This is a genomic window from Asticcacaulis currens, from assembly GCF_028550395.1.
Lineage (GTDB): Bacteria > Pseudomonadota > Alphaproteobacteria > Caulobacterales > Caulobacteraceae > Asticcacaulis > Asticcacaulis currens.
The window spans coordinates 172,183-229,853 of record NZ_JAQQKW010000004.1 but is presented as its reverse complement, the minus strand read 5'-3'; the positions used below and the strand labels follow the sequence as shown (position 1 = coordinate 229,853).

Sequence of the window (57,671 nt, the reverse complement as noted above, 5' to 3'; positions counted from 1 at the left end):
GGCGGCTGCGCGTGTGGCCGGTTTTGCCCGTACCAATCTGGGTCCTGGGCGCGACAAGATCATGTTGCGTGGTTTGTCGGACGGTGTGTTCACCGGACGTACGCAATCGACCGTCGGCCTTTATCTCGATGACACGCCTATCACCTATAACGCCCCTGATCCGGATCTGCTGCTCACCGACATGGCGCGCATCGAAGTCCTTAAAGGCCCGCAGGGCGCGCTTTATGGCGAGGGCTCAATTGCCGGTGTGGTTCGGCTGGTGACGCGCAAGCCCGACCTGTCGCAAACCTCGGCCCTGTGGCGAGCCTCAATCGGCCTTCCACAGACCGGAGGTCTGTCCCGGCGTCTGGAAGGCGTCGTCAATCAGCCGCTGATAACCGACCGATTGGGGGTGCGCCTGGTCTTTTATGACGACACGGCCGGGGGGTACATCCATGATTTAGCGCTTAACAGCGTGGCCAGCAATCAAAGTCGGCGCAGTGGCGGGCGTATCGGGCTCGACTGGCGGCTCTCGGACAACTGGCGGCTTTCGGCCTCGGGTGCGTTTCAGGAAATCAATACGCGCAATAGCCAGTACGTCTCCGGGGACTACGGCCGCTATAGCCGTCGGGGCGGGGTCGTTGAGCCGCATGATAATGATTTCAGTCAGGTGTCCGCGCGCCTTCAGGGCACCACAAGGCTGGGCGAGATGAGCCTCAGCCTCAACCACGTCCATCATTATCTGTCGAGCCTCTATGAGGCCTCGCCTCTGGCCCAGGACCTCGGCCTGACCCGTCCGGGTGGCGTGCTCGTGTACAGAGAGGCTCAGGCCGTTGAGCTGACCACGGCCGAGGGGGTGTGGGTATCCCCGTCCGATCAGCCGCTGCGCTGGCTCGCGGGCCTCTATGCCACCTCAGGATCAGAGATTTTTCAACCGGTTTTGACCACGGAGACGGTGAATCGCACCCTCTATACCGAGCGGCGGAAGGACGAATACGCCGACCTCGCGGCCTTTGGCGAGGTTTCTGTGACACTGAGACCGAGTTGGACCCTGACCGTCGGCGCCCGCTATGCCTTCTACCGCCACGATGTGCAAAGCCAGATCAACCGCAGCTATGCCGTGCAAACGCCGGATGAGATGGGTATCGAACGACAGGCCAGCGACAGACATCTGGCGCACAAGATCGTGTTGCGCTACCAACCCACGGCGGAGTTCATGGCCTATGTACAGGCGGCGGAGGGCTATCGCGGCGGCGGCTACAATACCAGTGCATTGAAGGCCAGCGACCCACTGCCGCCGCGTTACCGGGGGGATGAATTAAACAGTCTTGAAGTCGGACTGAAGACACGGCTCGACGAGGGGAGGCTCCTGCTCAATCTCAGCCTCTTCAACGTCCACTGGGACAATATCCAGAGTGATCAGTTTCAGGCGTCTGGTCTGCCCGTGACCGTTAATATTGGCAGCGGCGTCAATCGCGGCTTTGAAGCCGAAGGCGACTGGCAGTTGCCCGATCAGTGGAGCCTGCACGGTGCGTGGCTGATCAACGCCTCTAAACTTACCAGTCCGGACGCGGGTTTTGTCAGCGAAGAAGATGCGACCCTGCCCGATATTGCCAGGACAAATCTGCACCTGTCGGTTCGAAAGACCATGAGCACCGCGCGCGGCGCGTGGTCCCATGAGGCCGGCTTAACCTATCAGGGACGATCCCATCTGAATTTTGGCCAGGAGGCAGGTGCCGACATGGGGGACTACGTGACCGTCAATCTGTCCGCCACCTATCAGCGGCAAGACTGGAGTTTCGGCGCAAGGGCGCAGTTCCATTCCCCTCCGGATGCCAACACGCTGGCGTATGGCAACCCGTTTACGCTTCGGCTCGGCTCACAGCGGACGCCGCCCACGCCTGCAGTATTGTGGCTGACGGTGTCGCGTGCATATTAGAACACTCAGATGGCGATCAAGGCACTGAGATTTGAGCCGCCTCTAACGAGCGTCGATTTTAGAGCACTGCCTTAAGACAGATGTTCGCCGACCTGCGCTCCTGAACCCGCAGGCACGGCCGTCCGCACCTCAACATCGGGAGCAGAGCGGATGGTTGTCAGGTAATAGGCGGGTTGCCATGTTCGGGATTAGCGACAAACGGCGCCTTCGGGCTATTTTCTCCCGGGCTATGTCACTTCGGGTAGGTGACGCAAAGCGTCTGCGTTCGCACTAAAAACGATGTCCCAAAGTCACGTTGGCTGTTCGAATGGTATGCCTAGGGCATACGATCAAACTTTGGTATGTCAGGGTCGAGATGGTCCCACTTATAGCCCCGAGAGATATAGGTTGCGAACTGGGGTTTATATCTCTCAGGTGTATCAAGGGTGGCGGCACGCACACTTATGATGCGGGGATGAGCGGAAAAGCTCATGAGGACGGGTGACCCGCATATCTTGCAGAAGTGTCTTGTTTTAGCTCGTCCGCTTTCGCCAAACATCTGGAATTCTGCCGCCTCGCCTGTCAGCACCGCCGGCGTGCATTCGAAAACTACGTGCGAGGCGTGCCCTGTGCCACTTTCGAACTGACAGTCGCGGCATTGGCAATCAACCATGGCGATCGGGTCTGTCTCCATGCTGTAGCGCAATGTCCCGCATCCACAACCGCCAGCCCATCTCGCACTCATTCTGCACCCCGGATTTCGGAGGCCGTAGCGGACAGGCGCGGAAGTACTTTTTTCCAGCCGTCGCCCATATTTTTCAAGGCGACCTCGTTCTTCGGTAGACTAAACCCTGAATGGACCAAGCGAACTCGGGTACCACCTTCGCCGGCGGATAACGTCCAAGTTACGATGGTATCGAGTTTTGAGCCGTAGCCGGTGTTGCGTTCATCGCCGCCCTTCCAGCTGTAGGTAAACCGGGCGAGAGGCACAATCTCAAGAATCTGACACTGAATAGTCCCGTCCCATTCCCCTGCTGGTGTTGTTTTGAACGTGAATCTGTTCCCGACGACCGCCTGAAAGCCAGTAGCGGGCATCATCCACCGCGCCATCAATTCCCCTGACGTCAAGGCTTCCCAAATGACCCCGGCTTCATGCGGAAAAACCTCATCGACCACAATCGTGTTTGCCTCAGTCATTGTCCATTTCCTTCAGGGTTGCGCGCAGGTCATCAAAACGTGCCTGCCAAAAGGTCGTGTAATGCCCCAGCCACGTAGACAAAGGTTCGAGGCCTCGTGCATTCGCACGGTAGTACACCTTTCGACCCTCTGGACGTTCGACCACGAGCCCCGCTTGGCGGAGGGTCTTCAGGTGCTGAGAGATCGCTCCCTGGGTCACGCCACTATCGCGGGTCAAATCGACCACGCTTATCTCGCCGCTTCCGGCGATACGCTCATAAACGGCCCGACGTGTAGGATCGGCCAGCGCGCGCATAATGGTATCAATGGGTGTAGCGGGTTCCATATAGATCAATTAGTCAATTCTAATGAATTAGTCAATGCTAATTGATTTTAACGTCCTCGATGGCTGTAACGTGGGCTTCGCGCGTGCCGTACGGCCTTGCACTGGCCCATGACCACGACCGTTTTGCAAATGACGGGTTTAGGCTGATAGCCTCAGCTGTCAACGCGTTGCCAAAAATCCTGTCTATGTCGGTAGACCTCACGTAGCCTTTTCACCCAAAGGGCATGAGGTTCAATATCCTCATGATCGTGAATGCGGGCAGCCAGCCGCTCCGCTTCCCAGACGTATCCCGCCCCATCGGCATAATAAACGCTGAGTGCGGATATGAGTATGGCTTCGACCATGCGCCTGTATAGAAGACTGGCGGCTGCCGGATAGCGCGCGGCGAGGCGATCTGCGGCAAGCCCCAGACGCTCGCGGTTTTCGCCACTTATCTCTTTTGAACGGGCGAGGACGAGACGTGCGGCCCGATCAAGTGAGGGCCAATGGATAAGAAGCCATAGAGCGCCAGACGCGTCATCCGCTGTAATGGCCGCGTCGAGTTCGACGTCTTCAGCTTCAACGTCTTCGAAGTCCGGCAAGCGTTTGAGATAGGTGCGCAAATATACCGGATCGAGTGTGTGTCGAAAGGTCTGGAGACGAAGGCTCTGCGCGGCGTCAGAGTGGCCAGAGGCCTCCAAAATCTCGATGCGCAGCGTAATCCACACCAGGTCAGTCCGGTGGAGTTGCCCGCGCGCGGCGTCCAATACACTAAGGGCTTCGACGTCGCGGCCCACCGCGTGCAGGCGCGTCGCGATACGAAACGCTGTACTCGGTTGTTTAGGATCACCTTGCAGATCGATGAAGGCATCAACGTCGTTTGCAGCGTCCGCGATGGCTTCGAGCGCCATGTGGGTCACCTCTTGCCGCGTCCGGCGATGGAGCTGTGTGGCCTGAATTTGACGGCGTTTCCAGCGCGAGACTTTCCGTGGCCGGGGCGAATGGGCCTTTTCAGGGGATTTGGCCGCAGTGAGACATTCGGCTCGTAGAGCTTTCAGACCGATCTCCCCAAGTTGCGCCGCTAGACCCGAGACCAGGGCGTCCGACTGGCCATAGCGATTAGCCATCAGGGCTTGGGCCGCAGGCGCGATGAGGGTTGCGTGGTCTGAGGATAAATCCGTCGCCAGTCGCGCTATGTCAGCCGGGATTGTCTTAAAAAGCGTCAGGATTTCCCCGGATGCGTCGTTTGTTCGTTCAATTACGCCATTACACAGGTCCAGAAACTTCCATAGAAGCTCAAGGGCGTCTTTCGGAGTTGACGGCTCTATCTGACGCAAGATCAGATCATGAAGACTCTTGAGATCGCCCCGAAATCCTTTGAGAGTGCGCCATCCCACGCTCGTTTCGGCGGCCGAAATCGCCGCTATACGTTTTTGGACCTCACTTACGAGACGCGATGGACTATCCTGCCCTATGAGTTCCAAGCGTAAACGGCGTTTGGCGTTGGCATCGCCCGCACTGATCTCGATCAGCAACTGCGCCAGCCGATCGGCGCCCAGAGAGGCAAGGTTCGTCGCATTGAGGGTGGTTTTTACGGCCATATAGACACAAAGATAGGGTCAGACGTTAGGTTTGAACAGGGCTCTTCTTAGGGCGAGTGTCCCTTCTACGGCATCAAGATGAGGATCAGGGTCCACTGAACCAGCCCAAAAAAGAGACTATAAGCTCATAAGCGTCGCGTTAGCCTAAGGCAGCGGTCAGCCGTGATTGTGCTTTTCGGGAGCCTTACGGTTTACGCGGACTGAGCCAGCCGTTCGCGGTGATCCAGTCCATTATGGCACCCTGCCAGGTACTGCGGGGCAATAAAGGAAAGCCATGCTGACCCTTACTGAAGATCCGCGCCTCAACAGGGACGCCCGCATGCCGAAGGGATTCGAGATAAGCCAGGCTATTGTCGAGATCCACCAGTTGGTCGTCAGCGGCGTGGAGAATCAAAGCGGGCGGTGTGGCGGTCGTTACGTTTCGATCGCTTGAAAACGCCTCGATCTGAGCATCTGATGGTGATGCACCGAGGAGCGCGGTCCTTGAGCCCGTGTGGGTGATCTTGGCATCCATGCTGATAACCGGATAGACGAGCACCTGAAAGTCTGGACGGAGATTTACGTTCTCAGGGTTCGGGGCATAAGCCTTCTGAAAATGGGTTGCCAGTGTCGACGCGAGGTGGCCGCCTGCCGAAAAGCCAACCACCCCGATGCGCGCCGGGTCGAGGTTCCAGCTGCTGGCGTTTAGCCTGATGTACCGCAGACCCTGCTGCGCGTCCTGCAGAGGCCCGATCGATTTATCCTCCATCGTCGCATCACTCGGCAGACGGTACTTCAGGACAAAGGCAGCGATGCCATGATCGATGAAGTAGTGCGCCTGCTGAACGCCTTCGTAGTCGAAGGTCAGGCCCGCATAGCCGCCACCAGGAATTATGAGGACGCTGGTGCCCGTCGCTTTGGCCGGTGACGGCAGATAGATTTGAAGTGTGGGCCGCGACACATTCTGTATCCAGCCCTTTTGCGCACCTGTCTCGGTGTCTGCCACCGGTTTCGAATTTGGAATGGGGGCGTCACCGTAAAGGGGGACCTCCGTCATTTTGGGTGCCAAGGCTGACGCCTGCTGCAGGGCCATCGCCGCTGGAGGCGTTGCGAGAAACGCGGCGGCGATGATGAAGGACGCAAATCTGGATGGCACGGTGTAACCTCCCCTTCTTGGCTTATCGCTTTTTACGTGACGGCATCCGCGGCGGCAAGGCAACCCCCCTGACAGGTCCCAACCCTGAATATGCGCGCATTTTGCCGACACCCGTGGCCCGGCGGGCGACTTGTGGCCGCCGGGGCAAGAAACAATGGACTGGGGGATTGGAAAAGTGAGTTTGGCAGGCAGGTCATCCCCTACCGTGAGGTGGGATGATAAGCGTTGCTGCACGCAAATCTTGCCTGAGTATGAGTTCAGTGCTCGAAACCCGACGAATGGGCGTATAGCTACATAAGACGCCAAACGACGGACGCGGCCTAAAAAGCTCGTCCCCATGGGGGAGTGTTATGATTGCCAAACGGTCTTTGACAAGCCCCTTAAAAGACGTGCTCGTGTCTCGCGTTCGGGCCGTCTTTAATGACCCCGCAAAGGGCGAAACCCCTGTCGTCCGGTCTAACCATGCGTTGTTTCAACCAGAATCGGTAATCTGGCGGGTGCATTCGGACGTGACCACCATGATGATCGGGGGCGTAACGGCGCTGCTTGTACAGATGCTGCACCCGGCGGCCCTCGCCGGGGTTTGGGATCACAGTCAATTCCGAGAGGACATGAGCGGGCGCCTGCGGCGGACGGCGCGCTTCATTGCTGTCACCACCTTTGCCGAACGAGAGCAAGCCGACGGGGCCATTGCCAGAGTCCGGGCCATCCATAAGCAGGTCCAGGGGGTTATGGAGGACGGTCGGCCTTACCGGGCTGATGATCCGTGGCTGCTCGCATGGGTGCATGTTTGCGAAACGCTCGGCTTTCTCGACGCGTGGATTGCCTACGCAGAGCCTTACATGACCGTCTCTGATCAGGACCAATATGTGCGGGAGGCCGGGCTTATTGCTAAACGCCTGGGCGCCCACCCCGTGCCCCAGACACGCGCCGAAGCGGAGCTGTTGATTACGCGCTTTCTTCCCGAATTGCGCGTTTCGACCAGAACACGAACCGTGACCGAGCTTCTGTTTACACAACGGCCCGCCTCATTGTCCGCCCTGCCTGCCCATCATCTTATAATGACAGCGGCCGTAGATCTGATGCCAGCGTGGGCCAAGGCCTTACATCATCTCCATGTTGCGCCTGGGCTGCGTCCTCTCGTTCGAGCCAGTGCGAGAAGCGTTGCCAAAACCCTTCGCTGGGCCTTTCAGGACGCACGCCGCCCGCTTACGGACACGTGATAGGTTTGCGGTATTTCGACGACACCTGGCTGTCAGTCCCTCGATCAACCGCTCACCGTTCGCTTCGCGCCGCGCTATTTAAGGGTGCCGACGATTCGGGGGCTATGCGTGCATGCGAGAGGGGATAAAAGGAAAAGCGGGACGACCATGCTGATCGCCGTCCCGCTTCCGCTCGTCTGATTCTCGCAGTGTAGAAGGCCGCTGACCGGCCTAGAACTTGCCGCGCACGCCCACAGAGACGCTGCGGCCATTGAAGGTGTAGCCGCCGAACTGGCCGTTTTGCGTGAACTGCCACTGCGCTTCGTTGGTCAGGTTCTGGCCTTCGATGACCAGCGTGAACTGATCGTCGATCTTATAGCTGACATTGCCATCGAGCGATCCGTAGGCCTTGTCGTTGAGGCTGGCCAGACCGCCGGTGCCGACCGAGGCCAGCACATCATCGACCCAGGCATAGGACAGGCGTGCCCCCAGACGGTTCTTCTCGTAATAGACCGTCAGGTTGTAGCTGTTTTTGGCCACGTTCTGCATCTTGTCGATGAGAGTCGGCGAGTAGGTGGCCTCGGAGTCGGTGCGCGTATAGCTGGCCAGAGCGCCCAGACCGTCCCACGGGGCGGGCAGATCGCGGAAATTCTGCTGCCAGGCGAGCTCCATTCCCTTCACCCAGGCGCTGCCGCCATTGACCGGAGCGGTCAGGGTGTAGGTCTGGCCGTCGATAACGATGGGGGTGTTCTGGTTATAGACGAAGGTGGTGATGTCCTTATAGAAAAGGCCGCCGATCAGGGCCGAGCCCGGCGCAAAGTACCATTCTGCCGTCACATCATACTGATTGGCTTCGAACGGGTCGAGGAGAGGGTTGCCACCGACCGCGGTGAACACCGTCCCCGAAGAGTTGAGCGTCAGGCGCGGCGACAGGTCGGCCAGAGACGGACGCGTGATCACCTTGGCGGCGGCGGCGTGCAGTTGCACGCGCTCACTCAGTTCATAGACGAGGTTGAGGCTCGGCAGGGTGTCACGATAGGTCTTTTCAAAACGCACGGGCAGGGCGGCGGTGCCATTATCGGCGTGGCCTTGCGAGACCTGTTCGGTTTCGGCGTAGCGCACACCCACTTCGCCGCGCAGGGTGCGCCCGAACAGTTGCGTGTCGATATCCGCCGCCGTGTAGGCCGCCGAGATCTTTTCCGCCACATAGTAGGAGTTGCGCAGATCGCCGCGCGCCGGAGCCGTATTGGCGATGGCCGACATATCGAGAATGGCCATGAACCGGTCACGGTTGGGGCTCAGCCACGTCGTGGGCAGGGTGGCACCTACTTCGCCGAGGAAGTTATCGACGTCGATCGTGTCGTAAAAATCGCCGCCAAACAGGGTGTTGTTGCCGCCGATGGTCTTGCCGCTTAAGTCCTTGGTGAAGTTGATGTCGCGGCGGTTATAACGGCGCGAGCGGTCGCGGAATTTGACCCCCGCCGAAATCTGGCTGAAGGGACCGAAGCTCTGCGCACGCTGGGCGTCGAATTGTACGGCGTTTTCTTCGTCGAGCGAGTCGTTGACACGCCATTCCAGACGGCGGAAGGGCAGGATCGGGTCGCTGAGGCTGCGGGTCAGAAAGGTCAGGGTCGGCACGCCCTCGCCGACCTGCGGGAGGGAGAAGTCGAGTCCGCCCGATTGCCCCAGCACACGGGTACGGGTGATCGGCTTGTCCGTATTGGAATAGGCGCGCGCCACATAGACGCTGCCACTTAAGTCCCAGGCCCCGAGCTTTTGCTTGAGGCTCAGATCGGTCAACTGGTTGTCGTGGACCAGATAGTCGATCTCACGCCCGATCTGGGTGCTGGTCGAGGTGGTGCGCCCACCCACCAGCGCGCCATCGCGCACCTGACCGGTATTGGCAACGAGGCTGGAGAGAACGAAGTCGGCCGAATAGGTCCGCTCGTCATAAAAGTCGTCCAAATGGGAATAGATGTGCGACAGCGCGATTTCGGTGCCTTCGCGTGGCTGCCACTGGATGGCGGCGCTGACGCCCCAGCGTTCGCGGCGTTCGGTTTCCAGCGTCGGGCGCACGGCGCTCGGCACATAGGTGGTGTCGGTCACGCCGTCGCCATTGACGTCGATCTTGCCCGTCGTCCAGCTCACCCCGGTGATGCGGTCCGAGCGCAGGCTGCGGATACCGTAATTGGCCGAAACGAGCACGCCCAGCGTGCGGTCTTCGTTATTCCAGCTCCACAGGCCCGACATCTTCGGGTCGGCCTTCTTGGCCAGCTCAACATAGGTTGAGGTCAGGCTGAGGGCCGAGGTCGGGCGTTTAAAATCGAGCGGCTTGAAGGTGCGCAGATTGACGGTACCGCCAATCGCGCCTTCATCCATGGCGGCCAGAGGCGACTTGATGACCTCAACGCCGGAGACCATTTCCGTGGCCAGCGTATCGAAACGGAACTGACGGCCCGATTGTCCGGAATCACGGACGTTCTCATTCACGGCGGCGCTGCGGCCATCAATGGTCACGTTCTGAAAATTGGGACCAAGGCCGCGCACGCGCACGAAGAGGCCTTCGCCGCGGTCGCGCGTGATCGAGATGCCGGGGACGCGCTGAAGCGCTTCGGCGATATTGTTGGCGGGAAACTTGCCGATGTCTTCGGCATTAATGACATCGACGACATTGGTGGCGCGGCGCTTTTCATTGAGCGCCTTCGACAGCGAGTTGCGGAAGCTGCTCACGACGACCTCTTCGACCGGGGTGTCTGTGGCCGGCGCTTCGGCGCGCGCCACGGTCGCGGCGGTCGCTGCCGTGCGGGCCACGGGGGCGGAGGTCTGCACCTGACCGGCGCGAATGACCACCACCTGACCCTTCAGCGTGTAGGCGAGCGACTGACCGTGGAGGAGACGCGTCAGGGCCTGATCGAGGCTGAGGCGGCCGGTAAAGCCCGCCGTGCGCTTGCCGCTGGTCAGGCTCGGGTCGGCGACGATCTGCACGCCCGTCAGGCGCGACAACTGCACCAGAGCGGTATCAAGCGAGCCCGCCTTGATGTCGATATCGACGGCGCGCGAGGCCACGGCTTGCGCCTGAGCGATGTGCGGGGTCAGGCCCCCGAAGGTGAGAGCCGTCAGCGAAGCCGACAGGCAAAGAAGGCGATGAAAGGTCACGGTCTTATCCCCAATTTGGCCGGTGCGCGGGCCCATCCCCGCTGGCGGCTCAGGCTTAAGGACGGACCGGGGCGGGTGGGACCGGACACAGTTTTTGGTGAAATATTTATGACGCGTCATGCCAACGGCCGAAGATGCTGACGGCATCCGGCCGTTGAAAAATCGAGAATTTCTCATATGTATCAGCGACATGAGAAATTCTCAAAAGGCATACCAAGAGTCATTTTCAATGACCCTTGATATCCGTTCGCCGCCTCAGCGCAGCGTGAGGACATTGCCCTGTTTCTCGACCGTAAAGCCGTGGACGAGCGCCAGCGCCTCCAGCTGCGCTTCGGGGGCATCGAGACGGATGCGGCCTACGATCGGCTTCTGTTTGAGGGTTTCGTCGGCAAAGCGGATGGTCAGGCCGGACTGACGGCTGAGCGCCTGCACGACGCGCTCCAGCGGCCAGTGGTCGGGCTCGATCCAGCCGCGGCGCCAGTCGTCGCCCTGCGGATCAAAGCCGCTTAAGGGTTTGACCTGACCCTTGTCGAGGCTGGCGCGCATACCGCGGGTGAAATCGCCATAGCGGCGCTCATCCCCCGTCAGACGCACCTTGCCTTCATAAACGTCCAGTTCGACGCCCTGCGGCAGATAGCTGAGATTGAATTCGGTGCCGAGGACCCGCACCTGACCGCCCGACAAGGCGACAAAGAAGGGGCGCGCGGCGTCGTGCGCCACGTCGAAATAGGCCTCACCGCTTTTGAGCGCCACATGGCGGCGATAGCCCGTCAGGCGCGTTTCCAGACGCGAACCGCCGTTCAGCGTCACATGGCTGCCGTCCGCAAGCGTCAGTTCGCGCACCTCACCGGGTCGCGTGCTATAGACGGACACGGGCGTCGTCCAGTCGGCGATGACCGGCGGCAGGAGAAACAGGCTGAGGCCAGCGGCCATGGCCACCCCTAAACCGCCCCAGACGGCGGGCCTTTGCCACAGGGCGCGGCGCGACACCGGCGCTTCGAAGGTGGCGAGGGCGTCATGCAGGGCGCGGTCCTGTGCGATCTGCAACAGGCGGCGATAGGCCGCCTCGTGCCTGGGATCGGCCCGGCGCCAGTGCAGGCCCTCATTGCTTTCCCCCTCGGTCAGGGTCTCATCGGCAAAGCGGGCGGCGGTGTTCCACAATATGTCGTCGGTATCCGCACGCTCAGGTATCATAGCGTTTTCTTTTCTGTTCGGCTTTGGCCAGGGTCTCATGCAACTGACGCAGGCCCCGCGTTATGTGTTTTTCGACGGCATCTACCGACAGGTTGAGGCTGCGGGCAATATCACTGCAACTTTCGCCATGCAATCGTCGCCGGATCAGGACGTCGCGGCGCAGGGGCGGCATGTCCTTCAGGGCTTCGGTGAAGGCTTCGAGACGCTGCTTGTGCATCAAGACCTGCTCCGGCAAGGGGTTGTCGCAGGCCAGAGTGTCCTCGATGGCCTCGGTGGGGCGCAGACGTGCGGCTCTGAAATGGTCGCTGATCAGATTCAGGGCGATGCGTCGCGCCAGTGCGGCGATGTTATCGACCGGATGATCGCGCACATAGGCGACCAGCCGCGCCAGCGTCTCCTGCACCACGTCTTCGCGCAGGGCGTGGTCGCGCACCTTGCCCGCGACAAAGCGCGACAGGCGCTGACGCTCATCGGCAATCCACGGAAAAGGCAGGGGGGCGGGCGGCATGACGGGAACCGCTCTAGTCGGCAAATGTGACAGATTTTTTATGACGGGCGTCGTCGGGGCCGGGCTTTGGCGCTTAATCTGCCCTGTGTGGGAATTATGTTTTTGCCGCGTAGCGATGGGGTGCGAAAAAAACCGCTCATACGGTTCGACATATCGCTCTAGCGCCCACAGATGGGGGTTCGCTATCGCCCCTGCCAGCCTTCGATCAGCAGGACCATGCCGACGGCGGGCAGATAGACGCTGAGCGTGTAGTAGGGCTGATCCATCGGGCAATGCAGGGCATAGGCCGCCGCTGCGAGCGTCGCAAAGCCCAGTGCCGCGGTCAGACGCAACAGCCTGGGCTGCGATGAGGCGGTGCGGTTGAGCCACAGCGGCGTGATCAGACGCATGGCGACGCAGGCACTGACGATAATGGTCAGGCCGCACAGGGTGGCCCCGCCAAAGCCGCCCTTCAGCGCTGCTGTCCAGCCGCCGTGCGCCACGGCCCACCACAGGCCTGTCGCCTGACTGATCAGAATGAGGGGCAGGGGGGCGAGGTCGCTCCAGTGGCAGCGGCCTTCGGGACGCGACAGGGCGTTGGCGGCGTGCAGGGCCGACAGTCCGGCCCAGCCCCACAGCAGCGGTTTGAACAGGGCAAAGCGGGTCTGCGTCAGCGCGGCCTCTATATCGCTGAGTTCCGGGCGCATCCCATAGATGCCCAGCACCCAGATCAGGGTCACGGCAGCGAAGACAAGCGCCAGACCCAGAAGCCGCCAGGCGCTCAGCGGTTTGACGGGGCGCAGGTCTTCGGTCAGCCGCTCGATCAGGTCGCGCGGCGGCTTTACCATCGGAACAGCGCTCGCCCGATGAGCGATCCGATCAGGGCAGCGACCAGATTGGGGGCCAGATAGATCAGCAGCAGATAGGCCGGAGCATCATGGTCGCAATGCAGGGTATAGGCCACCGTCATCAGGGCGGAGGCGGCAAAGGCGCTCAGCGCCCCGAACAGGGCCGGATTGCCGGGCGCGGCCTGGCGCAGCCACACGGCCCAGCCGACCCCAAGCCCCACCATGCCGCCCACCAGTATGGTCAGGAAGCACCCCGGCGCGCCGTCGGACAGGCCAGTCAGCGCCGACGAAAGGCCGCTCACGGCCATGTCGATGCCCGTCAGGGTCAAAAGCGCGATCAGGCCAAGCCCCAGAAGCCCGGTCTGCACGCGAGTGAGCCTGCCTTCCGGACGCGCGGTGGCCTGTACCTGCCAGACAGCGAGCGCAGCCAGGCCGATGAAAAAGGTCGTCTTGGCATAGGCCGACAGGTTATCCGCCACGCGCCCTTCGCTGAACAACAGGCGCATTTCGGGCCGCGCGCCGTAAGCCGTCAGAACATAGGTGATGCCCGCCAGAAGGCTCAAACCCACCCACAGCCACAGGCCACGGCGGCCCAGCGGGGCCACCGGGTTGACGGACTGGCTTAAGGTCTCGATCAGGTCGGGGGTATTCTTGTTACTCATCTTCGTACACTTTCCGGGGCACGCCGACGCTGTCCCGTAACTTTTTCAATCCTCTGTGGACGATGACCTTGACGGCGGCCACCGATTTGCCGGTCAGACGCGACACGTCCTCCAGGCTCAGTTCCTCGACCTTGTGCAGGCGAATGACGCGCGCCTGATCGACGGGCAATTGCGACAACAGCACCTGAATGTCGCGCCGCGCGATGGTGGCCGGCAGGCCCAGAGAGGCCTCGTCCACCGGCTCGTTCATTTCATTCAGCTCGACATGTACGTAGCGCCCGTATTTTCGGACGTGGTCGATCAGCTTGTGCCGCGCCACGGCGGCGATCCACGGCATGAAGGGGGCCGTGGGGTCATAGGTGTGGCGCTTTTCATGCACGGCAACGAGGGTGATCTGGATCAGGTCTTCGGTGTCGGGCGATTGCAGGCGACGACGGAAATAGGCGGAAAGCCAGGGGCGCAGGGCGGTGAGGAGGGCGCGATAGGGCTCCGCCTCGCCGCGCTGGGCGGCGCGCATCTGCTGCTGCCACAGGTCGGGTTGGCTGAGGCTCATGACGTCGTCTCTGTTCCAGCGAGGCCGGTGACCAGACCCTCGGCCAGCCATTGGCCCAGCCACGCGCCGATCTGTTCGGTGGGGTCGCTGTCCGCAGCCCGAAGCGTCAGCCCTTCGCAGGCGGCGGCAAACCCCTGACCTGCGGCAAGCGCGCAGATCAGGGCATATTCGTCGGCCTCCAGCGTGCGAAAGCGCGAAGCGAGTGCGGTCTTCCACACGCACAAACCGCTTGTCTCCTCGAAATAGAGCACCTCCGGCGGCGTCTCGTCTTTCGAGAGGGCCCGCCACAGGGCGGGGGCATTGGAGCGGATAGACCGGTGACGCAGGGCCGGATTCAGGATCAGGCGCACCGTCTCCCAGTCGCTGACCTGCATCAGGGCCGTCGCGTCGAGCGTATCCGCGTCTTCGGCGGCAAAGGCCTGCCGCAGGGCGGCATCCATCCACGCCAGTTCGGTGATTTCGGGATCATCCGGGAAACGCTGCGCTAAAAAGTCCGCAAAGTCCTGCCCATAATCGTCCAGTGACCACTGGGTGGACGGGTGCTGTTCGACATAGGCGCGGGCCTCAGAGTGAAACGTCTCGTCCCCCAGCCACGCCCAGACCTGCGCATAGGTTTCCGCCATCGCGCCAAGAAGCCGCGCGCGGTAGGCGTGGTGATAGACGCGCATTCCCTCGCTTAGCGTGGGGGCGGGGGAGGCCAGAATCTGACCCAGAAAATCCCGTTGGGTGTCGGCCAGGCTCATACGTACACCACAGGCGAAGCGAGGCGGCGGGCCGTGTCGAGTTCGGCCAGAAGCTCAGGCAGGGGCGGAATCTCGTCGTCGCGCTCGATCATGACGGCGGCGTGGCTGAGGCGCGGAGCGACCTTGGCCCACAGCGCCCAAACCCCGTCAGGGATAGGGGCGTCGTGGGTGTCGATCAGCAGGGTCTCGCCTTCAGAATGACCGGCCAGATGCACCTGACGCACGCGCTCCAGCGGCAGGCCGTCCAGATAGGCCTGCGCCGAAAAGCCGTGATTGTGGGCGCTGACGAAGACATTGTTGAGGTCGAGCAACAGGTAGCAGCCCGTGCGACGGCACAGCTCCGTCAGAAAGCCCCACTCTGTGTAGGTATCCTCGGCAAAGGTGACGTAGGTCGAGGGGTTTTCGATCAGAAGCGGGCGTTGGAGGAAGGTCTGCACGCGGTCGATATGGCGGCAGACGGTGGCCATTGCCGCCTCGGTCAGGGGCAGGGGCAAAAGGTCGTGGCTGTTGCGGCCATTGACGCCGGTCCAGCACAGATGATCGGAGACCCATAAGGGGTCCACACGCCGCATAAGGGTGTGCAGCCGCCTCAGATAGTCGGGCCCCGGACCTTCCGGCGAACCCAGCGACATCGAGACGCCGTGCATGGCCACGGGATAGTCGGCCCGCACGCGATCCAGCACATGCAGGGGCCGCCCGCCGTCGATCATGAAGTTTTCCGAGATGATCTCGAAAAAGTCGATCGGAGGGGGCGAGGCCAGTATGGCTTCGTAGTGGGGCGGTCTCAGGCCGAGGCCGAAACCCGCAAAGGATGCGACGGAAGGGAACATGGACAGGTCCGGAGAAGGGCCGGCGTGACACCGGCCCCGCAGGGAAGATATTTAGCCGATATCGCCGATGACGCCACCCTGAGCCAGGCATTCCTTGGCCTTGACAGCCTTGAAGCCATGACCCTTGCAGACGTTCTGGCCCTTGCACTCGTGCGTCGTCGTAGCGCAGTCGGCCGTGCCTTTGCAGGTATTGATGCCATAGCAGTGGACGATGTCGTCGGCGGCCACGGCGGCGCCCTTGCTGCCCGCAGGGGCGGTGGCGGCGGTGGCGAAGCTGGCGGCGGCCATAAGGGCGGCGGCGGACGCGATGATGGCGCCGGTTTTAACAGTGATCATAGTGGCCTCTCTGAATAGGTGCAGTGCCGGTGTGGCATGAGGGAGTACGCGACGGGCCGCAGGGAGGTTACACGGTTTGGCATTTATTTTTTTCTTATTTTTTTGTCCGCCCTCTCTGTAACCTTTGTTTGGGCCCCCGCGTACCTCCTGCCAGACGCACTGAGGCGTCGTCTCGCAAGGAGAACCCCATGTCTGTTTCCCGTTCGGGTCTGGCTGTCGCCGCCGCCCTGTCCCTCGCCGCCGGTGTCGCCGTCGCCGCTGATACCAAGAAGCCCGAAAAGGCCCCTGCCGCCAAGGAAGCCTGCTACGGCATCGCCAAGGCCGGGCAAAACGACTGCAAGGCCGGTCCGGGCACGAGCTGCGCCGGCAGTTCCAAGGTCGATTACGACGGCAAGGCCTTCAAGCTGGTCGATAAGGGCACCTGCGTCACCATCAAGACGCCCAAGGGTAACGGCTCTCTCACGCCGAAGGCCTGATATGACCATCGGGGCGGGGCTGGGCTTGAAGCCGCAACACCATACGGAGGCGACGGGCGACCGCCGCCCCGGCCTGTGGTTTGAGGTTCACCCCGAAAACTACATGGTCGAGGGTGGCCCGCGTCTTGCGGCGCTGGAACGGGCCCGCGCCGAGCATCCCCTGTCCCTGCACGGGGTGGGGTTGTCTCTGGGCGGCCCCGATCCGCTTGATGCCGCGCATCTGAAGCGCTTTCGCGCCCTGATCGACCGCTTTACGCCCTTTGCGGTGTCCGAGCATCTGGCCTGGTCGCGCTTTGAGGGTCAAAGCGTGCCGGACCTTTTGCCGGTCTTGCGCACCACAGCGGAATTACAGCGGATTGCCGAGCGCATCGACGCGGCGCAAACGGCGCTGGGGCGGGCTCTGCTGATCGAAAACCCCAGCCATTATCTGAACCTGCGCGGCCACGACTATGAGGAAACCGATTTTTTGAGCGAACTGGTCCGGCGCACCGGCTGCGGCCTGCTGGTCGATCTCAACAATGTCTTTGTCAGTGCGCGCAATATCGGCATCGACCCGCAGACGTGGTTAGGCGCTATCCCCGCTCAGGCCGTAGGCGAGATTCACCTCGCCGGGCACAGCGAAGACCCGGTACGCGGTGCGCAGCTTCTGATCGACAGCCACGATCGCCCGGTCGCAGACGGCGTGTGGGCGCTGCTCGATGCCGCGCTTGACCTGTGGGGACCGCGCCCGGTCCTGATCGAACGCGACGGTGAGGTGCCCGCCTATGCCGAACTGATCGCTGAGCGCGAACGGGCACAGTCGGTTTTGCAGCGGGAAAGGGTTGCCGCATGAGCGCCTTTCATCAGGCCTTTGCGGGGGCGCTGGCGGGCGACACGGACGCGCTTTCGGCGTGGCTGGAAACGTCTGACCGACCGACCGTGGCCGTCTATCGCAATACGATTATGTCGGGGTTGGTCGAAGCGCTTGAAGCGGCCTTTCCGGCTGTGGGGGCGGCGCTGGGCTCTGACAATTTCCATCAGGTGGCCGCGGCCTTTGCGCGCGACCAGTACCCGGCCCATCCGATGCTGCACGATTATGGGGGCGGGTTTGCCGATTGGCTGGCAGCGCAAGATGCCCTGTCCGACATGGACTGGCTGCCCGATCTGGCGCGGCTCGACCATTTACGACTTGGCGTGCTGAACGCCGCCGACGTGGAGGCCACACCCTCCGAAGGGTTTGCCCGTCTGTCGCCCGAGGCCCTCAGCCACGCCCGCGCGCGCCTTATCCCGTCTGCGCGGATGATCCGCTTTGACACCACCCTTCTGAGCGTCTGGGACGCGCTTTTAACCGGCGAAGGCGAGGGACTGGAGCGACGGCCTGAGCCGGAAACCCTGCTGGTGCGTCGGCTCGGTGAAGGCGTCGAGGTGCGATGCCTCACCCCCGAGGTCGCGGCTTTTCTCAGCGTCTGTGCCGAAGGCGGTACGCTGACGGAGGCCGCAGAGGCCGCTATGGCCAGCGACCCCGCCTGCGATCTTACGGCCCTGTTCAGTCATGTGCTGGGCCTCTCCTGTCTTCACCTCTCAACCGAAAGAAACTCCCTATGACTCGCAAACTCACCGACTGGATCAATGCGCCCGCCCAACTCATGGCCAAGCTGCCCGAAGACGTCATCGCGCTCATCACCCGCTTCGGCGTGGCGGCCATCTTCTTCAGCTCGGCGCGTACCAAGGTCGATGGCCTGTTCCACATCACCGACGGTACCTACGTGCTGTTTGAGCAGGAATACGCCCTGCCGCTGATCCCGCCGCACGCCGCCGCCGTGGCGGCGACCGTCTCCGAACACCTGTTTTCGATCCTGCTGGTGCTGGGCCTGTTCACCCGTTATTCGGCGCTGGCCTTTCTCGGCATGACGGCGGTCATTGAAATCTTCGTCTATCCCGATGCCTGGCCGACGCATCTGAGCTGGGCGGGGCTTCTGATCTATCTGATCGGGCGCGGCGGCGGGGCCTTCAGCCTCGATCGGCGGCTGGGGCTGATTTAATTTGTGAAGTTTTCATTAAGTTTCGGCGTGTCTCCCGCGGGGCGGCGTCCCTTGGCTTGAGAGGGCGTGCTGTATGCCCTCAGCCTTTAGGGGATACTGGCATGAAATTTTCCACCAAACTGATGCTGATGGCTTCGGCCATGGGGCTGGGCATGGGCATGGCGGCGAGCGCCGTTCAGGCCGAAGAGGCGACCAAGGCCACCGAAGCGACCACCAAGGACAATGGCAATGTGACCGAAGTCGTCATCTACGCCAACCGTTCGACCGCCACCTCGGCCCAGATGAAAAGCGCCAACACCATCAGCGTGATGTCGGCCGAAGACCTTGAGCACACCGCCGTGCACAACGTCGCCGAAGCCCTCGCCCTGCTGCCGGGCGTCACCGTGACCAATACCGGCAACTCCTTCTTCGGCGGCGTGGACGGGGCCTCGCGCGGTGAAGGCATGTTCGTCGGCGTGCGCGGCATGAACACGGAATTTACCCTCGCCCTGATCAACGGCGTCAATGTCGCGCAGGGCATGCCCTATTCGCGTCAGGTTCAGCTCAGCCTTCTGCCGCCGTCGGGCCTGAAGACCATCGTGGTCAACAAGAACTCGACCGCCGAAATGGACGGCGACGCCATCGGCGGCACGGTCGATTTCCGCACGCCTTCGGCCTTCGGCTTCAAGGACGGCTATATGTCTTTGGCCCTGTCGGGCCGCGTCGAGAGCCGCGCGCGTGACTATGGTGAAGACGGTCTGGGTGGCGGCGTCAGCGCCGAATATGCCCGCCGTTTCGGCAACAACCAGCAGTTCGGCTTCTACGGCAGCGCCTTCTACGACAAGCGCAACTACGCCAACTCGATGATTGCCGGCATCATGACCGCGCAGCAGGACGGCAGCTGGGCCTATCTGCACTCGGCGACCAATACGTCGCAGGGCAGCAATCCGGCGGGCTTCGACAAGGAAGCCAATCTGGCCCAGACGGGTCTGAACGTCGGGGTTTCGACGGGCTTCACCGAGCGTTACGGCGGCAACTTCTCGCTCGACTGGCGCGCTGACGATACGCTCGATATCTATCTGCGCGGCTCCTACGCCTATGCGGAAACGCACCAGAATTCGACCCTGTCGCAGTTTGTGCCGGACAACAGCCGCGTCCTGAGCGCCACGACCGGTCTTTACGACCTGAACGTCACCAAATTCTCGGTGCGCGGCTGGTACGAAACCAACCCGGAACAGGCCGATCTCGGCACCATCACCCTCGGTGCGGTGAAGCGCGCTGGCAACTGGACCCTGTCACCCTCGATCTTCTATTCGGAAGGCGACAACGACCGTCCGAACCACATCGAAGCCTCGATGCGCGTCAACCAGTCGGACAAGTACAACAGCGGCCAGAAGGTGGACTATAGCGGCCTGTTCATCGGCTATAACAGCGATGGCTACCCCATCCCGATGCTGACGCCGACCATGGCCAACCTGACCAACAATTCGCTGACCCTGCTGCCCGCGCGTCGCGCCGGTCAGCTGACGCAGCAGTTCTCCGGTCAGGAAAAGATGGGCGGCCGTATCGACGCCCAGTACGACTTCGACGGCGGCAACCTCGCCTACATCAAGACCGGCCTGAAGTATGTCGCCAGCCACCGCCGCGTCATCAGCCGCGACTGGACCAACGACCATCTGGCCAACTATGTCGGCAAGTCGGTGACCTGGTCGGAAATGGGTCTGGCGTCGGACTATTTCGACTCGATCTATCCGGGCCTCTATACGTTCCGCGCCCCGAAGGTCAATCAGGACCGTCTGTTTGAAATCTTCTACAAATACTTCCCGATGGCCACCGCTCTGGCCGATCAGGACTATCTGAACGGCGACACGCTGAAGGGCGATGAAAACGTCGCCTCGGCCTATGTGACGGGCAAGTACGACTTCGGCGCGCTGGAGGTCATTCCGGGCCTGCGTTTCGAGCACAGCGACGTCAAGAACACCTACTGGAACACCACGAACAAGGCGTTTGAGTCGAATTCAACCAAGTATAACGAATGGCTGCCCAGCCTGTTCGTCAACTATCGTCCGGAAGCGGGCGGCGTCTATCGCGCCTCTCTGACGCGTGCCTATATGCGTCCGGCCATGGTTCAGCTTGGCAACAAGACGACGGTGTCGGGCGTCGGCGGCGACTCGTTGTCGATCACGCAGGGCAATCCGGACCTGAAGACGCTGAAGTCGTGGAACCTCGACCTGTCGGGCGAGTGGTCGAACCGCGAAGGCGGCTACGCCATGGTCGGTGCCTTCTACAAGAAGCTGACCGACTATATGTACGACAACGGCTCGACCCAGGTGAACACCGACCCGGCGACCGTGAAGAACGTCACCTATAACGGTAAGGTCTATGACTCGATCACCTACGTCCACCCGACCAATGGCGGCGAAGGCACGGTGAAGGGTCTGGAAGTCCAGCTTTATCAGAAGTTCGGCATGTTGCCGGGCTGGCTGTCGGGCTTCGGGGCCGGTGCCAACTTCACCCGTCAGTGGACCGAAGTCGATATCGGCAAGGGTGAAAAGCACCAGATCCAGAACGCTCCGGAATATCTGGCCAACCTGCGTCTGAACTACGCCTGGAAGGGCCTGACGGTGGACCTGAACCACAACTATACCGGTGAATCGGTCATCGCCTACAACAACGTGGCGGGTCTGGAACTGTGGACGCGTCCGGCCAAGCGGACCGACCTGCACGCCGGTTATGATTTCGGCAAGGGCCTGAAGCTCGACCTGTCGGTGTCCAACCTGTTCAAGGACTATTCCTACTGGGCGCACGTCGGCAAGAACAGCCTGGCGATCAACGACATCGTGGACTCCGGTTCGACGACGCTCGTGACGCTGAAATATACCTACTAAGCCTATCCCCCTCAGGCGTATCTCCAGACGCCTGAGACCTGACCTCCGGCAGCCGCAAGGCTTCCGGAGGTTTTTTTCGTGTGATCAGTAAGCGTATCTCAGGCTGAGCGACAGGCGCTGCCCGGAGTCGATAATGTCCGACAGGGCCAGACTATCCTTGCCGACGTGCGCCCAATAGCTGTAGGCCCCGGTGAGATTGGTCGCCGACAGCGACAGGCGCAGATGCGGCCGGACCTGCCAGTCGGCGGCAAGGTCGAGCCGGGTGGCGGGCCTGACCCACACATTGTCCCAGTCGCCGGGGGTGTAAAGCGCGTTATAGCTGGCGAGATAAGCCCCCGTATGCTGGGCGCTCAGGGTCAGGGTTGCGCGTTTGTAGCGATAGGTGGCGGTGAGATTGGCCAGCCAGTCCGGCGCGTTCTGCATGGCGATCTTGCGGCCCAGTTCGTCGCTGCCCAGATCGACGTGCGTCCATTGCCGGCTGAGCGTGCCGCCCAGCGACAGGGTGCCGCCCGCCAGCGCCCAGTCGTGGCGCGCCTCGGCTTCAAGCCCCTGCGCCACGCCCTGCCCGCCATTGCGCGGGCTCAAAGATCGCAGGTCCACCGTGCGGCCAAACAACAGCTCCGACCCGCTGCCGCCACTGTCGAACAGATAGTGTTCCAGCCGTTTGGTATAGGCTCCGAAGCTGTAGCGCGTGCCGCCGGGGCTGCGCCCTTCGACGGCCAGATCGAGATTGAGCGCCGTCACGGGTTTCAGCGCCGGATTGCCCTGCCGCAGCAGGGAGGTGCCGTCATCGGCGGGCTGATAGCGCACACCGCTGCCCAAAAGCATGAAGGCCGGGCGCGTATAACCGCGCCACAGGGCCAGCCGCCAGACGTGAGCCTCATCCGGGCGGTAGTTGAGGCGAAGGCTCGGCAGGCCGACCCCATAGGCCGTGCGGCTTTGCCCCCAGTGGCCCGGTACTTCGGTCACGCCGGCGGGCGGGGCGGGGATGACCCAGAAGCGGTTGTCGATGCGCGTCTGCTCATAGCGCAGACCGGGCGCGATCTCCAGCCGCCCGACCACCCAGCGCGCGCTCAGATAGGCGGCGGCGACGGTTTCGCGGCCGTGCTGACGGTTGCAGTTGTCGTTATTGACCGAAAGCGTGGCGCAGGTATCGAAGCTCTGCGCCGTTACGTAGCGATGAAAATAGTCGGCCAGACGGTCGTGATCGACCTTGGGCAGACGCCAGTCGAAACGGCCCGGAAACACGTCGTCATAATAGCCGCGGATCAGGCCCAGATCTCTCCACGTCACGCCGCCGCGCCCCAGAAGATCGGCGAAATAGGCATTGGTCCAGTCGCGGTCGGTCACTTCGCGCACGCTTTGCGTCCATTTGACGCCAAAGGCCAGTTGACGAAGCGCGCCGGCATCCGCGGTATATTCGGCATCGAAGCGACCGCCCTGACGGTACTGACGGCTGGTCTGCACCGTGAACTGCCCGGCGCGGCGAGCCAGCAGGCGCTCCCCCACGGAATCCAGATCGGCGTACAGCTCAGGCGTCAGTTGCGGCGTCGGAAAGCCGTTCTCATAGCCGATCAGCAACCCTGAAAAGGGGCGTCTCTGGGCCTTGTTATAGCTGTCCATCTGATCGACACGCACCGAGGCTTCGATGCGTTCCGGCCGGTCGCTGCGTCCCTGACTGAAGAAGAGGGACGGGGTGAGGGTCCAGGCCCCCGTCTGGCGCCGCGCGCCCAGGCTGACGGCCGACAGGCTGGCCAGATCGGGATTGGTCTCGTACCACAGGCGGGTCGAGACGCTGCCGACCGACAGGCGATAGCGCCCGCTGCCGTCATCGTTCCAGCTCAGATTGCGCCCGACCGTCTGGCTGAGGGTCGAATTCTGGTCCGTGCGGTTATGGGCGGCGGTGGCGCGCAGCCAGCCTTCCCACCCGCTGTCGAAGCGTCCGGTCAGGGTCAGGACATCGTAGCGCGCGCGGCTTTCGCCCGTCGAGGCGCCGACATTGAGCGCCGTAGCCGTCAGCAGGCTTTGGGGATCGGCCCCGGCGGGCAGGATCCCCTTGGGCGAGTCCGACGACAGATAGGCCCAGCCCGCGTCGTTTTGCGCCGACATAATGCCCGCGATTTCGGAATTGGCGTAGCGCCGCCGGTCTTCGGTATGGCTGAAATAGAGGCCGAACCGCTCATCGCGGCCAAAACGGCGGGTATATTCCACGCCGATACCGCCACCCTGACCGGACGCATCATAGGCGCGGGCGCGACGGTTGTCGTAGGCGGAAACGCTCAGCGAGAGGTGCTGACGGGCGCGGAAGTCATGGGCCGAAGGCGTGCGGAAGTCGATGGCCGCGCTGATGACGTCACCATCCATATCGGGAGTCGGCACCTTGCTGAGCACGATCGACTGAAACCCCGTCGGCGGCAGCAGGTTCAACTGGACGCCGCGCGAATTGGGCAGGCCCTGCGCCAGCGACACACCGTCGATCATATTGAGATTGAATTCGGTGTTCAGGCCGCGAAAGGCACTGAACAAGCCTTCGGCGCGGGAGGCGGAATCGACCCCGCCGCTGAAGGAGCGTCCGGTATTGAGCACGGTAACGCCCGGCAGGACGCCCAGCGCCTCGGTCACATTGCGCGCTGCCGTGCGTTCCACATCGCTGCGCGACAACAGGGCCGTGGCCTGCGGCGCGGCGAGGCTGCCGTCGAAGCGGTCCGTGTCCTGACGCGGATTGAGGATCGTGCGTTGCGCCACCACCACCACTTCGCGCACCGGCTCGGCCGTATCGACGGGCGGCGGTGTCGGTACGGGACGCGCGGCCACAGGGGGTGCCGGTGGCGAGACGACAATAAAGGTGCGGCGGTCGATCTGACGGATCGACAGGCCGGAGCGCGCCAGAACGAGGCGAAAGGCGGCTTCGGGTTCCAGCGTACCGGAGACAGCGGCCCCCGCATGGGCGCGCACCTGATCGCCGGAAAAGAGGATCTGCACCTGCCCCTGTTCGGCCACGCGACGCAAGGCCTGCTCCAGCGGCAGAGCGGGCACGTCGAATCGACGGGGCGCGGCCTGCGCCGCCGGGGCCCAGATCGTCGCGGTCATGACGATCACGGTCATAACGGTGGCCAGGCGTGGCAGATAGATACTGGGCAGGGGCCCGCTCATCCGAAAATGCCTTCACTCACATCCCCACGGGCTTGATAGTCAGACGCCATGATAGATTTATGACGTTTCACCGAACGCCGGTCGGGTGTGTTCGTGTCATCAGCCTGTCATCAAAAGCCTGTTTGACAGTTTTTTTGGCGGTTGAAGCGCACGGCGGCGTTAAAAGCTTTGGGGGCGCTGAGGCTCACAACCGGCGGACCATGTACGGTATCTATGACAGGTGGACGATGAGGCCGGACCCCGAAACCTACCGGGCGGGTAATGCCGCTGCGCAGGTGAGTGGGCTGATCGAGCGGCTGGACGGGCGTTTGCGCCGCTATCTGGGGCGGGCGCTGCGTCCTGACGATGCGGACGACGCCCTTCAGGACATTTATGCGCGGCTGGTGCGACTGGCGCAGCGCGAGCCGCCGCCGGAGTTCAATATTACCTACGTGTTCAAGACCGCTGACAGCGTGATCCGCGACCTCTATCGTCATCGCCGCCGACGTGAAGGCGATCAGCATGTCGAGCTGACGGACAATCTGCCCGAAGACGCGCCGACGCCGTTTGACGAGCTGCGCTGGCGTCAGAATGCGGAAATCTTGCGTCAGGCCATCCGTAAACTCAGTTCACAGGAACGTCTGGTGCTGATGCTGCACCGGGTCGAAGGCCTGAAGCTCACCGAAATTTCGCAAAAACAGGGCATTCCCCTGCGCAGCGTGCAACGTCTGCTCGCCGACGCTTTGGCCAAATGCCGACATAATCTCAAGGACAGCGGATGGTACGAACAGTAATCCCGTTTCAGGGAAAGGGTGCACCGCCTCAGGATGCCGATGCGCTGCGTCTGGTCGAGGCGATGACCGATGCCGAAGAGGGCACGGCGAACGCGAACGGGACGGCAGGCGATGCGTGGGCGCAGCGCGAGCTGGAGGCCGTGTGGGACGCTGTAGGCCTGCTCGATGCGGCGGATTTCGCTGAAGCGCGCCCGCAGCGCACGTGGTGGCCGCTGGCGGTCGGCATGGCGGCGGCGGTCGTTGTGGGGCTCAGCGTGTGGTTTGTCGCCCAGCGCCCGGTTGTCTATGAAACGAAGGTGGGCCAGCGTCAGGCGGTCGTACTGGCAGACGGGTCGCGCGTCACGCTGAATACGGGCAGCCGCATCGAGGTGCGCGGGCGCAAGGTCGATCTGATGCGTGGTGAGGCCCTGTTCGAGGTGGCGCATAAGCCTGATGCCCGCCCCTTCGATGTGCGCACCGATCTGGCGCAGGTGCGCGTCACCGGCACCCGCTTTACAGTACGCCGCGAAGAGACCGGCACCGATGTCAATCTGATAGAGGGCCATGTCGAGGTGCGCGGCCAGAAGTCGGACGCACAGCTTGTGAAGCTTCAGGCCGGTCAGGCGGTAGCGGTGGACCGTGCCGGTCATTTGGGCCCGGTCCATCCGGCGGATACGGCGGGTGTAACCGACTGGCTGGAAGGGCGTCTGACCTTCAGCCGCACCCCGCTCAAAGAGGCGGTGGCCGAGATGAACCGCTATAGCGATCGCAAGCTGATTGTGGTCGATGACCGGTTATCAGCCTTGCGCATCGACGGCGAGTTCGAGGCGGGCAATACGGAGGCCCTCGCCCAGGCCCTGCACGCCCTCTATGGCGTGGACGCGCAGGTGAGCGAGGACGGCATCCGGCTGCGTGCGGCACGCAACTGACGGGTCAGGTTCGCCCTTTCGGGGTCACGCGCCGACCGGTATCGGATTTTCGACAAGGCTCTGGTTGAAGGCTTCAAACAGGGCGTGCTCGTTCGCGCCGGGATTGTCGCGCAAGGGGCGGATCGCGTCCACAAGCACCTCATAATCCTCTGTCGCCAGCGCGCTGAGGGTCTGCGTCACGAAGTCGTTCAGAGGCATGGCCCGGGGATCGCCACTCTTATAGATCAGGTCGGTATCGACCCACGGAGGGGCGATTTCCTGAACGCGGACATTTGTGTTGCGTAACTGAAAGCGCTGCGACATGGCATAGGAATGCAGGGCGGCCTTGGTGGCTGAATAGATGGCATTGCCCGCCAGCGGCACAAAGGCCAGGACGCTGCTGGTGTAAAGGATGGTCGCCTCCGGCCGCGTTTTCAGGTGGTCAATCAGGGCTGAGGTGACGCGGATCGGCCCCAGCAGATTGGTGGTGATCAGGTCCTGCGCGGTCTGGTCATCGACGGGCCCCGATACGTCGTCAAAGGGCATGAAGCAGGCATTGTTGAAGACGACATTCAGGTCGGGATAGGTCCTGATCAGGGTTTCCGCCGCCGTGGCAATGCTTTCGGGGTCGGTGACATCGAGCGTAAGGGCGGCCATGCCCGGATTGGCTTCGGTTACGGTTTTCAGCAGATGTTCGCGGCGGCCGGAAATAATGACCGTGTTGCCGAGACGGTGGAAGGCTTCGGCCAGACCGCGGCCAATGCCGCTGGTGCCGCCGGTGATGAAGATGGTGTTGCCGGTGAGTTTCACAGGATCAGTCCTTATAGGGGGTAGGGGGGTATCTCAGGCCGTCAGGCCAAAGCGCGGGGCCGGGTGGGTGGCCGAAAGTTGCGGACCCAGCGCGCGGCGGGCGGCTTCGAAACGGTCCCACAAGTCAATGTCCTTAAGGGCCGGAATGGTGCTGATCTCGCCCTTATCGAGCCCGGCAAGCGCCGCATCGACCATCTCATCGGCGGGCATCACGATTTCGCTCGGCAGGTGCTCGACCGGCAGGCCGCCCAGCGCCCAGAAGTCGGTGCGCGTGGCCCCGGGCAGGACGGCCTGAGCGCGGATACCCTTGTCTGAAAGCTCATGGTTCAGCGACGTGGTGAAGGCGTGGACGAAGGCTTTGGTCCCGCCATAGACGCCGTTCAGCAGTTCCGGAGCGACGGCGACGATGGAGGCGATATTGATGATCGTACCGCCGCCACGGGCCACGAAGCCGGGCACCGCGGCATAGGTCAGCCGCATCAGCGCCGTCACATTAAGGCGCACCATCGCCTCCATGCGTTCGACATCGCTGTCCAGAAGCGGCGTATGGGTGCCGATCCCCGCATTATTGACCAGAAGCGTCAGGCTGGCGTCTTCGCGCAGCACAGTCTCGACCCGGCGCAGATCGGCCGCGTCGCCCAGATCGGCCGCCAGAACCTCCACCGCGCGACCGGTGCGGTCGGAGATAGAGGCGGCGAGGGCCTGAAGTTTTTCGGTCGTGCGGGCCACCAGAATAAGGTCATAGCCCCGATCGGCCAAACGGTCGGCATAGATCGCGCCGATGCCTGTCGATGCGCCGGTGATGAGTGCCGTGCCTTTGTGGGTCATAGTCGTCTTCCTGTTGAGATGAGCGCACCGTCGCGCTCGGCACAGTCCTTATGGCGCATTTGGAAAATGTCTGATATGACGTAGAAACGACGTTTTTAGGACACGCAAGGCGGATCAGACCCATGCCCCACGTTTCGATGGTACTCACACCGGGTTTTCAGTTTCTGGCGCTTGGCGTTCAGGCGGCCTTTGAGCTGGCCAACGTCCTGACGGCGGAGCCCTATTACACCCTCTCCCTGACCTCGGTTGAGGGCGGGCCGGTCACTTCATCCAGCGGTTTCTGCGTACCGACGACCAAGCTCAGCGAGGGAGAGCCGGTGGATACGCTCCTGCTGCTGGCGGGCCTGACGCCGCCCCCGCAGCAGAGCGAAGCCACCCTTGAAACGCTGCGCGCCGCCGCACGAACCTCACGGCGCGTGGCGGGGCTGTGTACGGGGGCCTTCCTGCTGGGACAGATGGGCCTTCTGGACGGGCGTCGGGCCACCACCCACTGGTCCTATGCGCGAGAGATGCGCGAGGCCTTTCCGGGGGTGCGGGTCGAGGACGACCGCATCTTTATCAATGAGGGGGCGATCTGGACCTCAGCGGGCCTGACGGCGGGGCTGGATCTGGCCGTGGCGCTGATCGAAAAGGATTTGGGCCGCGACATCGCCGGCGCGGTGGCGCGGCGGCTGGTCATGCATCATCGCCGGGCCGGCGGGCAATCGCAGCATTCGGAGCTTTTGGAGCTGGCACCCAGCAGCGACCGCATCCAGAAGGCGCTGATCCATGCGCGTGCCCACCTGACCCACCCCCTGACGGTCGAGGAACTGGCCGAAGTGGCCGCGCTGTCGCCGCGTCAGTTCAGCCGCGCCTTTCGCGCCGAAACGGGCCAGACGCCGGCCAAGGCCGTGGAGCATATCCGCCTGGAGGCCGCGCGCCTTCTGCTTGAAGACAGTCGTCACGGTCTGGAGGCGGTCGCCCGTGAAACGGGCTTTGTCGATTTAAGACGCATGAGGGAGGCGTTCATGCGCGCCTATGGTCAGCCGCCTCAGGCCGTTCGCCGTTCTATGCGCGCGGCCTGAGGCGAGGTCACTTTCAGGGCGTCAGTACGACCTTGATGCAGCCATCGGCCTTGTCACGGAAGGTCTTGTAGAGGTCTGGCGCGTCGTCCAGCCGGCCGCGATGGGTGATGAGGAAGGTCGGGTCAATCTCCCCGCGCTCGATTTTATCCAGCAGGATCGGCATATAGCGGTGGACGTGGGTCTGCCCTGATTTGAGCGTCAGCCCCTTATTGACAAAGGCCCCGAACGGCACGGCATCGAGATAGCCGGCATAGACGCCGGGCATTGAGATGGTGCCGCAGCATCGGCAGGACAGGAAGGTTTCGCGCACCACATGCGGACGATCCGAGGCCAGCTTGACCGCCTGTTTCACCTTGTCGATGACCGCGTCCACCGACCCGTGCCCCGCGGCTTCGGTGCCGACTGCGTCGATACAGCGATCCGGACCCCGCCCGCCGGTCATTCGGTTCAGCGCCTCATAGACGCCATTGGATTCCTCAGAAAAGTCGAGGATTTCGGTCCTGCCATCGGCGGCGGCAAGCGCCAGCCGCTCGGGCACTTCGTCAATGGCGATGACGCGGCCGGCCCCCAGCATCCACGCCGACCTGATCGCGAACTGTCCCACCGGGCCGCAGCCCCAGACGGCGACCGTATCGCCGGGCTCAATATCGGCATTTTCCGCCGCCATATAGCCGGTAGGGAAGATGTCGGACAGAAAGAGGACCTGTTCGTCCGACAGATGGTCGGGCACTTTGAACGGGCCGACATCGGCGAAGGGTACGCGCACATATTCCGCCTGCCCGCCGGAGAAACCGCCCAGCATGTGGGTATAGCCGAAGAGGCCGGACGGCGAATGGCCCATAGCCTTGGCCGCCATCTCCGCATTGGGGTTTGAGCGTTCGCAGCACGAGGTCAGGCCTTTGCGGCAGAAAAAGCAGTCGCCGCAGGCAATGGTAAAGGGCACCACGACGCGATCGCCGAGGTTGAGATTGGTGACCTGTGAGCCTTTCTCCACCACGATCCCCATGAATTCGTGACCGAGGATATCGCCAGATTTGAGACTCGGCATCAGGCCGCCATAGAGGTGCAGGTCCGACCCGCAGATGGCCGTAGAGGTGACCTGGATAATGGCGTCACGCGGGTCGAGAAGTCGGGGATCGGGTACGGTATCGACGCGAACGTCGCCCACACCGTGCCAGCAAAGCGCTTTCATGGTCTGTCCTTGAGGATAAGGGAGAAAGAGGAGTGGGCCGGGGGGCCAATGAAGGGCCGACACTGCGCCCCCTTCTTGTGGAATGCACAGCGGTAGGCCAGTCCACTCCGTTCCTTTTCCCTCAAGACGTGCTTTTAGCGGCTGTTTAGAAACAGGCGAGTCGGCGGAAAAGGCAGAGAAAAATTCTGATTTTCCGTCGTTCTTATAAACCGCTGTTGCCTCACTATTCCGCCCTTACGTCCGCAGACAGACACTGAAACGCGGCAAAGGAGAGCTTATCATGATATCTACCGACAAAGACCTCAAAGAGCCCAAGGGCGGCGGCAATGAAGCCGACAACGCCAATGTGCATGTCGATCTCAAGCCCGGATGGAAGAAGCGGCCGGACCAGTATCCGCAGGCCGGGGAACAGCTCGGTCCACATGATCGCGGCGAAAAACAAGATGCGCGTAAAGGCTCTGATTGACCGCATTCTGATCGGGCGGGTAGGGGGGCGTATTTGTTCCTTCCCCCACCGTCCCTAAACTCGCGGCGTCATCCGACATTCCCCCCTATTGCGGAGCCTGATATGCCGAAGATCAAAACGCTTTAAGACGCCTTTATCCATGAACTGTCCGATATCTACAGCGCCGAAAAGCAACTGACCAAGGCGCTGCCGAAGCTGGCGCGCGCCGCCACCCATCCGCAACTGGCCGAAGGTTTTACCCAGCATCTGGAGGAAACACAGGGCCAGATCGAGCGCATTGACCAGATCGTCGAAGCCCAAGGTCTGAAGCTGAAGCGCGTCAAATGCCTGGCCATGGAAGGTCTGGTCGCCGAGGGCGGCGAAACCATTGAAGAGATCGAAAAGGGTCCGGTGCGCGATGTCATGCTGATCGTCGGCGCGCAAAAGGTCGAACACTACGAGATCGCCGCCTATGGCAGCCTGATCACTCTGGCCGATCAACTGGGTTACGCCGACGCCTCGCGCCAGCTCAAGGAGACTCTGCAGGAGGAAAAGGCGACCGACGAGAAGCTCAACGGGCTGGCCACGTCCGAGGTCAATCGTCAGGCGCTCGAAGCCGCTGCCGAGATTGAACCGGCGCAGTAGGTCCGGTTCATCCACTCAAAACGCTTCGGCCAGAATGATGACGCGTTCATCATTCTGGCTTTTTAGTACCCGTCGCCGCAGGATGATTGATAAAGCTGGATTTATAGATCAAAAAATGCCAACATTTTGATCTATAAATAGGGTGGCTATACATCATGACGTGGAACTGGCAGCATGCGGACTGGCCCCATTTTGTTTGGGACGCGCACACAATGAGGGCTGCCGAGGCGGACTTTCTTCAGGGCGCGGGCGTGGCCTTGGGCGTTGCCAAAAACCTCGCCGACAGTGACCATCAGCAGATCAGTGTCGAAATCTTGAGCGGTGAAGCGGTCGATACCTCAGCTATTGAAGGCGAGATTCTGGACCGGGGAAGCGTTCAGTCCTTTATTCAGCGCCATCTTGGTCTTGACACGGACCGTCGTCGCGTTCGCCCGGCAGAGGCGGGCATAGCCGAGATGATGGTCGATCTCTACACCCATTTATCAGACCCGCTGACCGAAGACACACTGTTTCACTGGCATCGCCTGCTGATGAGCGGACGTGCTGATCTCACTGACATCGGCGCCTACCGTAAAGACGGGGAGCCCATGCAAATTGTTTCCGGGGCGATCTATGCGCCGAAGGTGCATTACGAGGCGCCACCCGCGCTCAGGGTATCTGATGAAATGAAATCATTTCTGGAGTGGTTTTCTCGAACGGCCTCTTATGGTGATACCCCGCTACCTGCCCTGACGCGGGCGGGCGTCGCCCATCTGTGGTTTGAATCGATCCACCCGTTTGAAGACGGCAATGGTCGCATTGGGCGCGCCATTGCCGAAAAGGCGCTGGCTCAAGGCCTTAACAAGCCGGCCATTACCGGTATCGCTGGGCCCTTGCTGCGGCATCGCAAGGACTATTACCTCGCCCTTGAAGCCGCCAGCCGAACCCTTGATGTCGGGGAATGGTTGTTATGGTTCGCCGATAAGGCCATCGAGGCGCAGGCACGCACCCTGCAGCATATCGAGTTCATCATAGCCAAGACGCGATTGTTTGAACGCCTGCGGGGTCAGCTCAACCCCCGTCAGGAAAAAGCCTTAACGCGCATGTTTGCCGAGGGGGTGGACGGTTTCAAGGGCGGTCTGAGTGCCGCAAATTATATGACCATTACCGGCGCTCTATCCGCTACCACTACCCGCGATCTGGCTTCGATGGTTGATTTGGGAGCGTTGATCAAAGCAGGAGAACGCAAAGCCACGCGCTACCACTTAAACCTTGCCGTTACTTAAGCATAAGCATCGGACGTATGCCTACGCATGTACGAAAACGCTCTTGGGAATATGGGTGATGCGGCAGGCGAGATCCGCTTCACCCGACGCCACGATATAGTGGTCGCCATCGTCCAGTATCCCCGTCGTAAAGACGACATCGCGCAGATACATCTGGTGTTCGATGGGCCGGGTCAGTTCGGCATTGGCCTCCAGCAGCGGGGTTGTCTCGGTGTGCAGCACGCGGCTGGGGTCATGAGCGTCGAGCACTGACCAGTAGGTACGATAGATGCCCACCACCTCATGCGGTTCGACCCCGTGCCACAGGGTCAGCCAGCCTTGAGGGGTCAGGATCGGCGGGGTGCCACCGCCCATGCGCTCCATGATCAGCGTGCCTGACGGCGGGCGCAGGCCCGGTCGCTCAAACGGCTTCCAGAACAGGGCGTCTTTGGAGACCGCCAGATTGATCGACGGCCCGGCGCGCCAGTCGCTGCCCGGCGGATAGGCGAAATAGAGCGCCCCCAGAGGCCGCGTCTGCGCCCAGTAATAGCCGTCGATCCGTCCCTCGAAGATGAGCATGTCCTTGTTTTGGTGGTCGAGGACGATCCCTTCAAAGGTCCAGTCCAGCCCATTTTCGGAGCTATAGAGGGTGGTCGAATGGCGCTCAGGGCTCACTGAACAGGTGGTCATCAGCCAGCGGTCCCCGACGCGGCTGATGCGGGCATCTTCCACCCCATAGCATTGAAAACTATAGGCCGGTGCGATGGCACGGTTGTAGTGCAGCGTGAGAACACGTGTACCGTCCGGGCTCAGCTCGACGGGCAACAGCCACGACAGGGAGGTCAGGGCCATGACCTTCCACTGCCCGCCAGCGAGGGTGAATTTGCGCGGATCGGCCGTATTGGCCTGATCGAGCGGCCAGGCGTCGAGGCCATAGGCCTGCGTCTGCTCGTCCCAGCGGATGGCATGGACATGGCCATCGACAATCGGCTCGCGCAGGGCTTCGGCGACGCGCACCATCATCAGCAAATTGCCGTTCGGCAAACGCAGGAGGCCGGGATTAAACGCCCCCAGCACAAAGGTCTCCGCCTTCAGGTGCCCGGCCAGCGGCGAGCGCGACAGGTCAATATCATCAGGCGTCAGGACAAGCTGATCAATGGGGTAGGGCATATCGCTCACCGGGTGGAACATATAGGGCGTGGACATAGGGATGACCTCAGGCCCGGACCATAGGATATTCGCGGTAAGCGGGATATGGGCCGCCACGGGGTTGGCGTAAGCAATCGGCAAAGTTGCGCGAGGCCACAGCGATCCGCATTTTCTTTTGATGCCTGCAACCGCAGTTTGTCCGTCAGCGTCCTTACAACAGATGGAGACGGTCATGGCTGTCGAGACGACTTCGCTTGCGGGCAAACGGGTTCTGGTGACCGGCGGCACGACCGGCATCGGGCGGGCCACGGTGGCGCTGCTGGTCGAACAGGGGGCGCGCGTCGTGACCTTCGGGCGGCATCAGCCCGAACTGGAGGACGCGCTGGCCCATGCACGTGAGGTCAATCCGGACGCCGACATCCATGGTCTGACCGCCGATGTCTCCACCCGCGACGACTTAGCTCGCGTTTTTGCCGCGGTGGACGACCATCTGGGCGGGCTCGACATCCTGATCAACAGTGCCGGTCTGGCCGTTGGCGGCGCGCAGGATGAGGCGGATGAGGACTGGCGTCTGGCGGCAGAGACCAACTTCATCGGCTACATCGCGTGTGCCCGCGAGGCCATTCTACGCATGAAGGCTGCCGGCGCGGGCCATCTGGTGTTTGTGGGTTCCATCAGTGCCGAGTTTATGGGGGCAGGAACCAGCGTCTATGCCGCCACCAAGGCCGGGATCGAGACCTATGCCAAGACATTGCGCAAGGAGGTCATGGATTTCCATATCAAGGTCACTCTGGTCGAACCCGGTTCGGTCGGGGCCGACATGCAGGAAAAGAGCCCTGAAGAACAGCGTGAGGCCATTGCGCGCAACGAAATGCTCTATGCCGAAGACCTGGCCGATACGATCGGCTTTGCCCTGACGCGCTCAGTACGCACGGATGTCTCGGTTTTGCGCGTCGAACCGCTGCTGGAACGTTCGTGATGGCACGCAAAACGGCGGCCGTAACGCCTGAGACCCTGCGAGTGCGGGCCGATTTGCAAGGCCGCAAGGAAGCTGAGGCAAGGCTGTGCCTGGGCGGACTGACGCTGGAGGTCCGGGCCGGACGCGACACGCCATGGCTGAAAATTTCGCGACCGGAGCGTGGCGGTCTGGCGCTGCGCCTGATCTTCAATAGCGGACCCTATCGGATTGAGGGGTTGGAAACGACCGCGTCGGGCGTGAATTTCCGCGCGCAAACCGAGACGGGTGAATGGACGGTAGAGGTGAGCCTGAAGGGCGAGACGCTCCTGAATGTGCGCAGTGCGCTTCGACCTGCCTTCGACCTCCTTCTGCCCTTCTGGCCGCGCGACCTCTATGTGCTCGATGCGCAGGACGATCCGCTGACCACGAAGGGCCGCGTCGAGGCGGCGCAACGCGGCTACAATATCGGCCTGTGTTATTTTTGTGTCGAGGAACCGGCATTCGGTTGCGTCCTCTATGTGCAGAACCTGACGGCGCTCAATCCCTATTTTCTGGCGACTGCCACCAAACCCGACGGCGTGGTGGGCGGCGAGTGGCCGGAGCTTGGCTATCAGCCGCCTGCCGCGCCCAACGGTAACTCGCCGCCGACCGCGCCGCTGAAGGCCGGGCAGACCTATGTCATTTCCGACGCCTATCTGGGCCTGCGCACGGAGTGCGCTCGCAATGAGACGGAAGAAGCGCGCCTGTTTATCGACATGATCGGCGACATCTATCCGCATCTGGATCGGCCCGAACCGCGCTTTCACGACTGGCCGGCGCGGGCTGAACAGACCCTGCACGACCTGAAGACCGCACCTGAAGCGACCATTCGCCATTACGGCCAGGTCTATCTGCACCCTTATACCGCCTCGGAATATCCGGATTCCATGGTGCAGATGAGCGTTGCCTCGGCGATTGATGAATATCAGACCCTGTTCGGCAAGGCAGAGCCCTACCGCGATGTGCTGATGGCCGGGATGGGGCGCTTTTTCGACAAGGAACTGCGGGTCATCCGCCGATACCTGCCCAATGTCGGGGAGGACAAGAACGCCAATGCAGTGGATTCCTGGTACCTCTATCATCCGCTGATGAATCTGGGGCGGCTGGCCCTGAGGGGGGACAAACGGGCGCGAAAGCTGTTTCTCGATTCGCTCGACTACGCGGTCAGATCAGCGCATCATTTCAGATATCTGTGGCCCATCCAGTACGATGTGCGCGACTTTTCGGTGATTACCGAGACGCGGGGTGACGGCTATGGCCAGACCGATGTGGCAGGCCTCTACGCCTATGTCATGCTTCAGGCGCATCAGTTGACCGGCAACGACCTCTATTTAAACGAGGCCCGAGCGGCCATGCAGGCGACCGAGGGGATGCGTTTCGAACTGGTCTATCAGGCCAATCTGACGGCCTGGGGGATTGCCGCCTGTATCAAGCTGTGGCGCATGGACGGTGATGAGCGCTATCTGGCGCAGGCCGAGGTGTTTCTGGCGAGCTTTGTGCACAATTGCGTGCTGTGGGATTCGCAGATTGAGAATGCCTCGGCCTATAGCAACTTCTTCGGCGTCACCTGCCTGCACGATGCACCCTATATGGCGGCCTATGAGTGCTTTGAGTCCTTCTCAGCCTTTGACGAGGTGCTGCAACTGGCCGGGGAGCAGTTGCCGCCCAAGGTCAAGCTGCTGCTGTCCGAATATCGCCGCTTCGCCTTTGACAGAAGCTGGTCCTACTATCCCGACGCCCTGCCGAAAGAAGCGCTGGCGACCACCATCCGCAACGGCCATATCGACCGGGCGCTGTCGTTTCCGCTGGAAGACCTGTACGCGGACGGGCAACCGGCGGGGCAGGTGGGGCAGGAGATCTATGGATGCGGCGGGGCCTTTATTATCGCGGCGCGTGGCTTTTACGGCGTCGATCTGCCCTTCTGGCTGTTTGCCGACTACCCCTACTCGATAACGCGCAATGCGGCGGGTCTGATGCTGGTCCTGAAAGGCCCGACGGGTCAGATGGCCTGCGTCCGCTTTCTGGCCAAGAAGCGCCGTCGCTTACCCGATCTGACCCTGAGGACCGACGAGACCGATGTATCGCTGAAGACCGAACATAACAGCCGCCTGGCGCAGGTCCCCGCAGACGCCACCGTGTTTGTTAGCTGGTAGCCGATAACGCTCGGCGTCAGCCGACTTGAATTTTACCGCAGCGGGACAGCATGTCAGAATCCCCCTTGGTCAGCCCATCTGTTGCCATCTGACACCAGAGGTTTTGAGTAAGACGGGTCGCCGGTGCCTTTTTAAGGCTCAGCCAGCCCCCTACGCTTTTGGTAAAACACGTCAAAGGGATGACTAAGGGCCCGCCCGTCTCCTGACCATCAGTTCACTCGACGCGTGAAACTACGAAAACCAGGGTTGACCACATGAGCCACCTGGCTGGGACGTCAACGTCTAAGGCCACGCTAACCTTGTTACAGGCCAGTTTGAGCTAAACGTCTCAGTTTACGAGTTGTGGGATATCGAGCCCGCCTGGCAATTGCCCTTCGCTTAGACCCGTACACATCAGAAGCGCTCCGTCCAGAGCATCGCCCTGGGCATCCGCAATCAGCGAAAGGGCCTCTTCCGACAGATAAGGCATGTAGCGCGGCGCAACGCCCCCTAGAAGACAAACCCGCGGTGCACCCAGTCTCGTCAGGCGTCGTACATATGTCTCAAGCCAGCCAACATTGATCTTGAGGATATCGAGCGCCCAGGGGTCGCCCCTTTCGGCCAGTTCCATCACATCTGGCGCAAAGGTCCCAAAATCGGTGGGGCGCGCTGTCGCTAGCCAGGTTTGAAGGTCAATACCCGCGCTGGTGAAGAAGCGATTGACGCGCTCGGTCAGGGCCGTACCTTCAATCAGTCCATCGCGCGCCATCAAAGCATAACGCAATGCCTGACGACCAAGGGTCGCGCCCGAACCTTCGTCGCCCAGTGTGAAGCCCCAGCCACCGACCTGATGGCTTTCGCCCGACAACCACGCATAGCCGACCGAACCCGTCCCTCCGATGAAGATGGCCCCGTCACGGCCCCCAAAGGCCCCAAGACACGCCGTGTGGGCGTCGGTGGCGACCTTGACGCTGTGGAACGCTGCGGCCTTGGCGGCAACTTGCTGACGGTCAGCTTCGGTGACCACACCGGCCAGTCCCAGCCCCAGCCGGCAACGCGGGAACAGGTGTCTATCCAAGCCCGCCTGATCCAGGGCGCGGTCGATCGCCTCGCTGATATTGCGCCAGCTGTAGTCGAGGCCGAGCTGAATATTAGCCGGGCCCGACAGGCCCTGTCCGATAACGCGGCCTTCGTTGGTTGTCAGGCGGGCGCGGCAGCGCGTGCCACCACCATCAATGCCGATAAGGTATTCGTGCATCGGCCAATCCTCAGTTCTGCGGTTGCAGGGCGTCGCAGATCGCCCTGACCAATGAGGCCTCGGTGAGACGATAGCTGTCGCTTGACAGCCCCAGTTCCAACTCGGCAGGCCCGACCTCCTGCAAACGCGAGCAGGAACCATGCACCCAGTTGACGCCGGTGGCACCGATGATCTCGCCGATCTGCGCCGCGTTGATGCCGCCACCGGCCATGATGTCGATACGCCCGGCGGAGGTTTCAACCAGCGCCCGGACGATGTCCAGTCCTTCGATGGCGCGCATTTGTGTGCCGGAGGTCAGGACGGTGTCGAAACCGAGCCCGATAGCCGTTTCAAGGGCTTCAAGCGGATCGGGCGTCAGGTCGATCGCGCGGTGAAGGGTCATTTTCAGGCCTTTGGCATGGCTGCACAGGCGGGCCAGAAAGGACTCGTCGAGGTATCCTTTCGGAGTAAGGGCCCCCATCACCACGCCTTCCAGACCATGATCGGCCATCGCGTCAATATCGCGTCGCATGACATCCAGATCGTCTGGCCCATAGACAAACCCGCCTTCGGTGGGGCGGATCATGGCGCGGGTGGAGTGGCCGAGTGATTGCGCCGTGCGCACGAGGCCTGGCCCCGGCGTAAGTCCGCCCAGGCTGAGCGCGCTGCAAAGCTCGATACGCGCGGCACCGCCTTCGACGGCGGCATAGAGCGAACGCGGGCTGTCCACGCAGACCTCAAGACGGCAGGGATGCGTCTGCGTGGGCCGGGCAACGGGCTCTACTAGCAGCGTGGGGTGTTTGTAAGGCGCCATTTAAACTCTACTTTCCCGCCGCAAGGGTAAGGCCAAGTTGTTCCAGATAGCGGGCCTGCGGCGGCATGGTGTTTGCGTATTCGGTGATAGTGCCCTGCATCTGGCGTAGTATGTCGGAAAGGTCCTGCGGTTCGATGAGATCGGCCAGCGGGTCATAACGCTTCGGCATCACGCCTTGGCCGAACAAGACGGCCAGCCAGCTTGGGATCTGAAACAGGTCGCCGCGGGACATGATAACCCGACCGCTCTCGCGAAACTGATCCAGCTTATACTGGAGTGAAGCGGGAATGCTCATCTCGCGACAGTATCGCCAGAATTCGGAATCGTCGCGCTTGGTCAGCTTGTAATGGGCGATCAGGAAATCGCGGATGGTGTCATAATCCATGCCGACCGCCTGATTATACTGCTGGGCCAGAAGCGGATTGAAGTCCGGGTCCGGGAACAGATCCATGAACTTGATCAGACCCGAATGGATCAGGTGGATAGAGGTGGACTCGAGCGGCTCAAGAAAGCCACCGGACAGGCCGATGGCGACGACATTCTTGTGCCAGAATTGTCGGGCGCGGCCCGTGCGGAAACGAATAAGGCGGGGATCAGCCAAGGGCGGGGCATCGAGGTTGTCGAGAAGTATCCGCTGCGCCTCATCCTCGCTCATGAAGTCGGCGCTGAAGACGTGGCCATTGCCGGTGCGGTGTTGCAGCGGGATGCGCCATTGCCACCCCGCGCTATGGGCCGTGGCCCGCGTATAGGGCAGGGGGGCCGAGACATTAGAGCAGGGCACGGCCCAGGCCCGGTTGGCGGGCAGCCAGTGGCTCCAGTCCTCAAAACCCGTCTCCAGCGTCTTTTGCAGAAGTAGCGCGTGCATACCGGAACAGTCGAGGAAAAGATCTCCGTCGAGAGTCTCGCCCCGTTCGGTCTCCAGGCCAGTAATAAAGCCATCTTCGGCGCGCTGATTCACCTTCGTAATGCGCCCTTCGTGACGTATCACGCCGCGCGCTTCGGCATAGCGGCGCAGGAATTGCGCAAACAGGCCGGCGTCGAAATGGTAGGCATAGCCAAGGGTGGAATGCACGCCGCTGTCGTGACGGGGGGGGGGCGCAAAGCGGCCCTGCCGGGCGGCGACGCTGGCCAGTGAATAGGCTTCGAAGGCCGTGGTGTCTCCGGACAGGGCCGCGCGTGTATAGTAATGATGGAAACCGGCCCTTCCGATCTGCGCCCCGATCACACCAAAGGGGTGGATATAGCTGTCGCCCTTCTGATGCCAGTTGCGAAACTCGATCCCCAGCTTGAAGGTGGCCTTGGTCTCGCGCAGAAACGTCGTTTCGTCGATGCCTAGTAGCCGGTTAAAGTCCTGGATTGGCGGAATCGTCGCTTCGCCCACGCCTATGGTGCCTATGTCTTCCGACTCTATCAGATGAATTTGACCCAGACGGCCTTCGGTAAGGCGGACCAGAAGCGCCGCCGTCATCCACCCAGCCGTCCCACCGCCGACGACAACAATCTTTCGAAAACCGGGTTGTTTACGAGGTAAATCCTGCATGGCGTGCCGGGGCGAGAAAAGGGTTGGAGCGGGGCGTGAAGGCATAGCGTCACAAACTTTGCGAAACGGCGCAATGGCATTTTGGTATTTTGGTGGTTATGTTGCCAATTTGCATCAAGGCATATAATTGGTAATATTACCTCCTTATTCCCACGGAGTTATATATTACTGATTTAATTATATTATTTCTCAGTTTTCTGAACGATCTGAGAATTTTGGTTTATTTATATGGCAAATTTGGTCTCTAAAATGTGCAATTAATAAATCAAATATATGAATTATCGTTGACAGAGTTCAAAGTTGTCATACTTTCGTTATACGAACGCAATTTCAGCACCTTGATGGCGAGAAACGGCGTGCGAGCAAACGTGGATTTATGACCATTAAGGGGACGAAGTGATGAGTTTGAAACGCTCTGTTTTGATGAGCACGGCGCTCGTCGGGGTGATGCTTTCGGGCGCGGCCTATGCACAGCAAGGTGGCGACGTTCAGGAGGTTGTCGTCGTCGGCATCAAGGGCAGCCTGCAAAAGGCTGCGGCTGTAAAGAAGAAGACCGACGCTATTGTCGATGTCATCTCGGCCGAAGACGTCAGCAAGTTCCCCGACACCAATATCGCAGAGTCGCTGTCGCACCTGCCGGGTGTCAGCGTTGACCGTAACTTCGGCGAAGGCGAAAAGGTCTCGATCCACGGTACCGACCCGGCTCTGAACCGCATTCTGGTCGATGGCCACTCGATCGCCTCGGCCGACTGGGGCGGTAACCCGAACGACCCGACCAGCCGCACCTTCAACTATTCGCTGATGGCGCCGGAAATCGTCGGTCAGCTCAAGGTCTATAAGAGCCCTGAAGCGTGGATAGACGAAGGCTCTCTGGGCGGTACGGTTATCCTCGAAACCCGCAAGCCGCTGGACCTGAAGCCCGGCACCATCACCGGCTCGCTCGGCTACAGCTATAATGACCGCTCGGAAAAGGGCGATGTCCGTGGTTCGGCGCTCTATAGCTGGCATAACGAAGCCCGCACTTTTGGTGTCCTCGTCGCGGCCACCTATGACAAGCAGCAACTGCATCGCGCCGGTATCGAATATTTCGGCTATATGGGTGCCGGCGCCTTCAACAGCGCCTTCACGGTGTCCGGGAACACTGTCACCGGCCCGAAGATCAACGGCGCAGCGCCGACCCTGGCGTCCTATAACCAATTGGCGGCTGCCAATGTGCCCTGCTGCTTCAACTGGGCCTATTTCGACCAGACCCGTCAACGCACCGGTGTCAGCACGGCCATCCAGTGGAAGCCGAATGACGACACGCAGTTCGACCTGACGGCCCTGCATATCGAAGGCGACTACACCAACTATAACCAGTCGATGTACGCCGTTCCGGTGTGGAACAGCTCTAACTCTCGCGACTTCACTGTGGCGAATGGCCTGATCACCGGCGCTTATGTGCCCGCCAAGGCCCCTGGCACCGGCACCCTGACGCAGTATGACGCCATCCTGCGCACCACGGTGGTCAAGACGGACAGCGTCAACCTGGCCGGTAAGTGGAATGCCGGTGACTGGAAGGTATCCGGTAATGTCGGCTGGACGCAGGCGACCGGCGGTAAAGAGCCGGAGCGCATGATCAGCTTCGACCTGAACTCGGGCTTCCAGTTCGGTTTTACGGCCAACAGCACTTATATCAACTACGATACCTCGCCCACGACGCCCAAGTCGTTCTTCCGTTCGCCGTCGTCTTCGACCAGCACGATCAACGGCGTGACCGGCAACTACGTCCAGATGGGCGGCATGGAACGCAGCCGCACCACGGACAAGGAAACCTACGGTCAGATCGACTTCCGCCGCAATCTGGACGGTTTCTTTGAGACCGTTCTGTTCGGCGCCAAGCTGACCAAGCACGAGAACTCGCTGGATGCCGAAGGCTGGGACTACTTCGCCAACAAGACGCTCTACCTCAGTGACTTCGCTTCGCAACTGACTCCGGACGGCCTGTGGGCTGATATGGGCGGCAGCGGCAACGCCATGCAGTATCTGGGCCTGACGCGTGACGGCATCTTCGGTGTCATCAATGCCAGCATCACCCGCTATAACGGGCCGAAGTACGGCATGGAATTCACCGTGAAGGAAAACATCGCGGCAGGTTACCTGCAAGGCAACTTCCGTCACGACAAGTGGCGCGGTAACGTCGGTGCGCGACTGGTTTCGACCGAAGACCAGTCGAACTACTGGGAAACCTCAGACGGCGGTACGACCTATACGCCCAAGAGCGTCACTCAGAAAGAAACCAAGCTGCTGCCGAACATCAACGTTGTTTATGAAGCCGCCGATGATGTCCTGATCAAGGTCGGTGCGGCGCAGGTGATCGCCCGTCCGCGCTACAGCCAACTGGCCGGCACTGTGGAATTGAACGACCGTCAGCTGACCGGCGGTGGCGGTAACGCCAACCTGAAGCCTTATGAATCGACCAACTTCGAAGCGTCGGTGGAATGGTACTTCGACAAGACCGGCCTTCTGGCGGCGGAACTCTTCCACCGCAAGATCAGCTCCTACGTTGTCAACGACACGCAGGAAAAAGTCTTCTTCAACAAGCTGACCAATGCCAACGCGACCTACTCCTTCTCGTCGCCCTTTAATGCCCAGAACGCCTCTGTCACCGGCTTTGCGCTGCAAGGGCAAAAGGATATCGCCTACGGCTTCGGTATCATCGCGAACTACACCTTCGCCGATGCCGACACGGGCACGACGGCCTACAACATGCCGTACCTGTCGCGTGATACCATCAGCGTCATCCCCTACTACGAAGAAGGCCCCTGGCAGGTTCGCCTGAGCTACAACTACCGCTCGCAATACTTCACGGGCATCGGTCGTCGTAACTCGAAGGACTTCACCGATTCCTACAAGCAGGTCGATCTGTCAGCCACCTATAAGGTCAATGACAAGATTTCGGTCTATGCCAACGGTCAGAACCTGCTCGACGAGATGTACTACTCGTTCAGCTCGTTCGCAGACGCGCCGACCGCCTTCTACAAGAACGGCCGCCGCTTCTTCGTCGGCGTGAATCTGAAAATGTAATACAATGTATTCATGTTTCTAATATGAATATTTAAAGCGTTCTGTATGTATTAGTGGTGCAAACTGGCCCGCCCTCAACTGAGGCGCGGGCCCTTTTTGCTTTTAACTGATTAAAATTTTCGAATTAAAATCGTTTGCAAAAACTTATTTTAGTTGATTGAATTTTTTGAATTGCTATTAATTTGAGGCGCCTCTTGCGGGGCGGGTGGCCTGAGGGCTCTGCAAAGCCAGGGAGAACCATTCGTGCATCGGACAGTGATTTCGAAGGGGCGTGGGGCCGGCGGGATGGACGGGCTGATCACTTTTTGTCTCTGGCTGATTGTGGCCCTTTCCCTGACGAGCGTGCCGGTGTGGGCGGAAACCGTGAAAGGGTCTGAGACGCGGACCCTGACGGAGGGCTGGCGTTTTCGCATCGCTGAGGGCGATCCCAATCGCGCGGCGCATCCCGAAGTCGCCGAGTGGATGACGGCAACGGTGCCGGGCACGGTACAGAGCGACCTGATCGCGTTGGGCAAGCTCAAAGACCCCTATGTCGGCCTGAACGAGGCGGCGGCGCAGTGGGTCGGCCTGTCGGACTGGGAATACGAAACGTCATTTACGCTCGATGAGGCGACGCTGAAGCGCGGGCATGTCGACCTTGTGTTCGACGGGCTGGATACGTTTGCCGAGGTGACGCTGAACGGTAGGGTCTTGCTTTCGGCAGACAATATGTTCCGTAGCTGGCGTGTGCCGGTTAAGGACATGGTGGTGGGCGGGGCCAATCGCCTGCATATCCGCTTTGCCTCACCGATCAATAAAATGCGGCCCTTTATGCAGGGGCTCAGCTATTACCAGCCGGGGGCCTATGACTCGGCGTTTGGCGATGAGCCGCTGGGGCAGAACAGTTCGGCCTATGTGCGCAAAGCGGGGTATCAGTACGGCTGGGACTGGGGCCCGCGCCTCGTGACGCTGGGGCCGTGGCGACCGGTGCGGCTGGACATTTATGACGGCGTGCGCCTGTTGGATTTCTTTGCGCAGCAACAGCACCTCGATGATCAGGTGGCGGCCCTTGAGGCGCGGTTCGAGATCGTCTCCGATGCCGTGCGCAACGCCACGTTGGAGGTTACCGTTACCGATCCGGACGGCAAGTCGCAGACCCAGACGCAAACCCTTCCCCTTTATGCCGGCAGCAACAGTCTCAGCCTGCCGGTGCGCATCGACCATCCCAAACGCTGGTGGCCGGTGGGCTATGGTCGGCCGGATCGCTACACCGTCCGTGCGCGTGTTCTGAGCGACGGCGTGGTGATGGGCGAGCGCGTGCAGCGCATCGGTCTGCGCACCTCGGAAATCCGTCGTCAGAAGGATGAGTGGGGGCGCAGCTTCGAGATACTGATCAATGGCGTGCCGATCTATATGAAGGGCGCCAACATGATCCCGCTCGACATGATGCCGCCGCGCGTCTCCGATGCCTATCGGGATCGTATCCTGAAAACCGCCATCGACGCCAATATGAATATGCTGCGTCTGTGGGGTGGGGGGCACTATTTCGACGACGGCTTCTACGACTGGGCCGACGCCCACGGCCTGATGCTGTGGCAGGACTTCATGTTCGGCGGCTCCATCCCGCCATACGACGAAGCCTACCGCGAAAACGTGCGTCAGGAGGCCTATGATCAGGTGCGTCGCCTGCGCCACCACCCCTCCGTTGTCATCTGGGGCGGCAATAATGAGGTGCAGGTCAACTGGGATAACTGGGGCGACAGTCAGGCGCTGAAGGACAAGGTCGGCCGCAAGGAGGCCGAGCGTATCCATACTGGATTGGTGCGTCTGTTCGATCAGGTGCTGCGCGGCGCGGTCGATAAGTATTCACCGGGCACGCCTTACTGGCCGGGTTCCCCGACGGCCGACTATGATGGTCCGTCGGATGGTGACCGCGACGGGGACCGCCACTACTGGACGGTCTGGGGCGGCAAGCAGCCGGTAGAGACCTATCTGACGGTGACGCCGCGCTTCATGTCGGAATACGGGCTGCAATCCTTCCCGGTCATGGCGACGATCAAGACCTTTGCCGGCCCGAAGGATATGGCCATTGATGCCCCGGTGATGATCGCCCACCAGAAGTTCGATAAGGGCCGCGGCAATCAGCGCCTTCTGATGTATATCAACAATAATTACGGTCAGCCCAGGCGCTTTGAGGACTTCGTCTATCTGTCGCAGGTGATGCAGGCCGAAGGTATCGAGCTGGCGGCGCGGCATCTGCGCGCCTCACGCCCGCAAAATATGGGCGGTCTCTACTGGCAACTGAACGACGTGTGGCCGGTGGCCTCGTGGTCGAGCGTCGATTATTATGGCCGCTGGAAGGCGCTGCACTATTCGGCGCGTCGCTTCTATGCCCCGGTCTCCGTATCGCTGCTGCGCCGTGACGGCGTGACCGAGCTGTCGGTTGTTTCCGATCGTCAGAGCGAGGCGCGTCTGCACTGGCGGCTTAAGGTGATGACCCTGGACGGCAAGCTGTTGTCGCAATGGACGCAGGACCTCAACGCCGCCCCACTCAGTGCACAGGTCATTATGCGGATCAGCGATGCCGACCTGCTGAAAGGCGCTGATCCCAAATCGACCGTGGTCAGTGTCGAGCTACTGGAAAACGATCAGGTTCTCTCGCGGCATCAGAGCTATTTCGTCGCCTCCAAGGCGCTGGCGCTCCGCGATCCGAAGATCAGGTCGCGCCTGACCCGCACGACGGACGGTTATCGCCTCACCTTGTCGGCGCGCACGCTGGCGCGGCAGGTCTGGGTCGATACGGACGCGCCTGAGGTGAGCCTGTCCGACAATGCCTTTGACCTGATGCCGGGTGAGACCGTCAGCCTCGATCTCAAAACCTCAGCTTCCGAGGCGCAACTTCGCCGGGCGCTGACCATCCGTTCCCTTTATGGCGCTGCGCAATGACTTCCCGATCTGTATTTTCTGCTGTGAAACCCCTTCTGCTGACCGTAAGCCTCAGTGCCCTGTCTCTGGGGGCCCTGTCTCTGGGTGCGGCGCTGGCGCAAACGGCTGAGCCGCCGCTCGACCCGCGCATTGCCCGCCTAACAGTCGAGCAAAAGGCGGCGCAGATGCAGAACCGGGCGCCAGCCCTGCCGTCGGCGGGACTTACGGCGTATGAATGGTGGAACGAGGGCCTGCACGGCGTGGCGCGAGCGGGCGAAGCCACCGTATTCCCGCAGGCCATCGGGCTCGCGGCCACCTGGAACCCGGCCCTGCTGAAACAGGTGGGGGATGTGGTTTCCACCGAGGCGCGCGCCAAGTTCAATTCGACCGATCCGGCAGGGGATCACCCGCGCTATTTCGGCCTGACCCTGTGGTCGCCCAATATCAACATCTTCCGTGATCCGCGCTGGGGGCGGGGGCAGGAGACCTATGGCGAAGACCCCTTCCTGACCAGCCGTCTGGCCGAAGGCTTTGTCACCGGGCTTCAGGGGCCGGACGCGCAGCACCCGAAGGTCGTGGCCTCGGTCAAGCATCTGGCCGTGCATTCGGGGCCGGAGGCCGGGCGGCATGGCTTTGCCGCCTCGGTGTCGCCCTATGATCTGGAAATGACCTATTTGCCGGCCTTCCGGTATTCGGTGATGACCACAAAGGCGCAGTCGGTCATGTGCGCTTACAATGCGGTGGCAGGGGTTCCGGCCTGCGCGTCGGACCTGCTGCTTAAGACCTATGTGCGCGACGCCTGGGGCTTCAAGGGCTATGTCGTCACCGATTGCGACGCCATCTACGACATGACGCGCTTTCACTTCTATCGTCTCAATGACGCTGAATCCTCGGCCGAGAGCCTGAAGGCCGGTGTCGATCTCAACTGCGGCAATGCCTATGCGGCCCTGCCCGAAGCCGTGAGCCGGGGCCTGATCCCTGAATCCCTGATGGATCAGTCGCTGAACCGCCTGCTGGATGTACGCAAGCGTCTCGGCATCGACGGCGCGCCCAGCCCGTGGTCGAAGATCAGCCCGGACGCCATCAATACACCGCAGGCGCAAGGATTGGCGCTACAGGCGGCGGAACAGTCGCTGGTCCTGCTCAAAAACAATGGCGTCTTGCCGCTTAAGCCCGGTCAGACCGTCGCGGTGATCGGCCCGAATGCCGACACGCAGGAGACGCTGCGCGGCAATTACAATGGCATAGCGCGTCAGCCGGTGACGCCCTTGGCCGGATTGCGGGCGCAACTGGGGGCCGCGAAGGTGCTCTATGCACAAGGCGCGACCTTGGCCGAAGGGGTGCCGACCACCGTACCGGAAACGGCGCTACGTACCTCCGACGGAGCGGTGGGTCTGACGGCCAGCTATTACGCCAACGCCGACTTTACCGGTGCGCCGGTCGAAACGCGCACCGAGCGTACCGTAAATCTGGAATTCATGAACCGCCTGCCGGTCAAGGCGCTGAAAGACGGCCCTTACAGCATCCGCTGGAGCGGCCAGATCGCGCCCCCGGCGGCGGGCACCTATCGCCTGAAAGTGTTCGTGGATCGCTGCTGGTCCTGCGAGGCCAACCAGCACGATGAGGTGCGCCTCTATCTGGATGACAAGCCGGTCATCGTCGATACGGGCGACGGCAAGTCGCTGGAAACCGAACTGACCTTCGACAGCGCCGCCGCGCGCCGTCTGCGTCTCGAATATCGCCATGTGGGCGGCGATTGGGGCGTGCGTTTGCAATGGATCGCTCCGGCGCAGCCGCAAATTGATGAGGCGGTCAAGGCCGCGCAGGCCGCCGATGCTATCGTCGCCTTTGTCGGCCTGTCGCCCGACATCGAAGGCGAGGAGCTTCAGATTCTGGTGCCGGGCTTTGACCGTGGCGACCGCACCGACCTCGGCCTGCCGCGAACGCAGGAGGACCTGCTGAAAGCGGTCAAGGCCACGGGTAAGCCGCTGGTCGTGGTGCTGCTGTCCGGTTCGGCGGTGGCGCTCAACTGGGCCGACGCCCACGCCGACGCCGTGGTGGCCGCCTGGTATCCGGGCGAGGCGGGGGGCACGGCCATTGCCCGCACCCTGACCGGCGAGTCTAACCCCTCCGGTCGCCTGCCGGTGACCTTCTATCGCTCGGTGCAGGACCTGCCACCCTTTATCGACTACCGCATGGAAGGGCGCACCTATCGTTATTTTAAGGGCAAGCCGCTCTATCCCTTCGGCCACGGCCTATCCTACACGCAGTTCAGCTATAGCGATCTGAAACTGGACACAAACGCTCTGAAGGCCGGTCAGCCGCTGCGCCTCAGCGTCCGTGTGCGCAATACGGGTCCGCGCGCCGGGGACGAGGTGGTGCAACTCTATGTCAAACGGCCGGATGCCTTTGGCCTCAATGCCTCGCTGGCGGCGTTTTCGCGCGTCAGCCTCAAGCCGGGCGAAAGCCGGACCGTCGTCATGACGATTGACCCGCGCGATCTGAGCACGGTCACGCTCGAGGGCGAGCGCGCCATTCGGGCCGGGGCCTACAGCCTCTCGGTCGGTGGCGGTCAGCCCGGATTTGCTCAGACCCTGAACGCTGATTTTTCGATCTCGGGCCGGATGGCGCTACCGAAATAACCACAGGATACGACCCTCATGATGGATCGCAGACAGATTCTCGGCGGGCTGGTCGCTTCGGCGGTGACGCTCGGTTTTTCAGCCGGTGACGCCTGCGCGGCCCCGTCGCGCTTTACGATAAAGGATGATAACTTCCTGCTGGACGGCAAGCCCGTGCACCTGATGGCGGGTGAGATGCACTATCCGCGCATCCCGCGTGAGCTGTGGCGCGATCGCCTGCGCAAGCTGAAGGCGCTGGGGCTGAATACGCTTTCGACCTACACCTTTTGGAGCGCGCATGAGAAAAAGCCGGGCGTCTATGATTTCAGCGGCAATCTCGACGTCGCCGCCTGGGTGAAGATGGCGCAGGAAGAGGGGCTGCACGTCCTGTTGCGGCCCGGCCCCTATGCCTGCGCCGAATGGGACAATGGCGGCTATCCGGCGTGGTTCCTCAATGACCCGGACATCCGCCCGCGTTCGCTCGACCCGCGCTATATGGACCCGGCGGGGCAGTGGCTGAAGCGGCTGGGGCAGGAGGTGTCGCACCTTGAAATCGACAAGGGCGGACCGATCCTGATGACGCAGGTCGAAAACGAGTATGGCTCTTACGGCAATGACCTCAACTATATGCGGGCCGTCCGCGATCAGGTGCGCGCCGCGGGTTTCAACGGTCAGCTCTACACTGTCGATGGAGCGGCGGTCATTGAAAACGGCGCCCTGCCGGAACTGTTCAATGGCATCAATTTTGGCACCTATGACAAGGCGGAGGGCGAGTTTGCGCGCTATGCCAGGTTCAAGACCAAGGGCCCGCGTATGTGTACCGAGCTGTGGGGCGGCTGGTTCGACCACTTCGGAGAAATGCACTCCAATATGGAAATCCCGCCTTTGATGGAGAGCCTCAAATGGATGCTCGACAACCGCATCAGCTTCTCCTTCTACATGCTGCACGGGGGCACTTCGTTCGCCTTTGATGCCGGGGCCAATTTCCACAAGACGCAGGGCTATCAGCCGGATATTTCGAGCTATGATTACGACGCCATGCTGGACGAGGCCGGGCGCGTCACCCCGAAATACGAGGCGGCGCAGGAACTGTTCCGCCGCTATCTGCCACCGGAACGCTTCACGCCTCTGCCCGCGCCGGAAAAGGCGCTGAAGATTGAGCGCTTTACCCTGCGCGAAACGGCCCCGCTAGCGCAGCTTTACCCAAAGGGTGTCAGCCATCCTCAACCTAAAACCTTTGAGCAGATGGGGCAAAACCACGGCCTGATGCTCTACCGCCATACCACTAAAACCGCTGTGTCGGGCCGTCTGAAAGCGGCTGAGGTGCGCGACTACGCCCTCGTCAGCGCCGGGCAGGTGCGCGTCGGGACGCTGGATCGCCGTCTGAAAGAGACCGAGATTGTGGTGTCGCTGAAGGCCGGGGAAACGCTCGACCTGCTGATCGACGCCATGGGCCACATCAACTATGGCGATCAGATCGGCAAGGATCAGAAGGGCCTGATCGGGCCGGTCACGCTGAATGGCAAGCCGCTCACCGGCTGGACGCATCAGGGCGTGCCGCTCGATGATCTAAGCGCCTTGCGCTTCAAGCATCAGCGCGTCGAAGGCCCCGCCTTCTATCGCGGTACGTTTGAAACCCCTGAGGCGGGCTTCACCTTCCTCGACCTGCGCGGCTGGGGTAAGGGCTATGTCTGGGTCAACGGGCACAATCTGGGCCGCTACTGGTCTGTCGGGCCGCAGCGCGCGCTCTTCGTGCCGGCCCCCTATCTCAAGGTCGGGGTCAATGAGGTCGTCGTGCTCGACTTGCACGATCAGGGCGAACGCTCACTGGCCGGCTCGGGATCGCAGATCTGGGACCTGCCGGGTCTGGTAAAAGGATAGGGTTCATGCAGCGCAGACAGTTCCTCACCACTTTGGGGGCAACCACCCTGGGCGCATTGGCAACGCCCGCTCTGGCCGAGATTCCGCCCATGTCGCCTCAGGTGGCCTCCGGCGTGCGTCTGCCGCCGCAACAGCGCGGCTTCCGCTCGGCGGCGGTCGAAGCGACCATCGCCAAAGCCCGCCGCGCGATCCGCAACCCGGCTCTGGCGCGGCTGTTTGAAAACACCTACCCCAACACGCTCGATACGACGGTTGAGCTGGGCGAGGTCGATGGCAAGCCCGACACCTTCGTCATTACCGGCGATATCAAGGCCCTGTGGCTGCGCGATTCTTCGGCGCAGGTGACGCCCTATCTGCCGCTGGTGACGGACGATAAGGCGCTGCAACGCCTGTTTGTCGGTCTGATCCACCGGCAAGCGCGCTGCATCCTGATCGACCCCTATGCCAATGCCTATATGCACGACCCTAAGGCGCGTACCGATCTGTCGTGGTCGCAGACCGACTTTACCGACATGAAGCCGGGCGTGGCCGAGCGCAAATGGGAAATCGACTCGCTGTGCTATCCGGTGCGCCTGTCCTATCTTTACTGGCGGCAGACGGGAGATGTCAGCGCCTTTGACGACACCTGGCGCGCCGCCATGCACACGATCGTCGATACCTTCCGTGTGCAGCAGCGCAAAGAGACAAATGGCCCTTATCGCTTTCAGCGCACGGCGTCCGAACCCACCGAGACGCTGGCGCGCGGCTATGGGGCCCCGACGCGCAAGGTGGGGCTGATCCATTCCGGCTTCCGTCCGTCGGACGATGCCTGCCTCTATCCCTTCCTCATACCGGCCAATCATTTTGCCGTGGTCAGCCTGCGGCAACTGGCGGAGCTCGCCGAACCGTCAGGGCTGGGGGCGGCGTTCGCGCAGTCCTGCCTGGCGCTGGCGCAGGAGGTCAGCGACGCCCTGAACGCCTATGGCCGCCTCGGCGCGCCGGGGGGTGGTGACATGTGGGCCTATGAGGTCGATGGCTTCGGCAATGGCCTGTTCATGGACGACGCCAACGTGCCAAGCCTTCTCAGTCTGCCCTATCTGGGGGCCTGTCGTATCGACGATCCGCTCTATTTGCGCACCCGCCGCGCGGTGTTGAGCCGCCGCAACCCCTATTATTTCGAGGGCAAGGTGCTGTCCGGCGTCGGCAGCCCGCATTCGGAGCCGGACACAGTGTGGCCCATCGCCCTCATGATGCAGATACTGACCACTCAGGACAAGGCGGAGCAACGCACCTGCCTTGAAGGGATTTTGCGCGCTTCGGCCCCGCGTGGCTTTGTCAATGAGTCGGTGCACAAGGACGATGCCAGCCATTTCACCCGCTCGTGGTTTGCCTGGGCCAACAGCCTGTTCGGAGAGACGGTGCTGACCCTGATGCGGAGCGCCCCCGACCTTTTGTGACCTTGTGATGTGCCGCGATATCCCGCGACTATGGAGTGCCTTTCGATGATCAATCGCCGTTCGCTTATGGGGGCCGCCTCTGTGGCCTCCGTTCTGCCGGTTCAGTCTCTGGCCGCTGAAGACGACCTGTGCGCCCATGTCGATCCTTTTATCGGCACCGGCGGCCACGGCCACACCTATCCGGGGGCGACCCTGCCGTTCGGCATGGTGCAGTTGTCGCCGGACACCAGCAATAATGGCTGGGATTCCTGTTCCGGCTATCACGTCAAGGACGGCTCGATCATGGGCTTTTCGCACACCCACCTGTCGGGGACGGGCTGCGCGGACATGCTCGACTGTCTGGTCACGCCGCGCACCGGAGCCGTCGTGCTCAATCCGGGCGAGCCGGGGCAGATCGAAGGCAGCTACCGCTCGCGGTATACCGATGAGGTAGCCAGCCCCGGCTATTACGCCGTCACCCTGACCGACAGCCGTGTGCGCGCCGAACTGACCGCCACCTTGCGCACGGGTCTGCACCGTTATGTCTTCCCGGCCGGAGAGGCGGGGCACCTTCTGATCGACTGGGCGCACGGGCAGCGCAACTGGTGGGAAAAATCGCCCGCGACCAAGCTCGACAATACGAGCCTGCGCCTGATCGGCAATGACACGCTGGTGGGCGGGCGTCAGGTCTTCATGTGGGCGGGTGGGCGCTGGATTTTCTTTGCGCTGAAACTGTCGCGCCCGTTCAGCCGCGCCGAACTGTATCAGAACGACGCCCCGGTCGGCGGCAACGCCGCCGCCGGTGGCAAGCTGAAATGCGCCCTGCATTTCGATGACGCCGGATCGGCACCGCTGCTGGTCAAGGTGGGGATTTCGGCGGTTGATATCGACGGAGCCCTGAAAAACCTTGAGGCCGAACAGCCGGGCTTTGATTTCGAGGGCACGCGCCGGGCAGCGCATCTGGCGTGGCAAAGCGAACTGTCGCGCATCCGCGTGGACCTCAGTGACCCGAATGACCGCAAGGTTTTCTATACGGCCCATTACCACAGCCTGCTGGCGCCGACCCTTTTTTCCGACGTCGATCGGCGCTACCGCGGCATGGACAATCAGGTGCACCGCCTGAAGCCCGGCGAAGAAAACTATTCGACCTACAGCCTGTGGGACACCTATCGCGCCGCGCATCCGCTCTATACGCTGACGCAGGGGCCGCGCCTGCCCGGTATGATCGGCGGTCTGGCGCGCATGGGACAGGAAAGCCCGGCGGGCGCGCCTATCTGGCCGCTGCAAGGGCGCGAAACCGACACCATGATCGGTTACCACAGCGCCGCCGTTCTGGCCGAGGCCTGCGTCAAGGGCGTGCCCGGCGTGGACTATAAGGCGGCCTATAAGGTGATCCGCAAACGCGCCTTTGATGACGATGTTCACGGTTTCGGCCTCTATCGCCAACTGGGCTATATCCCGGCCGACAAGGTCGATGAGTCCGTTTCGCGCACGCTGGAGTTTGCCTATAGCGACTGGTGTGCGTCAAAACTGGCGGCAGCCGTCGGTGCCCATGAGGATGCGCGCAAATTGCGCGAACGCTCGCGTAATTATCGCAACCTCTTCGACTCCTACATCCACTTCATGCGCGGCAAAAAGGCCGACGGTTCTTGGGTGACGCCCTATTTCCCGCAGTCTCTGGGCCACGATCAGAAACGCTGGCGCGACTATACGGAAACCAATGGCTGGCAGGCGACTTTCCTCAATCAGCATGACCTTTATGGCTATATGCAGATGTTCGGCGGGGAAAAGGCGTTTGAGTCCAAGCTGGATGCCCTGTTCAACGCCCCGTCGGACCTCGATCACGGCTCGCTGGACGACATCAGCGGGCTGGTCGGGCAGTATGCGCACGGCAATGAGCCCAGCCACCACGTCGCCTATCTCTATGCCTATGCCGGTGCCCTGCCGAAAACCCAGTCGCGCGTGCGGATGCTGATGAAGGCCATGTACCGTGCTGAGCCCAATGGACTGGAGGGCAATGAGGATTGCGGCCAGATGAGCGCCTGGTACGTGCTGAGCGCGCTGGGCCTGTACACGGTTGATCCGGTCAGCGGCGTCTATGTCTTTGGTTCGCCTCTAGTCAATCGGGCCCGTCTTGCACTCGGTAACGGGCGGCATCTGAGCATCGTCGCCGAAGGCAATGGGCCGGATAAGGTCTATGTCAGCGGGATGCGCCTGAACGGCAAGGCGTGGAGCCGGTCGTGGATTTCTCACGACACCCTGATGCGCGGTGGCGAACTGCGCTTCCTGATGAGCGCCACGCCCAACCCGGCCTTCGGGGCGCGGCTGGCCGACCGGCCACCGTCCTTCGTGTGATGACACGGCTCCTGTGTCTCTGTCTGTGGCTGTGCCTGTGCCTGTCGGCGCAGGCGGTGGCGGCAACCCTGATCACCGCCCCTGACGCCAGCCCGCAGGCCCAGACGACGGCGGCGTGGTTCCGGGAGGAGCCGGTGTTGGGTGCGTTGCACGGGCAGGTGGTGCTGGCGCAGCGGTCGCAGGTGGCCGCGCTCTTGCCACCCAGGTTGCGTACCGCGTGGCAGGACTGGAGCCAGACCCTGCCGGCCGCGCGTCCGGAAGCCTATGCGCTGTTTTCCAAAGGCAACTGGCTGATTATCGCCGGAGACGATGATCGCGGTGTGATGTTCGGTATGGGCCATGTGCTGCGCAAGGCGGAGCGGGGGCGGGTGCGCGGCCTGCCGCTCTATGTCACCCCCGACAAGGCCATCCGCGCGCATCAGATCGGCTACCGCTTCAAGAACAACAGCTATGACGCCTTTACGTTGCCCATGTTCGAGCGGCATCTGCGCGACCTTATCGTGTTTGGGACCAATGGCCTGCAATGGATTGCCCCGATTTCGGATGATGCCGCCGAAAGCCCGCTGTTTCCGGCCCCGCCGCTCGACACCCTGATCGGCGTGTCACGCCTTACGGAACGCTATGGCGTCGATTTCCACCTCTATTACCCGCAAATGATGGCCGACTATGGCGACCCGGCGCAAAGGGCGGCGGAGCTTAAGCGCTTTGAAGCGCTGGTGCGCGCCACGCCGCACATAAGCAGCCTGTTTATTCCGGGTGGCGACCCCGGTCATACCCCGCCGGATATCCTGTTCCCCCTGATCCGCGATGAAGCCGCGATCCTGCGTCGCTATCACCCGAAGGCGACGGTGTGGGTGTCGGCGCAGGGCTTTGACATGGCGCAGTATGAGCGCTTTTACGCCCTGATGGCAGAGGAAAATCCCTGGTTGACGGGGGTCTTTGTCGGGCCGCAATCGCGCGACACCGTGTCAGCGCAGCGGGCGCGCATTCCGGCGCGTTATAAGGTGCTCTTCTATCCCGACATCGCCCATACCCTGCACACGCAGTTTCCGGTGCCGGGCTTTGATCCGGCCTTTGCCCTCACCGAAGGGCGCGAACCCATCAACCCGCAACCGCAGGCCCAAAGCCATATCTACCGCCATTTCGCCGGGGATTTTGAGGGCTTTGTCACCTATTCCGAAGGGGTGACCGATGACGTGAACAAGGTGATGTGGACCGGGCTTGGTATGGACCGATCACAGAGTGCATCGGTCCTCGCGGCGGACTATGGCCGCTATTTTCTGGGGGATGCGCGTTTCGGCGTGGTGCTGGAAGGGCTGGAGCGCAACTGGCGCGGGCCAGTGCGGCGAAACGGCGACATCCCGCGCACCCTGACAACGTTGAATAGCTTGCCGCACCGCGACAACTGGCGTTACGACATGCTGGCCTATCGCGCCCGCTATGACGCCTATATGCAGCGGCGCGCTGTGGCGGAGACGCAACGTGAAGACGCCGCCTACCAGGCCCTGTCTAAAAACGACTTCCAGGCAGCGCGTTGGGCGCTTTCCACTCCCGACGACGCGGACACGCAGGCCTTGCGCACTGAGATACACGCTCTGGCCGGGCGGCTCTATAGCGACATCGGCTTGCAACTGAGCGTGCGGCTCTATGGGGCGTCCAACTGGGAGCGCGGGGCCAATTTGGACCGGCTTCAGCTGTCGCTGAACGACCGCGTGTGGCTGACCCGTCGGATGGATGAGATCGAGGCCCTGCCCGTGCCCGCCCGCGCTGAACGTGTGGCGGCTCTGTTACGTCGCGATGCGCCGCCACCCGACGGGTTTTACGATGATCTGGGCGATCCGCAGGCCTCACCGCATCTGGTGCGCGGCACTGACTGGGCCGATGACCCGCAACGCATGGCGGGGGCCCTAGAGAGCATTGCCGACCGCACGCCGGATGACGGCTGGCGACTGGCGTGGATCACCTATGCCGAGGCGCTGTACGAAACCCCGCTGGAACTGCGCTATGCCGGGCTCGACCGCACGCGCCCCTATCGCCTGAAGGTGGTCTATGCCGGCGAAGACTATGCCCTGCCATTGACTCTGATCGCCAATGACACGACGACCCTGCACGCGGCCCGCGCCCGCCGCAGCAATCCGGAGACGGTGGAGATGGACCTGCCGCCAGAGGTCACGGCGCAGGGCCACCTCAGTCTCAAATGGTTCTGTCCACAGGGCCTGGGCGGTTCCGGGCGCGGACGGCAGGTGGCGCAGGTCTGGCTCTATCCGCTATAGGCCGCCTGCGCTTTCCGCTACCGCGTAATAACGCCTACGCTGCTGAAGGCTACGGTCGGCTTGTCCTGCACGGCGCGGGGTAAGACCAGTTTCAGATAGCGCCCCTTGTGCGATGTATCGAAGCGGATGCGCTGTTCGCTGCGGCTGTTGGCGATATTGGAGAATTCACCCTCGGCCACCGGCGTAAAGGTCTGACCGTCGGCGCTGACCGAGGCGATGTAACCCGCCGGGGCACCCATCTGGGCCACCGTGTTCACGTCCAGATAGATGTCCTGTACGCCCGGCGTCAGGGTAAAGCCCTTCAGGTCATAGACCTTACCCAGATCAAGTACCAGTTCGGCAGGCTGGCCCTTGCGACCCACAAAACCTTTGCCTTCGAGAAGCGCGTCCGGCGTATCGCTGCTGGCCGACACAACGCGCCAGCCGACGGGGGCCACATCGAACTTTGCCGTGGAAACCGCGCTTAACACCTTGCGGGCCGGGCTGAAGGCCACAGCCTGCACGTGCCCGCCTTCTGGCAGAGGGAAGGGGGCAGTAAAGAGTGTCGAGGCCGTCGTTGGGGCGCTGCCATCCACTGTGTAGAACAACTGCACGTCCTTTTCTGCGGCGCTGAGCTTGACCTGTCCGGTACGGTCACGGCCGATCGAGGGTTCCTCTAGCACGGGCGGCATCAGGAACAGGCCGAAATCGCCGAGAACGGGCGAGGCAGCAGCCTTGAGGATGCGGATACGCACGGC

At 61.9% G+C, this 57,671-nt stretch carries 46 protein-coding genes (2 of these 46 only partly in view); 22 read left to right on the top strand and 24 right to left on the bottom strand.

Features of this window, described 5'->3' with window-relative positions; all coding sequences use genetic code 11:
* Positions 1–1,918 carry the 3' portion of a TonB-dependent receptor gene (locus PQU94_RS08615; protein WP_272741054.1) on the top strand. The gene continues 464 nt to the left of window position 1, outside the view, so 1,918 of the gene's 2,382 nt are visible here — the last part of the coding sequence; its start codon lies beyond the left edge, outside the window; its stop codon occupies positions 1,916–1,918.
* 316 nt (positions 1,919–2,234) lie between these two features.
* Here the strand turns inward: PQU94_RS08615 and PQU94_RS08610 are convergent, their stop codons facing one another.
* From PQU94_RS08610 to PQU94_RS08590, 5 genes are all read right to left on the bottom strand, one after another.
* Positions 2,235–2,642, bottom strand: a complete 408-nt coding sequence (locus tag PQU94_RS08610) for a GFA family protein (RefSeq protein WP_438263738.1) — start codon at positions 2,640–2,642, stop codon at positions 2,235–2,237.
* Positions 2,639–3,094: an SRPBCC family protein gene (locus PQU94_RS08605; protein WP_272741053.1), complete on the bottom strand. Its 456-nt coding sequence runs from the start codon at positions 3,092–3,094 to the stop codon at positions 2,639–2,641. The genes PQU94_RS08610 and PQU94_RS08605 overlap by 4 nt, the downstream gene beginning before the upstream one ends.
* On the bottom strand, positions 3,087–3,389 hold the full coding sequence (locus PQU94_RS08600) for an ArsR/SmtB family transcription factor (protein WP_272741052.1): 303 nt from the start codon (positions 3,387–3,389) through the stop codon (positions 3,087–3,089). Before PQU94_RS08600 ends, PQU94_RS08605 begins: the two co-directional genes overlap by 8 nt.
* A gap of 182 nt (positions 3,390–3,571) precedes the next feature.
* Positions 3,572–4,999 carry a DUF6880 family protein gene (locus PQU94_RS08595; protein WP_272741051.1) on the bottom strand — a complete coding sequence of 476 codons (1,428 nt, stop codon included), beginning with the start codon at positions 4,997–4,999 and terminating at the stop codon, positions 3,572–3,574.
* Between the two features lie 184 nt (positions 5,000–5,183).
* On the bottom strand, positions 5,184–6,134 hold the full coding sequence (locus PQU94_RS08590; RefSeq protein ID WP_272741050.1) for an alpha/beta hydrolase: 951 nt from the start codon (positions 6,132–6,134) through the stop codon (positions 5,184–5,186).
* Between the two features lie 350 nt (positions 6,135–6,484).
* Between PQU94_RS08590 and PQU94_RS08585 the strand changes: the two genes are divergently transcribed.
* Positions 6,485–7,357, top strand: a complete 873-nt coding sequence (locus PQU94_RS08585; RefSeq protein ID WP_272741049.1) for an oxygenase MpaB family protein — start codon at positions 6,485–6,487, stop codon at positions 7,355–7,357.
* 210 nt (positions 7,358–7,567) lie between these two features.
* Here the strand turns inward: PQU94_RS08585 and PQU94_RS08580 are convergent, their stop codons facing one another.
* The 9 genes from PQU94_RS08580 to bufA2 all read right to left on the bottom strand — a co-directional run bounded on the left by PQU94_RS08580 (position 7,568) and on the right by bufA2 (position 16,145).
* Entirely contained in the window at positions 7,568–10,492 is a 2,925-nt protein-coding gene (locus PQU94_RS08580) for a TonB-dependent receptor (protein WP_272741048.1), read from the bottom strand.
* Between the two features lie 255 nt (positions 10,493–10,747).
* Positions 10,748–11,686, bottom strand: a complete 939-nt coding sequence (locus PQU94_RS08575; RefSeq protein WP_272741047.1) for a FecR family protein — start codon at positions 11,684–11,686, stop codon at positions 10,748–10,750.
* Complete coding sequence (locus PQU94_RS08570) at positions 11,676–12,194, bottom strand: RNA polymerase sigma factor (protein WP_272741046.1); 519 nt, start codon at positions 12,192–12,194, stop codon at positions 11,676–11,678. Before PQU94_RS08570 ends, PQU94_RS08575 begins: the two co-directional genes overlap by 11 nt.
* Positions 12,195–12,376: 182 nt before the next feature.
* The gene (locus PQU94_RS08565; protein WP_272741045.1) at positions 12,377–13,021 is read right to left on the bottom strand and encodes an NrsF family protein; all 645 of its coding nucleotides are present in this window, start codon (positions 13,019–13,021) and stop codon (positions 12,377–12,379) included.
* Positions 13,015–13,683 (bottom strand): NrsF family protein, encoded by a 669-nt coding sequence (locus PQU94_RS08560; protein WP_272741044.1) that lies wholly within the window; start codon positions 13,681–13,683, stop codon positions 13,015–13,017. Before PQU94_RS08560 ends, PQU94_RS08565 begins: the two co-directional genes overlap by 7 nt.
* Positions 13,676–14,236 (bottom strand): sigma-70 family RNA polymerase sigma factor, encoded by a 561-nt coding sequence (locus tag PQU94_RS08555; RefSeq protein ID WP_272741043.1) that lies wholly within the window; start codon positions 14,234–14,236, stop codon positions 13,676–13,678. Before PQU94_RS08555 ends, PQU94_RS08560 begins: the two co-directional genes overlap by 8 nt.
* On the bottom strand, positions 14,233–14,979 hold the full coding sequence (locus PQU94_RS08550) for an HvfC/BufC N-terminal domain-containing protein (protein WP_272741042.1): 747 nt from the start codon (positions 14,977–14,979) through the stop codon (positions 14,233–14,235). The genes PQU94_RS08555 and PQU94_RS08550 overlap by 4 nt, the downstream gene beginning before the upstream one ends.
* Positions 14,976–15,809 carry an MNIO family bufferin maturase gene (bufB, locus tag PQU94_RS08545; RefSeq protein WP_272741041.1) on the bottom strand — a complete coding sequence of 278 codons (834 nt, stop codon included), beginning with the start codon at positions 15,807–15,809 and terminating at the stop codon, positions 14,976–14,978. Before bufB (PQU94_RS08545) ends, PQU94_RS08550 begins: the two co-directional genes overlap by 4 nt.
* 51 nt (positions 15,810–15,860) lie before the next feature.
* The gene (gene bufA2, locus PQU94_RS08540) at positions 15,861–16,145 is read right to left on the bottom strand and encodes a BufA2 family periplasmic bufferin-type metallophore (RefSeq protein WP_013481134.1); all 285 of its coding nucleotides are present in this window, start codon (positions 16,143–16,145) and stop codon (positions 15,861–15,863) included.
* A 188-nt stretch (positions 16,146–16,333) separates the two neighbouring features.
* Between bufA2 and PQU94_RS08535 the strand changes: the two genes are divergently transcribed.
* The 5 genes from PQU94_RS08535 to PQU94_RS08515 all read left to right on the top strand — a co-directional run bounded on the left by PQU94_RS08535 (position 16,334) and on the right by PQU94_RS08515 (position 21,509).
* Complete coding sequence (locus PQU94_RS08535) at positions 16,334–16,621, top strand: BufA1 family periplasmic bufferin-type metallophore (protein WP_272741040.1); 288 nt, start codon at positions 16,334–16,336, stop codon at positions 16,619–16,621.
* A gap of 1 nt (position 16,622) precedes the next feature.
* Positions 16,623–17,453 (top strand): MNIO family bufferin maturase, encoded by an 831-nt coding sequence (gene bufB, locus PQU94_RS08530; RefSeq protein ID WP_272741039.1) that lies wholly within the window; start codon positions 16,623–16,625, stop codon positions 17,451–17,453.
* Positions 17,450–18,205, top strand: coding sequence for an HvfC/BufC N-terminal domain-containing protein (locus PQU94_RS08525; protein ID WP_272741038.1), 756 nt, complete (start codon positions 17,450–17,452; stop codon positions 18,203–18,205). Before bufB (PQU94_RS08530) ends, PQU94_RS08525 begins: the two co-directional genes overlap by 4 nt.
* The gene (locus PQU94_RS08520) at positions 18,202–18,642 is read left to right on the top strand and encodes a DoxX family protein (protein ID WP_272741037.1); all 441 of its coding nucleotides are present in this window, start codon (positions 18,202–18,204) and stop codon (positions 18,640–18,642) included. Before PQU94_RS08525 ends, PQU94_RS08520 begins: the two co-directional genes overlap by 4 nt.
* 101 nt (positions 18,643–18,743) lie before the next feature.
* Complete coding sequence (locus PQU94_RS08515; protein WP_272741036.1) at positions 18,744–21,509, top strand: TonB-dependent receptor; 2,766 nt, start codon at positions 18,744–18,746, stop codon at positions 21,507–21,509.
* Between the two features lie 84 nt (positions 21,510–21,593).
* Here the strand turns inward: PQU94_RS08515 and PQU94_RS08510 are convergent, their stop codons facing one another.
* Positions 21,594–24,662, bottom strand: a complete 3,069-nt coding sequence (locus PQU94_RS08510; RefSeq protein ID WP_272741035.1) for a TonB-dependent receptor — start codon at positions 24,660–24,662, stop codon at positions 21,594–21,596.
* A 227-nt stretch (positions 24,663–24,889) separates the two neighbouring features.
* Here PQU94_RS08510 and PQU94_RS08505 point away from each other — a divergent pair, with 227 nt between their 5' ends.
* Together PQU94_RS08505 and PQU94_RS08500 are read left to right on the top strand one after the other, a co-directional pair.
* Entirely contained in the window at positions 24,890–25,435 is a 546-nt protein-coding gene (locus PQU94_RS08505) for an RNA polymerase sigma factor (RefSeq protein ID WP_272741034.1), read from the top strand.
* Positions 25,420–26,343, top strand: a complete 924-nt coding sequence (locus tag PQU94_RS08500; RefSeq protein WP_272741033.1) for a FecR family protein — start codon at positions 25,420–25,422, stop codon at positions 26,341–26,343. The genes PQU94_RS08505 and PQU94_RS08500 overlap by 16 nt, the downstream gene beginning before the upstream one ends.
* A gap of 24 nt (positions 26,344–26,367) precedes the next feature.
* On the opposite strand, the gene PQU94_RS08495 is transcribed toward PQU94_RS08500, so the two are convergent.
* A complete protein-coding gene (locus tag PQU94_RS08495) occupies positions 26,368–27,132 on the bottom strand; it encodes an SDR family oxidoreductase (protein ID WP_272741032.1) in 765 nt (254 codons plus the stop codon).
* A 33-nt stretch (positions 27,133–27,165) separates the two neighbouring features.
* A complete protein-coding gene (locus tag PQU94_RS08490; RefSeq protein WP_272741031.1) occupies positions 27,166–27,960 on the bottom strand; it encodes an SDR family NAD(P)-dependent oxidoreductase in 795 nt (264 codons plus the stop codon).
* Positions 27,961–28,082: 122 nt separating this feature from the next.
* On the opposite strand from PQU94_RS08490, the gene PQU94_RS08485 reads away from it, so the two are divergent.
* Positions 28,083–29,024: a GlxA family transcriptional regulator gene (locus PQU94_RS08485; protein ID WP_272741030.1), complete on the top strand. Its 942-nt coding sequence runs from the start codon at positions 28,083–28,085 to the stop codon at positions 29,022–29,024.
* A gap of 13 nt (positions 29,025–29,037) precedes the next feature.
* On the opposite strand, the gene PQU94_RS08480 is transcribed toward PQU94_RS08485, so the two are convergent.
* On the bottom strand, positions 29,038–30,216 hold the full coding sequence (locus PQU94_RS08480) for a zinc-dependent alcohol dehydrogenase (protein WP_272741029.1): 1,179 nt from the start codon (positions 30,214–30,216) through the stop codon (positions 29,038–29,040).
* A gap of 280 nt (positions 30,217–30,496) precedes the next feature.
* Here PQU94_RS08480 and PQU94_RS08475 point away from each other — a divergent pair, with 280 nt between their 5' ends.
* Positions 30,497–30,682: a hypothetical protein gene (locus tag PQU94_RS08475; RefSeq protein WP_272741028.1), complete on the top strand. Its 186-nt coding sequence runs from the start codon at positions 30,497–30,499 to the stop codon at positions 30,680–30,682.
* Positions 30,683–30,736: 54 nt separating this feature from the next.
* Here the strand turns inward: PQU94_RS08475 and PQU94_RS08470 are convergent, their stop codons facing one another.
* The gene (locus tag PQU94_RS08470) at positions 30,737–30,982 is read right to left on the bottom strand and encodes a hypothetical protein (protein ID WP_272741027.1); all 246 of its coding nucleotides are present in this window, start codon (positions 30,980–30,982) and stop codon (positions 30,737–30,739) included.
* Between PQU94_RS08470 and PQU94_RS08465 the strand changes: the two genes are divergently transcribed.
* Both PQU94_RS08465 and PQU94_RS08460 read left to right on the top strand, forming a co-directional pair.
* Positions 30,869–31,306, top strand: a complete 438-nt coding sequence (locus PQU94_RS08465) for a YciE/YciF ferroxidase family protein (RefSeq protein WP_272741200.1) — start codon at positions 30,869–30,871, stop codon at positions 31,304–31,306. The genes PQU94_RS08470 and PQU94_RS08465 overlap by 114 nt on opposite strands.
* A 155-nt stretch (positions 31,307–31,461) precedes the next feature.
* Positions 31,462–32,571 carry a Fic family protein gene (locus PQU94_RS08460; protein WP_272741026.1) on the top strand — a complete coding sequence of 370 codons (1,110 nt, stop codon included), beginning with the start codon at positions 31,462–31,464 and terminating at the stop codon, positions 32,569–32,571.
* A gap of 21 nt (positions 32,572–32,592) precedes the next feature.
* On the opposite strand, the gene PQU94_RS08455 is transcribed toward PQU94_RS08460, so the two are convergent.
* Positions 32,593–33,756, bottom strand: coding sequence for a glycoside hydrolase family 130 protein (locus PQU94_RS08455; RefSeq protein ID WP_272741025.1), 1,164 nt, complete (start codon positions 33,754–33,756; stop codon positions 32,593–32,595).
* A 175-nt stretch (positions 33,757–33,931) separates the two neighbouring features.
* Between PQU94_RS08455 and PQU94_RS08450 the strand changes: the two genes are divergently transcribed.
* Positions 33,932–34,678: an SDR family oxidoreductase gene (locus tag PQU94_RS08450; protein WP_272741024.1), complete on the top strand. Its 747-nt coding sequence runs from the start codon at positions 33,932–33,934 to the stop codon at positions 34,676–34,678.
* On the top strand, positions 34,678–36,849 hold the full coding sequence (locus tag PQU94_RS08445; protein ID WP_272741023.1) for a hypothetical protein: 2,172 nt from the start codon (positions 34,678–34,680) through the stop codon (positions 36,847–36,849). Before PQU94_RS08450 ends, PQU94_RS08445 begins: the two co-directional genes overlap by 1 nt.
* A gap of 328 nt (positions 36,850–37,177) precedes the next feature.
* Here the strand turns inward: PQU94_RS08445 and PQU94_RS08440 are convergent, their stop codons facing one another.
* Genes PQU94_RS08440 through PQU94_RS08430 form a run of 3 tightly spaced genes read right to left on the bottom strand, consistent with a single transcriptional unit; the run spans position 37,178 to position 40,419 of the window.
* Positions 37,178–38,086 carry a glucosamine kinase nucleotide-binding domain-containing protein gene (locus PQU94_RS08440; protein ID WP_272741022.1) on the bottom strand — a complete coding sequence of 303 codons (909 nt, stop codon included), beginning with the start codon at positions 38,084–38,086 and terminating at the stop codon, positions 37,178–37,180.
* 10 nt (positions 38,087–38,096) lie between these two features.
* Positions 38,097–38,879, bottom strand: a complete 783-nt coding sequence (locus PQU94_RS08435) for a copper homeostasis protein CutC (RefSeq protein ID WP_272741021.1) — start codon at positions 38,877–38,879, stop codon at positions 38,097–38,099.
* 7 nt (positions 38,880–38,886) lie between these two features.
* Complete coding sequence (locus tag PQU94_RS08430) at positions 38,887–40,419, bottom strand: tryptophan halogenase family protein (RefSeq protein WP_272741020.1); 1,533 nt, start codon at positions 40,417–40,419, stop codon at positions 38,887–38,889.
* 399 nt (positions 40,420–40,818) lie between these two features.
* Here PQU94_RS08430 and PQU94_RS08425 point away from each other — a divergent pair, with 399 nt between their 5' ends.
* The 7 genes from PQU94_RS08425 to PQU94_RS08395 all read left to right on the top strand — a co-directional run bounded on the left by PQU94_RS08425 (position 40,819) and on the right by PQU94_RS08395 (position 56,934).
* Positions 40,819–43,485, top strand: a complete 2,667-nt coding sequence (locus PQU94_RS08425; protein ID WP_272741019.1) for a TonB-dependent receptor — start codon at positions 40,819–40,821, stop codon at positions 43,483–43,485.
* Positions 43,486–43,728: 243 nt separating this feature from the next.
* Positions 43,729–46,410: a beta-mannosidase gene (locus PQU94_RS08420; protein ID WP_272741018.1), complete on the top strand. Its 2,682-nt coding sequence runs from the start codon at positions 43,729–43,731 to the stop codon at positions 46,408–46,410.
* A 23-nt stretch (positions 46,411–46,433) separates the two neighbouring features.
* The gene (locus PQU94_RS08415) at positions 46,434–49,031 is read left to right on the top strand and encodes a glycoside hydrolase family 3 C-terminal domain-containing protein (protein WP_272741017.1); all 2,598 of its coding nucleotides are present in this window, start codon (positions 46,434–46,436) and stop codon (positions 49,029–49,031) included.
* Between the two features lie 18 nt (positions 49,032–49,049).
* Positions 49,050–50,891 (top strand): glycoside hydrolase family 35 protein, encoded by a 1,842-nt coding sequence (locus tag PQU94_RS08410; protein WP_272741016.1) that lies wholly within the window; start codon positions 49,050–49,052, stop codon positions 50,889–50,891.
* 5 nt (positions 50,892–50,896) lie between these two features.
* Positions 50,897–52,327 (top strand): glycoside hydrolase family 125 protein, encoded by a 1,431-nt coding sequence (locus tag PQU94_RS08405; RefSeq protein WP_272741015.1) that lies wholly within the window; start codon positions 50,897–50,899, stop codon positions 52,325–52,327.
* Positions 52,328–52,372: 45 nt separating this feature from the next.
* Complete coding sequence (locus tag PQU94_RS08400; protein ID WP_272741014.1) at positions 52,373–54,661, top strand: GH92 family glycosyl hydrolase; 2,289 nt, start codon at positions 52,373–52,375, stop codon at positions 54,659–54,661.
* Positions 54,661–56,934, top strand: a complete 2,274-nt coding sequence (locus PQU94_RS08395) for a hypothetical protein (RefSeq protein WP_272741199.1) — start codon at positions 54,661–54,663, stop codon at positions 56,932–56,934. Before PQU94_RS08400 ends, PQU94_RS08395 begins: the two co-directional genes overlap by 1 nt.
* A gap of 17 nt (positions 56,935–56,951) precedes the next feature.
* Here the strand turns inward: PQU94_RS08395 and PQU94_RS08390 are convergent, their stop codons facing one another.
* On the bottom strand, positions 56,952–57,671 hold the 3' end of the coding sequence (locus PQU94_RS08390; RefSeq protein ID WP_272741013.1) for an alpha-L-fucosidase. The gene runs 1,362 nt beyond the window's last position; only the last 720 of its 2,082 coding nucleotides appear in the window; the start codon falls outside the window, past its right edge; it ends in the stop codon at positions 56,952–56,954.

Bases quoted from the DNA above. Each gene is read 5' to 3' on its own strand.
- PQU94_RS08485 (WP_272741030.1), top strand. From the start codon at position 28,083: ATGCCCCACGTTTCGATGGTACTCACACCGGGTTTTCAGTTTCTGGCG.
- PQU94_RS08475 (WP_272741028.1), top strand. From the start codon at position 30,497: ATGATATCTACCGACAAAGACCTCAAAGAGCCCAAGGGCGGCGGCAAT.
- PQU94_RS08605 (WP_272741053.1), bottom strand. From the start codon at position 3,094: ATGACTGAGGCAAACACGATTGTGGTCGATGAGGTTTTTCCGCATGAA.
- PQU94_RS08445 (WP_272741023.1), top strand. From the start codon at position 34,678: ATGGCACGCAAAACGGCGGCCGTAACGCCTGAGACCCTGCGAGTGCGG.
- PQU94_RS08435 (WP_272741021.1), bottom strand. From the start codon at position 38,879: ATGGCGCCTTACAAACACCCCACGCTGCTAGTAGAGCCCGTTGCCCGG.
- bufB (WP_272741041.1), bottom strand. From the start codon at position 15,809: ATGTTCCCTTCCGTCGCATCCTTTGCGGGTTTCGGCCTCGGCCTGAGA.
- PQU94_RS08510 (WP_272741035.1), bottom strand. From the start codon at position 24,662: ATGAGCGGGCCCCTGCCCAGTATCTATCTGCCACGCCTGGCCACCGTT.
- PQU94_RS08520 (WP_272741037.1), top strand. From the start codon at position 18,202: ATGACTCGCAAACTCACCGACTGGATCAATGCGCCCGCCCAACTCATG.
- PQU94_RS08565 (WP_272741045.1), bottom strand. From the start codon at position 13,021: ATGGTAAAGCCGCCGCGCGACCTGATCGAGCGGCTGACCGAAGACCTG.
- PQU94_RS08505 (WP_272741034.1), top strand. From the start codon at position 24,890: ATGAGGCCGGACCCCGAAACCTACCGGGCGGGTAATGCCGCTGCGCAG.
- bufA2 (WP_013481134.1), bottom strand. From the start codon at position 16,145: ATGATCACTGTTAAAACCGGCGCCATCATCGCGTCCGCCGCCGCCCTT.
- PQU94_RS08535 (WP_272741040.1), top strand. From the start codon at position 16,334: ATGTCTGTTTCCCGTTCGGGTCTGGCTGTCGCCGCCGCCCTGTCCCTC.
- PQU94_RS08550 (WP_272741042.1), bottom strand. From the start codon at position 14,979: ATGAGCCTGGCCGACACCCAACGGGATTTTCTGGGTCAGATTCTGGCC.
- PQU94_RS08450 (WP_272741024.1), top strand. From the start codon at position 33,932: ATGGCTGTCGAGACGACTTCGCTTGCGGGCAAACGGGTTCTGGTGACC.
- bufB (WP_272741039.1), top strand. From the start codon at position 16,623: ATGACCATCGGGGCGGGGCTGGGCTTGAAGCCGCAACACCATACGGAG.
- PQU94_RS08500 (WP_272741033.1), top strand. From the start codon at position 25,420: ATGGTACGAACAGTAATCCCGTTTCAGGGAAAGGGTGCACCGCCTCAG.
- PQU94_RS08585 (WP_272741049.1), top strand. From the start codon at position 6,485: ATGATTGCCAAACGGTCTTTGACAAGCCCCTTAAAAGACGTGCTCGTG.
- PQU94_RS08525 (WP_272741038.1), top strand. From the start codon at position 17,450: ATGAGCGCCTTTCATCAGGCCTTTGCGGGGGCGCTGGCGGGCGACACG.
- PQU94_RS08490 (WP_272741031.1), bottom strand. From the start codon at position 27,960: ATGACCCACAAAGGCACGGCACTCATCACCGGCGCATCGACAGGCATC.
- PQU94_RS08410 (WP_272741016.1), top strand. From the start codon at position 49,050: ATGATGGATCGCAGACAGATTCTCGGCGGGCTGGTCGCTTCGGCGGTG.
- PQU94_RS08560 (WP_272741044.1), bottom strand. From the start codon at position 13,683: ATGAGTAACAAGAATACCCCCGACCTGATCGAGACCTTAAGCCAGTCC.
- PQU94_RS08600 (WP_272741052.1), bottom strand. From the start codon at position 3,389: ATGCGCGCGCTGGCCGATCCTACACGTCGGGCCGTTTATGAGCGTATC.
- PQU94_RS08405 (WP_272741015.1), top strand. From the start codon at position 50,897: ATGCAGCGCAGACAGTTCCTCACCACTTTGGGGGCAACCACCCTGGGC.
- PQU94_RS08400 (WP_272741014.1), top strand. From the start codon at position 52,373: ATGATCAATCGCCGTTCGCTTATGGGGGCCGCCTCTGTGGCCTCCGTT.
- PQU94_RS08515 (WP_272741036.1), top strand. From the start codon at position 18,744: ATGAAATTTTCCACCAAACTGATGCTGATGGCTTCGGCCATGGGGCTG.
- PQU94_RS08440 (WP_272741022.1), bottom strand. From the start codon at position 38,086: ATGCACGAATACCTTATCGGCATTGATGGTGGTGGCACGCGCTGCCGC.
- PQU94_RS08455 (WP_272741025.1), bottom strand. From the start codon at position 33,756: ATGTCCACGCCCTATATGTTCCACCCGGTGAGCGATATGCCCTACCCC.
- PQU94_RS08610 (WP_438263738.1), bottom strand. From the start codon at position 2,642: ATGAGTGCGAGATGGGCTGGCGGTTGTGGATGCGGGACATTGCGCTAC.
- PQU94_RS08460 (WP_272741026.1), top strand. From the start codon at position 31,462: ATGACGTGGAACTGGCAGCATGCGGACTGGCCCCATTTTGTTTGGGAC.
- PQU94_RS08425 (WP_272741019.1), top strand. From the start codon at position 40,819: ATGAGTTTGAAACGCTCTGTTTTGATGAGCACGGCGCTCGTCGGGGTG.
- PQU94_RS08570 (WP_272741046.1), bottom strand. From the start codon at position 12,194: ATGCCGCCCGCCCCCCTGCCTTTTCCGTGGATTGCCGATGAGCGTCAG.
- PQU94_RS08395 (WP_272741199.1), top strand. From the start codon at position 54,661: ATGACACGGCTCCTGTGTCTCTGTCTGTGGCTGTGCCTGTGCCTGTCG.
- PQU94_RS08575 (WP_272741047.1), bottom strand. From the start codon at position 11,686: ATGATACCTGAGCGTGCGGATACCGACGACATATTGTGGAACACCGCC.
- PQU94_RS08555 (WP_272741043.1), bottom strand. From the start codon at position 14,236: ATGAGCCTCAGCCAACCCGACCTGTGGCAGCAGCAGATGCGCGCCGCC.
- PQU94_RS08480 (WP_272741029.1), bottom strand. From the start codon at position 30,216: ATGAAAGCGCTTTGCTGGCACGGTGTGGGCGACGTTCGCGTCGATACC.
- PQU94_RS08595 (WP_272741051.1), bottom strand. From the start codon at position 4,999: ATGGCCGTAAAAACCACCCTCAATGCGACGAACCTTGCCTCTCTGGGC.
- PQU94_RS08430 (WP_272741020.1), bottom strand. From the start codon at position 40,419: ATGCAGGATTTACCTCGTAAACAACCCGGTTTTCGAAAGATTGTTGTC.